Here is a 56277-nt window from a genome sequence, read left to right on the forward strand (position 1 = left end):
CCGCTGCTGCGGGCCCGCCGCGAGGTCACCGGAGCATACGGCGACCGGTGTGGGTGGTGCTCATACGTTGACGCCGTAGTCGCGGGCGATGCCCGCCAGGCCCGAGGCGTAGCCCTGGCCGATCGCGCGGAACTTCCACTCCCCGCCGTTGCGGTACACCTCGCCGAAGACCATGGCGGTCTCGGACGCGGCGTCCTCGGCGAGGTCGTAGCGGGCCAGCTCGGTGCCGTTGTCGGCGTTGACCACGCGGATGAAGGCGCCGGTGACCTGGCCGAAGTTCTGGCCGCGGGCGTCGGCCTGGTCGATCGAGACGAGGAAGACGATCTTGTCGGTCTCGGGACCAAGGGCGGCGACGTTGACGTCGACCTTCTCGTCGTCGCCGTCGCCCTCACCGGTGCGGTTGTCGCCCTGGTGCACGACGTTGCCGTCGGGGGAGGTGAGGTTGTTGTAGAACACGAAGTGCTGGTCGGAGATCACCTTGCCGTCGGTGCCGCACACCAGCACCGAGGCGTCGAGGTCGAAGTCGACACCGGTCGTGGTGCGCACGTCCCAGCCCAGACCGACCAGGACCTTGTTCAGGCCGGCGGGTCCGGCCTCCTTGGTGAGGGAGACGTTCCCACCCTTGGACAGGCTGACTACCATCGCGGATCCTCTCGGGGTACGGCCCGGACCCTGCTGGTCCGGCGCCGGAGTGACTGACGCTGCCACCCTACAAACGCGGGCGCGTCCATGGGGGTTCCCATTCGCACGGACTTGAACCCCGCGACTCCTCCCCCGACTCGCACCGGGACGGACCGCCCGGGATCGGATCGGGGCACCGGACACGTGCCCCGCGTCACAGGTCGTGCCACGATGCCTGCGTGAGCGACGCCCCGAACACCCCGCCGTCCCCCCGGACCGACCTCCCGCTGCTGCCCTCGCGGCTGCCCGCCGACGGCGAGCACGCCGGCGTGTGCAACCTGTGCGAGGCCACCTGCGGGCTGCGGATCACCGTGGCCGGCGGCGCGGTCACGGCGGTGCGCGGGGAGCCCTCGGACCCGCTCTCGCGCGGCTACGTGTGCCCGAAGGGCGTCTCGCTGGCCGACGTCTACGCCGACCCCGACCGTCTGACGGTGCCGCTGCGGCGCACGGCGGACGGCTGGGAGGAGATGGCGTGGGACGACGCCGTCGAGCTCGTCGCGCAGCGGCTGGCGGGCACCATCCGCGACCACGGTCGCAACGCGGTGGCGACCTACACCGGCAACCCCTCGGCCCACTCCCTGGGCGCCCTCACCCACGGCCTGGTGCTGCACCGGGCGCTGCGCACCCAGCAGCGCTTCAGCGCCTCCTCGGTGGACCAGGTCCCCCACCAGCTCGTGACCCACCTGCTCTACGGCCACCAGCTGCTCGTGCCGGTGCCCGACCTCGACCGCACCGACCACCTGCTGGTCATCGGCGGCAACCCGATGGCCTCCAACGGCTCGATGATGACCGCCCCCGACTTCCCGAACCGGATGCGGGCGCTGCGGGCCCGGGGGGGCCGGCTGGTGGTGATCGACCCCCGCCGCACCGAGACCGCGCGGATCGCCGACGAGCACCACTTCGTGCGCCCCGGCACCGACGCCGCGCTGGTGCTGGCGATGCTGCACGTGCTGCTGCACGAGGCCGACACCGCGCCCGCGCTCCCGGAGTGGATGGACGGCCTGGAGGAGGTGCGCGCGCTGGTCGCACCGGTCACGCCCGACCTCGCCGCCAGCGTCACCGGCGTCCCGGCCGACGTCGTCCGCCGCCTGGCGCTGGACCTCGCGGCCGCACCGCGGGCGGTGGTCTACGGCCGGCTCGGGGTCTCGACCCAGCGCTTCGGCACGCTCACCCAGTGGGGCATCCAGCTGCTCAACATCGTGACCGGGAACCTCGACCGCGAGGGCGGCTCGATGTTCACCGAGCCCGCCGCCGACATCGTGGGGATGGGCGTCATCGGCGCCGGCTCGGTGGGCCGCTGGACCAGCCGGGTGCGCGGGGTGCCGGAGTTCGCGGGCGAGCTGCCCTCCGCGGTGATGCGCGAGGAGATCGAGACGCCGGGCGAGGGACAGGTGCGCGCGCTGGTCACGATGGCCGGCAACCCGGTGCTGTCCACGCCCGAGGGCCACCGGCTGGCCGAGGCGCTGGACGGACTCGACTTCATGGTCAGCATCGACGTCTACCTCAACGAGACCACCCGGCACGCCGACGTCATCCTCCCGCCGACCTCCGCGCTGGAGCGCGACCAGTACGACCTGCTCTTCCACGCCCTCGCGGTGCGCAACACCGCCCGGTTCGTGCCCGCGCTGGCCGAGCCCGGCCCCGACCAGCGCCACGACTGGTGGATCTTCAGCCGTCTCGGCACCCGCATCGCCGAGCTCCTCGACGAGCCGCTGTCCGGCCAGGCGGCGCTCACGGCCAGCGTCACTCCGCGCGACGTCGTCGCGCTGCTGCTGCAGCAGACCGGCCGCACCACGCTCGAGGCGCTGTTGGCGGAGCCGGCGGGCGTGGACCTCGGACCGTTGCGGCCGGTGCTGCCCGAGCGGCTGCAGACCCCCGACCGGCGGGTCGCGCTGGTGCCGGCGCTGGTGCGCGAGGAGGTCGCCCGCTTCGCCGCGTGGAGCGAGGAGGCGGCGGGCGCCCCGACGGGTGAGGAGCTGCTGCTGATCGGTCGCCGCCACCAGCGCGACTGCAACTCCTGGCTGCACAACACCACCCGCCTCACCCGCGGTCGGCCGCGTCACCACCTGCTGATGCACCCCGACGACCTCACCCGGCGCGGCCTGCAGGACGGCGCGCGCGTGCGCGTGACCTCCCGGGTGGGCAGCGTGGAGGTCGAGGTCAGCGCCACCGACGACGTCATGCCCGGGGTGGTGTCACTCCCCCACGGCTACGGCCACGGGGTGGCCGGCGTGCGGCTGCGGGTGGCCGCGGAGGTGCCCGGGGTGTCGATCAACGACCTCACCGACACCGCCGCGCTGGACGTGTCGGGCAACGCGGCCCTCTCGGCGGTGCCGGTGACCGTGGCCGCCGCCGGTTGAGCCGGGCGGTCGGACGGGCCCGACCGCCCCGTCAGCCGGCGAGCACCGCCGCGACCGCCGCCCGCGCGGCCGCGGGGTCGTCGGCGGCCAGCGCCGCCTCGGCGGCCTCCTCGCACTGTGCCAGCGTGGTGGCCGCCAGCCGCGCGCCCACCGGACGGATGGCCGCCGTGGCCATCGACAACGAGGTGATCCCCAGCCCGACCAGCACGCAGGCGAGCAGCGGGTCGGCGGCGGCCTCCCCGCACACGCCCACCGGCTTGCGGGCCTGACGCCCGGCCTCGGCGGTGATGGCGATGAGCTGCAGCACCGCGGGCTGCCAGGGGTCGGTGAGGTGGGCCAGGTCGGTGGCCATCCGGTCGGCGGCCATCGTGTACTGGGTGAGGTCGTTGGTGCCCAGGGACAGGAAGTCCACGACCTCGAGCAGCCGGTGGGCCAGCAGCGCGGCGGCCGGCACCTCGACCATCGCGCCGGCCTTCAGGCCCCGGGCGTGCACGGCGGCGGCGAAGTCGCGGGCCTCGGCGACGGTCGCGACCATCGGCGCCATCACCCAGGTGGGCACCGCGGTGCGCCGGGCCGCCGCGGCCACCGCGTCGAGCTGCCGCTCGAGCAGGCCGGGGTCGTCGAAGGAGAGCCGCAGCCCGCGCACCCCCAGCGCGGGGTTCTCCTCCCCGGCGTGCGTGGCGAAGGCGATCGGCTTGTCGGAGCCCGCGTCGAGGGTGCGCACCACGACGTAAGCCCCCTCCCCCGCCGGCGCCGCCGCGAGGACGTCGGCGTAGATGTCGGTCTGCTCGGCCACGGTGGGCTCGGTCTGCCGGTTGAGGAAGCACAGCTCGGTGCGGAACAGGCCCACGCCCTCGGCGGGGCCGGCGGCGGCCTCGGCCGCGGAGGCGGCGTCGGCGACGTTGGCCACCAGCCGCACCGCGACGCCGTCGGCGGTGACGCCGGGACCGCTCCAGGCCGCGAGCCGCGCCCGCTCCTGCGCGGAGGCCTCCACCCGCGCGGCGGCGTCGGCCGGGTCGGGGTGGAGCTCCAGCTCGCCCCGCTCGCCGACGACCAGCGCGAGGGTGCCGGTGGGGACTCCGAGCGCCCCGGCGACGCCGACCACGCAGGGGATGCCGAGCTGCCGGGCGATGATCGCGGTGTGGCTGGTCTTGCCGCCGCGCTCGGTGACCAGGCCGAGCACCCGTGCGGGGTCGAGTCCGGCGGTGTCGGCGGGAGCAAGGTCCTCGGCCACCAGGATCGAGGGCACCTCGGGCGCGGGGACGCCGGGCTCGGGCTGCCCCACGAGCCGGGCCCGCAGCCGCTGCTCGATGTCGAGCAGGTCGGTGGCCCGCTCGGCCATCAGCCCGCCCATGTCGGTGAAGGCGGTCACGAACTGCGCCACGGCCCCGCGCAGCGCGTCGAGCGCCGGCTCGCCGGCAGTGAGGCGCTTGCGCACCGCCCCGCGCAGCCCGCGGTCGCGCACGAGCCCGGCGCTCGCGGTGAGCACCTCGGCCGCCGCCCCGCTGGCGCGGGCGGCCTTGGCCTCGAACCCGCCGGCGACCAGGGCCACGGCGGCGTCGTAATCGGCCAGCGCCTCCGCGGGGTCGGCCGGTCCCGAGCCGTACGCCGCGACGGCCGCGGGGTCGAGATCGCGGGCCACCACCAGCACGGGGCCGAGGGCGGTGCCGGGCACGACGGGGGTGCCGGTGAGCAGCTGCGGAGCGGGAGCGTCGGTGACCACGCTCACAGCCTAGGCGCCCCTCCCCCTTGACAGTCAACACAATCGGGCATAAAACAACATGAACCAACATCAGTGAAGGAGGTCACACCGGATGTACGCCGAAGAGCGCCAGCAGGCGGTGGTCCGCCTGGTCACCCAGCGTCGCCGCGTGGCCGTGTCCGACCTGGCCGCCGAGTTCCGGGTGACGACCGAGACCGTGCGCCGCGACCTCTCCCTGCTGGAGAAGCAGGGCCTGGTGCGCCGGGTGCACGGCGGCGTCGTGCCCGCCGACGCCCTCGTGCCGCTGGAGACCGGCCTCTCCGAGCGCGACCACACCCGCGCCGACCTCAAGGACCGGATCGCCCGCGCCGCGCTCGCGCTGCTCCCCGGCACCGGCGGCTCGGTGCTGCTCGACGCCGGCAGCACCACCGCCCGACTCGCCGACGCCCTGGCCCTCACGCGCAGCGCCGACCACCGCCTGGTCGTGCACACCCACGCCGTGCCGCTGGCCGCCCGGCTGGTCAGCGCCCCGCAGGTGGACCTGCACGTCCTGCCCGGCCGGGTGCGCACCGCCACCGGCGCCGGGGTCGGCGCCGACACCGTGCTGCACCTGCAGCGCCTGCGCGCCGACGTCGCCCTCCTCGGCACCAACGCCCTCAGCCCCGACCACGGGGCCTCCACCCCCGACGCCGACGAGGCCGCGGTGAAGCGGGCCCTCGTCGGGGCCGCGCACCGGGTGGTCGTGCTCGCCGACTCCTCCAAGCTGGGCCGCCAGGCCGGGGTGCGCTTCGCCGACCTGGCCGAGATCGACGACGTCGTCACCGACGACGGCGTGGAGGCCGCCGACGTCCGCTGGCTCGAGGACGCCGGCGTGGAGGTGCACGTCGCATGATCGTGACCCTGACGGCCAACCCGAGCCTGGACCACACCATCACCCTCACCGGACCCCTCGAGCGCGGGGCGGTGCAGCGCACCGCCGGCGTGCTCGGTCAGCCCGGCGGCAAGGGCATCAACATCTCCCGGGCCTGCCGCGCCGCCGGCGTCCCGACCACCGCGGTGTTCCCCGCGCCGGCGATCGACCCCGTGGTACGCGGCCTGCAGGAGGCCGGCGTCCCGGTGCGACTGGCGGTGACCGACACCCCGGTGCGCACCAACATCACCCTCACCGAGCCCGACGGCACCACCACCAAGCTCAACAGCCCCGGAGCGGCACTGAGCGCCGCCACCCTGGCAGATCTGGCCCGCGGGCTGCAGGAGTCCCTCGACCCGCTCGGCTGGGCGGTGCTGGCGGGCTCGCTGCCGCCGGGAGCGTCCGCGGACCTCTACGCCGACCTCGCGGCCGACCTGCGCCGGGCCGGACGCCGGGTGGCCGTCGACACCAGCGAGGCACCGCTCGCGGCCCTGGTCGCGCGGATGCGGGCCGACGCCGCGTGCGCCCCCACCCTGCTCAAGCCCAACGCCGAGGAGCTGGCCTCGGTGGCCGGCGGCACGGGCGAGGTGCTGGAGGCCGACCCGGTCGCCGCCGCCCGGGCCGCGCGCACGCTGCTCGACCTCGGCGTCGCGGAGGTGCTCGCGACCCTCGGCGGCCACGGCGCGGTGTACGTCAGCGCCGAGACCCCCGACCGCGCCTGGCACGCCCTGCCCGGGCCGACCACGGTCGTCAGCACCGTCGGCGCCGGCGACGCCAGCCTCTTCGGCCACCTGCTCGGCCACCTGCGGGGCCTCGCCCCCGCCCCCCGACTCGCGCTCGCCGTCGCCTACGGCAGCGCGGCCGCCGGCCTGCCCGGCACCACCACCCCGCAGCCCGCCGACGTCCACCCCGACCGGGTGCGCGTCCGCGAGCTCGCCCTCACAGGAAAGACAGGCGCATGACCGACTCGATCACCTCGCTGATCAGTGCCGACCTGGTCCGGCTCGACGCCGACCTCGGCACTGACAAGGACGCCGCGCTCGCGGCGCTCGCCGACGTTGTCGCGGCCGCGGGCCGCACCGACGACCCCGCCACGCTCGTGGCCGACGTCCGCGCCCGCGAGGCCAAGTCGGCCACCGGGCTCCAGGGCGGCATCGCGATCCCCCACTGCCGCACCACCGCGGTCACGGAGGCCACGCTCGCCTTCGCCCGGCTCACGCAGCCGATCGACTTCGGCGCCAAGGACGGCCACGCCGACCTGGTGTTCCTCATCGCGGCCCCCGAGGGCGGTGACACCACGCACCTGCAGATCCTCACCAAGCTGGCCCGGGCGCTGGTCAAGCCCGACTTCGTGGCGGCGCTGCGGTCGGCGACGACCGCCGAGGAGGTCGTCACCGCGGTGCGCGCCGTCGTCGACACCGCTCCGGCTCCGGCCGCCCCGGGCCTGGCGAAGGCGCCCGCCGCCGCGGCCACGCGCCGCCTCGTGGCGGTGACGGCGTGCCCGACCGGCATCGCCCACACCTACATGGCCGCCGAGGCCCTCGAGGCCGCCGCGGCCCGGGCCGGGGTGCAGCTCTCGGTCGAGACCCAGGGCTCGGCCGGCTCGAAGCCGCTGCCCGCCGACGTGATCGCCGGCGCCGAGGCCGTCATCCTCGCCTGTGACGTGGGGGTGCGCGACAAGGCCCGCTTCGCCGGCAAGCCGGTGGTGAGCAGCGGCGTCAAGCGCGCGATCGACGGCGCCGACGCGATGATCGCCGAGGCGCTCGCTGCCGCCACCGACCCCGCCGCCCCGCGCGTCGAGGGTGAGGCGTCGGCCGCGACGGCCGCCAGCACGGCCCACGAGTCGACCGGCACCCGGATCCGCCGGATCCTGATGACCGGGGTGTCCTACATGATCCCGTTCGTGGCGGCCGGTGGTCTCCTCATCGCCCTGGCCTTCCTCTTCGGCGGCTACCAGATCGCGCTCGGCTCGACCTTCGACGGCACCGAGGGCATCAACACCGCCCAGCACATCGTGCTCAACTCCTCCTTCACCGATCTGCCGAACCCGGCCGACTACGTGATGGCCAACACCGAGCTGCCCCACGGCGCGTTCCTCACCTACCTCGGCGCGCTCCTGCTGGTCCTCGGCGGTGCGGCCTTCGGGTTCCTCGTGCCCGCCCTGGCCGGCTACATCTCCTTCGCGATCGCCGACCGCCCCGGGATCGCACCGGGCTTCGTGATGGGCTCCATCGCGCTGCTCACCGGCTCGGGCTTCATCGGCGGCATCATCGGCGGCGTGCTCGCCGGCGTCATCGCCGCCCGGATCGGCGCGATCCAGGTGCCCGCCTGGGCCCGCGGGCTCATGCCCGTGCTCGTGATCCCGCTGGGCGCCACGCTCGGCGCCGGCCTGGTCATGATCGTGGCGCTGGCCAAGCCGCTGGCCTCCCTCACCACCAACCTCAACGACGGCCTCGGCAATCTCGCCGGCGGCTCGGCGATCGTGCTCGGCATCGTGCTCGGCCTGATGATGGCCTTCGACATGGGCGGCCCGCTGAACAAGGTCGCCTACGTCTTCGCCACGACCGGACTCTCCGCCGCCGGTACGGCCACCGACGCTCCGCAGCTGAAGGTGATGGCGGCGGTGATGCTCGCCGGCATGGTGCCGCCGATCGCCCTGGCCCTGGCCACCGTGGTGCGCCCCGGCCTGTTTAGCGCCGCCGAGCGGGAGAACGGCAAGGCCGGCTGGCTGCTCGGCGCCAGCTTCATCACCGAGGGCGCGATCCCGTTCGCCGCGGCCGACCCGCTGCGCGTGATCCCCTCGATCATGCTCGGCAGCGCCGTGACCGGCGGTCTGGCGATGGCGCTGGACGTCACCCTGCGGGCCCCGCACGGCGGCATCTTCGTGCTCTTCGCCGTCGGCAACATCCTCGGCTTCCTGGTCTCGCTGCTCGCCGGGGTGGTGGTCGCGGCCGCCGCCGTGATCGGATTGAAGTCCCTGCGCGGCGCCGAGGCCGTCCCCGCCGTCGCCTGACGCGGACCCCACCCACGAGAAGGAGCACCCGATGCCCACCCAGACCGTCACCGTCGGCTCGAGCGTCGGCCTGCACGCCCGACCGGCCTCGATCATCGCCGACGCCGCGGCCGACCTCGACTCCGAGGTCTTCCTCGCCGTCCCCGGCGAGGAGCCGGTCGACGCCGGGTCCTCGCTGCTGATCATGACCCTCGGCGCCGGCCCCGGCGACACCATCGAGGTGTCCGGGGACGACGAGGCCGACGTCGCGGCGATCGCCGCGCTCGTGGCCAAGGACCTCGACGCCGAGGACTGAGCACGACCTCCGGTCCACCCGGTCCGTCCCACGTCGGGGGCGGCGGCGCCCCCGCGGCACCGCCGCCCCCGACGCACGTGCGGGTCCTCGTCACGGACGCCGGCCGCGGGTACGGTTCGGCTGTGCCTGCCCCCTCGCCCTTCCTGGCCGCGCTCGCCGTCGGCTGGGCGGCGCTCGGCGTGTGGACCCTCGTCACCGGGCGGGTCCTGCTCGGCGTGGCGCAGATCGCCGTCGGTCTGCTGTTCCTGTTCCGCGGGCTGCGCCGCGACCGGCGGCCGCGCGCCTGAGTGGCAGAGCGGCAGCTCAGGTCGGCTCGGCGAGGACGAGGTAGACGACGCGGGTCGCGAGCGCCCGCTCGAGCTCGTCGGTGACGGCGGCGAAGAACTGGCTGCGGTAGGTCTCGTCCGTCACGGCGTTGACGGTGAAGGACAGGCCCGAGAACGCCGCCAGGAACAGCGAGACCTTCACCAGCTCGACCGAGACGTTCGGGGCGATCCCGAAGCTGTGCACCTGCTCCTGGGCCGTCCAGGCCACCTGCACGCCCTCCCCCACCGCGAGGGAGCCGAAGAGCAGGAAGAACCCGAAGACGGCCAGCACCAGCAGCAGCACCTGCACGAACTGCACGAGCAGCAGCACGAGCACCAGGTTGGTGCGGGCCGCGCCGGTGAACTCCACGTGGACCGGTCGCCAGCCCCGGGCGACCGCGGCGTCGACGTGCGCCGCCAGCGGGGTGCCGGCGGTCGCGCGGCGCAGGAACGCCTCGTCGACGTCCTCGTCGACCCGGTCCACCTCGTCGGGCAGGCGCACGAGCAGGAACACGGCCGCCAGCCCGAGCAGCAGGAGCACCACCAACCACAGCGTGCTCCCGGGCAGGGCCGCGCTGAGCTGCCACACCTCGGCGTTGATGAACAAGAACGTGACGAACACCAGCAGCAGCGGCAGTGCCCGGCTGGCGGTGGGCACGAGCAGGCGCAGCCCGCGCAGCGTGCGCGACACCGCCCACCGCACGATGGGCCCGGCGCACAACGGCCCCAGGCAGTACCAGACGGCACCGGCGAGCAGGAGCGACACCGTGACGGCGGAGCCGTCGGCGACGTCGCCGAGCAGCCCGGTCCCGATGCCCGCCCCCACCGCGACGGCGGTGAGCAGGGCGGCGGAGGCGACCAGGCGCCGGGGCGCCGCGGCGGACCGCACCTGGGCCCGCACCGTCGGCACCACGTAGCTCAGCCCGTGCCGGCGGAACCACAGCTCGGCCTCGCGCAGGTCGGGCGCCGGGCCGGATGCGGGGCCGGACGCGGGAGCGGACACCGAGGTCAGGCGCCGGCGGCGGGCAGGCCGAGGACGGCGCGGGTGCGCGCGACGTCGTCGGCCATCTGCGCCAGCAGCGGGTCGATGCCCTCGTAGGCGACCATGCCGCGCAGCCGCTCGACGAAGGACACCTCCACCTCGACGCCGTACAGCTCGAGGTCGGTGCGGTCCAGGACGTAGCTCTCGACCCGGCGGTCGCGCACGCCGTCGAAGGTGGGGTTGGTCCCCACGCTGATGGCGGCGGGCAGGCGCTCGGAGCCCCCGTTCCCGTCAGGACGTGTGAGCCAGCCGGCGTACACGCCGTCGGCCGGGCTGGCGTACCCGGCCGCGACCGGCAGGTTGGCGGTGGGGTAGCCCAGCTCACGACCCCGCTGGTCGCCCTGCACCACGGTGCCGCGCACCGAGAACGGGCGCCCCAGCGCCTCGGCGGCACCGGCGACGTCACCGGCCACCAGGCAGGTGCGCACGTAGGTGGAGGACCACACCTGGGGACCACCGTCGAGCTCGACGCCCTCGGCCTCGAACCCGGCCTCGCGCCCGAACCCGATCAGGCTCGCGACGTCGCCCCCGGCCCGGGCGCCGAACCGGAAGTTCGCGCCGACCACGACCGCCCGCGCCCGCAACGCCTCGACGAGCACCGCACGGACGAACTCCTCCGGGCTCCACGCGGCCATGGCGAGGTCGAAGGGCAGCGCGAGGACGTCGTCGACGCCGGCGCCGCGCAGCAGGGCGGCGCGCTCGGGCAGGGAGGTGAGCATCGAGGGGGCGTGCTCGGGGCGCAGCACGGCCATCGGGTGCGGGTCGAAGGTCACCGCGACGAGCGGGACGTCGAGCCGGTCGGCCGCCTCGCGGGCCCGCGCGATCACCGCCCGGTGCCCGCGGTGGACGCCGTCGAAGTTGCCGATCGTCACGGCGCTGGCGGTCAGCGTCGCAGGGATCTCGTCGAACGAGCGCCAGATCGTCACACCGACCAGCCTATCGCTGTCCTCCCCCGCGCCCGGGAGTGGACACGACCGACCGGTCCCGCGCCGTGAGGACGGCGCCGGACCGGCCGGTCGGGAGGGGAACGCGTGACGCTCGGGAGTCAGCCGACCTGGATCTTGCTCTGCACGGCGGCCGCGATCTCGGGAGTGATCTCGGTGATGCCGTGGTCGGCGGCGGCGTGGGAGGCCACGGCGGACATCAGCTCGGACTGGTCGCCGGACTCGAAGGTCGCAGCGCACCCGGGCATCACGTCGCCGCATGCGAGTCGGTACTTCATGTTCTCTCCTGGGGTTGGCGACGTCGCGACCGCCTCCGCGCCGCCGAGCCGGCGCAAGGAGTGAGGACGGGCACGGGTCTGGTCACTTACACGGACCGCACCGGAGGGACCGGGCGGATCGGGGGGTCCTGGTGGATGCGGCGGTCCGGCACACGCAGCCAGAACACCGCCTCGTCGTCGTCCTGCTCGACCCCGACCGTGCCGCCGTGGGCGACGGTGAGCGCCCGGGCGAGGTAGAGGCCGGCGGTGACGGCGACGTCGTCGTACTCGAAGGGTTCGAAGAGCCGGTGCAGCACGCGGGGCTCGATCGGGTCGCCCTCGCGGATGATCCGCAGCTCCAGCCAGGGCTCCACGGTGCGCACCTCGAATCGCACGTCCAGCGGTCGCGGGGCGGTGGTGGCCACGGTGTGCCACAGGTCGCGCAGCGCGCGGGCGAACAGCTCGACGTCGACGGTGATCTCGACGTCGGGACCCTCGCCCCCGACCTCGGAGGCCGGCAGCAGGGCGGCCGTGAGGTCGCGGACCCGGGCCCGGTCCGGGGCCACCGAGATGCGCCCGAGCATGGCGGCGGTGAGCAGCTCGACGTCGAGCGCGCGCTCGTGCAGGAGGTCGATGGTGGCCTGGAGGCGGTCGACCACCTCGGTGCTCATGCGCTGCTGCACCGGGGTGCTGTGCAGCAGACCGACCCAGCCCTGGGCCTCGGCGAGCGGGGCGCGCAGGCCGTGCAGGAAGACCGAGAGGAACCGGTCGCGCTCACGGGCGACCTCGCCGGAGGGGCGGTTGGTGACCTGCGCGGTGCCGGCCTCGACGAACGAGCGCACCCAGCGGTGCAGCAGGGCCGGCTCGACGGCCCAGCGCTGCGCGACGGCGTCGTGGGTCTCGCCGGCGAGCACCTCCAGGACGGCCGAGACGCGCGGGTCGACCGACTCCGTCTCGCGGGCGGCCTCCGGGGCACGGTCGGCGAGCGCGGCGACGCCGACGAACCGCTCGTGGCGGCCGTGGTCGCCCCTGCTGGCGGCGTTCCCTGCCATGGCACCCCCTCTCCCGCGTCGAGCGTAGGCCAGCACCGGAGCAGATGCACGCGATCTGCATCACCGGAGTTACGGATCCGATGAAGATGACCCGATCGGATGTCGCGGATGGTTCCGCAGGGCCACCCCGCGGGCGTCGGTCGGCCGGTTCCGGGAGTCGGCGACCGGGTCAGACGAAGACGGCGACCGGCCGGGCGCCCGCCTCGCCGCGCGGCTCGTAGAGCGCGAGGAACTCCCCGTCGGGGTCGAAGAGCGCGGTGAGTCCGGACAGGGCGAGGTCGTCGAGCCGACGACCCACCCGCACGTCGGCAGCCTGCGCGGGGGTGAGGTCGTGGGAGGTGAAGGCGCGCCGGGCGGCCTCGGCGATCGGCAGTACCGAGCCCCGGGGGTCCTGCGCCACCTCCTCCACCGTGCGGGCCAGTCCGAGGTCGTAGGGACCCACTGCAGTGCGGCGCAGGGCGGTGAGATGTCCCCCGACACCGAGGGAGGCTCCGGCGTCGCGGGCGATCGCCCGCACGTAGGTGCCGCTGCTGCAGCGCAGGGAGAAGTCGGCCTCGAGACCGCGGACGTCGGTGACCTCGAGCTCGTGCACGGTCACGCGGCGGGCGGCGAGCTCGACCTGCTCGCCGTCGCGCACGCGCTGGTAGGCGCGCTTGCCGTCGACCTTGATCGCCGAGACCGCGGTCGGGACCTGGTCGAGGTCGCCGCGGTGGTCCTCCAGCGCCGCCCGGATCCGTTCCGGGGTCACCGACGCCAGTGCGGCGGCGTCGGCGGTGGTCAGCACCTCGCCCTCGGCGTCGTCGGTGGTCGTGGCCACCCCGAAGCGGGCCGTGGCGTCGTAGGCCTTCTCGGTGAGCATCAGGTGCCCGAGCAGACGGGTGGCGCGCTCGACCCCGACGACCAGCACCCCGGTGGCGAGAGGATCGAGCGTCCCTGCGTGGCCGACCTTCCGGGTCCCGAGCGCACGCCGCACCCGCGCCACGACGTCGTGGGACGTCAGGCCCGCGGGCTTGTCGACGACGACCAGCCCCGAGGGGGCCGGCACCCGCGGCGGACGGGGCTCAGTCATCGTCGCCGGCAGCGGGCTCCTCGAACCCGTCGAACTCGTCGTCGTCCTCGCGCGGCTTGCGGTAGGGGTCGGCCTCGCCGGCGAAGTCCTTGCCCTCGCGCACCGCGGCCAGCTCCTCGTCGGCCCGGCGCGCCCGCTCCAGGGCGTCGTCGATGACCTTGGCGGTCTCGGGGAGGGCGTCGGGGACGAAGGTCAGCGAGGGCACGTGACGCATGCCGAGCTGCTTGCCGACCTCGGAGCGAAGCAGCCCCTTGGCCGACTCCAGGGCCGCCGCGGTGCTGGCGAGGTCGGCGTCGGCGCCGAGCACGGTGTAGAAGATCGTGGCCTGCTGGGAGTCGCCGGTGAGCCGGACGTCGGTGAGGGTGACGAACCCCAGCCGCGGGTCCTTGATCCGGCGCTCGAGCATCTCAGCGACGATCACCTGGATGCGGTCGGCGATCTTGCGCACGCGGGGGCTGGCCATCGCCCCTCCCTTCGGGGTCGTTCAGGTTCGGGGGGCGGTCGCGCGGCCCGGTGAGGGGCCCGGACCGGACGACGGTCGGTGGCCGCCCCGCAGGGTGGCACCGACCGTCGCGGTGGTGGGTCGGGCGCCGACGGCGCCCGCCCCGACCGGTGTCAGGAGCGGGGGATCTCCCGCATCTCGAAGGCCTCCACGACATCGCCTTCCTTGATGTCGGAGAAGTTGCGCAGCACCAGACCGCACTCGAAGCCCTCACGGACCTCGGAGGCGTCGTCCTTCTCCCGCCGCAGCGAGATGAGGTCGAGGTTCTCCGCCACGACGTTGCCGTCGCGGATGACCCGGTACTTGGCGTTGCGACGGATCGTGCCGCTGGTGACCATGCAGCCCGCGATCGAGCCGCCCGCGACCTTGGAGGAGCGGAAGATCGCGCGGATCTCCGCCTGGCCGAGGGTGGCCTCCTCGTACTCGGGCTTGAGCATGCCCTTGAGGGCCGCCTCGATCTCCTCGATGGCCTGGTAGATCACCGAGTAGTAGCGGATCTCCACGCCCTCGCGGTCGGCCATCTCGCCGGCCTTGCCCTGCGGGCGGACGTTGAAGCCGATGATGATCGCGTCCGAGGCCGCGGCCAGGTCGACGTTGGTCTCGGTGATCGCACCGACACCGCGGTCGATGACCCGGATGCCCACCTCGTCGCCGACGTCGATCTGCGACAGGGCGTCCTCGAGCGCCTCGACCGAACCGGACACGTCGCCCTTGAGGATGAGGTTGAGCTCCTGGCTCTCCCCCTTCTCCATCGAGGCCATGAAGTCCTCGAGCGTGCGACGGATGCGGCGCTTGGCCTGCATCGCGGCACGCTCGCGGGCCTCGCGCTTCTCGGCGATCTGGCGGGCCATCCGGTCGTCCTCGACGACCAGGAAGTTCTGGCCGGCGCCGGGCACGGTGGACAGACCCAGCACCATCGCGGGACGCGCGGGGTCGGCCTCGGTGATCTCCTGGCCGTGCTCGTCGAGCATCGCGCGGACGCGGCCGTGGGCCGGACCGGCGACGATCGAGTCGCCCACGCGCAGCGTGCCGCGCTGGACCAGGATCGTGGCCACCGGACCGCGACCGCGGTCCAGGTGGGCCTCCACGACCAGGCCCTGGGCGTCCTGCGTCGGGTTGGCCCGCAGGTCGAGCGAGGCGTCGGCGGTGAGGACGATCGCCTCGAGCAGCTTGTCGAGGTTCAGCCCCGCCTTGGCGGAGACGTCGACGAACATCGAGTCGCCGCCGTACTCCTCGGGCACCAGGCCGTACTCGGTGAGCTGACCACGCACCTTGGTGGGGTCGGCCTCGGGCTTGTCGATCTTGTTGACCGCGACCACGATCGGGACCCCGGCGGCCTTGGCGTGGTTGAGCGCCTCGACGGTCTGGGGCATCACACCGTCGTCGGCGGCCACGACGAGCACCGCGATGTCGGAGGACTGCGAACCACGGGCACGCATGGCGGTGAACGCCTCGTGACCCGGGGTGTCGATGAAGGTGATGCGGCGGTCGGCGCCGTCGACCTCGGTGTGGACCTGGTAGGCGCCGATGTGCTGGGTGATGCCGCCGGCCTCCTTGTCCACCACGTTGGCGTCGCGCAGCGCGTCGAGCAGCTTGGTCTTTCCGTGGTCGACGTGACCCATGACGGTGACGACCGGGGGCCGCACGACGAGGTCGGACTCGTCGCCCTCGTCCTCGCCGAACTCGATGTCGAAGGACTCGAGCAGCTCGCGGTCCTCGTCCTCGGGCGAGACGACCTGGACGACGTAGTTGAGCTCCTCACCGAGCAGCTCGAGGGTCTCGTCGCCCACGGACTGGGTGGCGGTGACCATCTCGCCGAGGTGGAAGAGCATCTGCACCAGCGAGGCCGGCTCGACGCCGATCTTGTCGGCGAAGTCGGTCAGCGAGGAGCCGCGGGCGAGCCGGATGGTCTCGCCGTTGCCCTTGCGGACCCGCATGCCGCCGATCGTCGGGGCCTCCATGGCCTCGAACTCCTGGCGACGCGCCCGCTTGGACTTGCGGCCACGACGCGACGGACCGCCGGGGCGGCCGAAGGCACCCTGGGTCTGGCCACGCTGGCCGGGGCGACCGCCACCGCCACCGGGGCGACCGGGGGCGCCGGCACCGGGGCCGCCACCGAAGCCGCCGCGACCCGGGGCACCGCCACCGGGACGACCGGGCGCACCGCCACGGCCGGGAGCACCCGGACGACCGGGCGCGCCGGGGCGCGGTGCACCGCCGGGTCCGCGACCGAAGGCGGCCGGGGACTTGGGCATCATCGCCGGGTTGGGGCGCGGCATGCCGGGACGCGGCGGCGCACCGTCGCGGCCGGCGGGCGGACGCGGCGGGCGGTTGTCGGCGTCGCCGCCGGCGGCCGGGGCCGACGGCGGGGCGGCGGGACGGCGTCCCATGCCCTGGCTGGGCGCGAACGGGTTGTTGCCGGGCCGCGGGGCACCCGGGCGACCGACCGGCCGCGGAGCGGGCGTCGGGGCCTTCGGGGCCGCCGGGCGCGCGGTGCCGCCGGCGGGCGGCTCCCCCGCCGGGGTCGCCGGAGCGGCCGGAGCCGCGGGAGCCGCCGGCGCCTGCGCGGCGGGCGTCTCGGGCTGCGGGGCGGGCGCCGCGGCGGGCGTCTCGACCTCGGGGGCCTTCGGGGCGGGTCGCGGACCGGGACGCGGGCCGGGACGGCCCGGCGCCGGGGCGCTGGTCGCGGCCGGGGCGGCGGGCGCCGCCGGGGCCGCGGGCGCGGCCGACGCGGCGGGGGCGGACGGGGCAGCGGCCGGCTGGCCGCCGCTCGGAGCGGCCTTGAGGGCCTCCCCGTACTCCTTGCGGAAACGCATCTCCGCCGGGAGCTCGACGGTGGAGCTCGCCGACTTGACGAACTCTCCCATCTCCTTGAACTTCTCGAGAACGAACTTGCTCTCGACGCCGAACTCCTTCGCGAGTTCGTGCACGCGGGTCTTCGCCACAATTCTCCTTCTGGCTCGACCCGCGGGACCCCGGGAGGGGGGCGGTGACCGAGCCGTTAGTGGATCCGGTGTTGCTGGCTCATCGGGAAGTACTCATCGAGTGCTCATGAGCTGGTGCTCCAGTTCCCTGGTGGTGGTTTCTCGGTCTGGTCGGTCGAGGGGTGCTCCGCCCCGCGCGCCACGCCGAGGTGCTCGGTGAGCACCGCGAGCGAGAGCCCCGGCCCTCCGGTGACCCGGAGTGCACGGCCGAAGGCCTTGCGACGCACGGCGAGGTCCAGGCACGCGAGGGTGGGGTGCAGGTGCGCCCCACGACCCGGTGCCGTCGCCGCCGGATCGGGCACCACGGCCGGCCGGCCGTCGGCGTCCGAGCCTGCGGTGACCCGCAACAACTCGTCCTTGGCGACCCGTCGACGACATCCGACGCACGTACGGACCGGGGTCCGCGGCACGAGGGAGGAGGTTCGGTGGGTCACCGTCGGTCAGTCTAGCCACTCCGAGGGCCTGCGACCGAACCGGCGGCTCGGCCCCGCCCCGCGGACCCGGTCAGGCGTCGGGCTGCTCCTCGTCGCCGTGGATGTCGATGCGCCAGCCGGTGAGTCGCGCCGCGAGCCGGGCGTTCTGGCCCTCCTTGCCGATGGCGAGGGAGAGCTGGAACTGCGGCACGACCACCCGGGCCGACTTGCCGGCCAGATCGACCACCTCGACGCTGGAGACCCGGGCGGGCGAGAGGGCGTGGGCCACCATCCGCGCCGGATCGGCCGACCAGTCGACGATGTCGATCTTCTCGCCGTTCAGCTCCGCCATCACGTTGCGCACCCGTTGCCCCATCGGCCCGATGCAGGCGCCCTTGGCGTTGACGCCGGGCACGGTGCCGCGCACCGCGATCTTGGTGCGGTGGCCGGCCTCGCGGGCGATCGCGGCGATCTCGACCTGGCCGCTGGCGATCTCGGGCACCTCCAGGGCGAAGAGCTTCTTCACGAGGTGGGGGTGACTGCGGCTCAGGCTCACCTGCGGACCCCGCATGCCCTTGCGGACCGAGAGCACCAGCGCCTTGATCCGGGTGCCGTGCGTGTAGTCCTCGCCCGGCACGCGCTCGCTCACGGGCAGCAGCGCCTCGAGCCGGCCGAGGTCGACCATGACGTCGGCGGGGTTGCGGCCCTGCTGGATGACGCCGGAGATGAGGTCGCCCTCCTTGCCGGAGAACTCACCGAACTTCTGCTCGTCCTCGGCGTCGCGCAGGCGCTGCAGGATCAGCTGCTTGGCGGTGGTGGCGGCGATCCGGCCGAACCCGGCCGGGGTGTCGTCGAACTCGCCGATCCGCTGGCCGTCCTCGTCGACCTCGGCGGCGAACACGGTGACGTGCCCGGTCTTGCGGTTCAGCTCCACACGCGCGTCGCTGATCGCCCCCGGCGTCTTGTGGTAGGCGGTGAGCAGCGCCTGCTCGATGGCCTCCACGAGCACCTCGAACTTGATCTCCTTGTCCCGCTCCACCATGCGCAGGATGCTCAGGTCGATGTCCATCAGTGCTCCTCCTCCGTCTCGTCGGTCCCGTCGGTCCCGTCGGTCTCGTCGGACCCGTCGGGGTCGTCCTCCAGGGCGTCGAACGCCGCCCGGTTGAACTCGATCTGCACCAGCGCCTTGACCACCTCGGCGTACGGCACGGCGCGCTCGGCGCCGTCGACGACCAGCAGCACGCGGCCCTCGGCGTCGGGCGACACGGCGTCGGCGGTGCGGCCGATGCGTCCGGTGAGCGAGGTGCCGTCGGCGAGGGTGAGCGCCACGAGGCGTCCGGCGTTGCGGCGCCAGTGGCGCGGCAGGGTGAGCGGGCGGTCCACCCCGCGCGAGGTGACCTCGAGGGTGTAGGGCTGCTCCCCCATCACCGCGGCTCCGGCCGGGGCGTCCAGGACGGCGTTGACCGCGCGGGTCGCCTCGGCCACGTCGTCGAGGGTCACGCCACCGTCGCGGTCGACTGCGACCCGCAGCACGCGGCGCTTCCCGGCAGGGGTGAGCTCCACGGCCTCGAGGTCGTAGCCGGCCTCGGCCAGGGCGGGGACCAGGATCGCCTCGATCTGCTGCACACGCTCGGGCCGGGCGGCCGAGGGCGTGGCGGAGGGGCGCTGATCACGGCCCCCGGACGGTGTCGACATGGACCCTCCTGTGCGGTTGTGGGCGTCCGCGCGGACGGCGGGACGCCGGGTCCCGCGGCTGCGGGACGAGCCCCCACCTTACTCGGCGACGCACCGATGCTCGTGCCCGGGCGGCCCGGGGCGCGCACTACGCTCGGGCCCGTGCCGCCGCCCCTGGACCTGCCCCGTTCGCGCCGCGACCTGCTGCGCGCCGGCGGCCTCGGGCTGGTCGCGACGGCGGGCCTGTCGCTGACGGCCGGCTGCGGCACCCGGCCGGCCGCAGGGCCCGGCACGGCCACGGGCGACGACGTGCTCGCCACCCGGCTCGCGGCCGCGGTCGCGCGTGCTCGCGTGGCGGCCGAGGCCGCGGCGCAGGCCGCTCCCGCGCCCGACGCGGCGCGGGCCTGGCGCGAGCTGGCCACCCTGCACCGCCGCCACGCGCGCGAGCTGCCGGCGCCGCCGGCCGAGGCCACGACGGTCCCGCGCGGCCCGTCGGCACGTGCGGTCGCCGGGCGTGCGGAGCTGGGCCTGGCCGACACCGCCGCACGGGTGGCCGTGCTCGCGGCGAGCGGGCCACTGGCCCTGCTCGCCGGCTCGGTCCGGGCCGCCCTGGCCCAGCGCCTCCTGCTCGATCCGGTCCTCGGACTGCCGCGCCCGGACACCGGCGCGGCGACCGTGGACGCCGCCGTCGCCGCGGTGCCGACGGCCCCGCTCCCGGTCGAGGAGGCCGGGGAGGCCCACGCCGCGGGGCTGGTGACCGCACTGGCCGCCGAGCACGCGGCGGTGGCGGTGGTCGGCACCCTCGCGGCCCGCCTGCCGGCCGCGCTCTCCCCCGGGGGGCACGACCGACTGCTGCTGGCACTGGCCCGCCACCGGGCCCGGCGCGACGCCCTCGCGCTCACCTGGCCGAGCGTGGCCCGCACCGCCCCGGCCGCCGCCGCCTACGACGTCCCCTCCACGTCCCGACCGGCCGAGGTGATCGCGGCCCTGGCCACGGTGGAGCGCCGGTGCGCCGACGCCGCCGGCTTCCTGCTGGCCAACGCGCCGGCGACGTCCGCCGGGGCGCGGACCGGGAGGACCGGGCGGGCCGGGGACCGGCCGTGGGCGCTCGCGACCCTCGTGGACGCGGCGGTGCAGGACGTCGACGCGGGTGCGGGGGCCGGGACCTGGCCCGGCCGCGTCTGAGGCCCCCGGTCGGCCGATCCGCCGGGCGATCACGTCCGCAGGTCCGGGAACGGCGACAGGTCCGCGCGTCGCTCCGTCGGGGAACTCCCGAGACGCCCCCCGACGGAGCGATGCGCGGACCTGTGTCCGGCCGGCGCAGCGGGACCGCGGAGCCGACACCTGGGAGCATGCGCTCCCGACGCGGGCCTCACACGCCCGGATCGGCTTCACGAAGGTGCAGTGCGAAACCATGCAACGCCCGGGTGCACGGGCCCGCCGGGCCTCAGCGGCCCGCGCAGGCGATCCCGCAGCGCTCGTTCTCGACCGCCGCACCGGAGGGCGCGGCCACACCCAGCACGAGAGCGGCGGTGAGGGCGGGGAGACCGGCGAGCACCGCGATGCGGGCGAGGCGGCGGGGACGGGCGGGCGTGGGGGTCATGACGGATCCTCTCGACAGCGACGCCGCGGCGCTCGCCGCGGCGGTGGCGCCACGCTGCCGCGCACCCGGACCACGGGGCCAGCGCGCACCCGGCTCAGGTTGTCGCGCTGCAGGTTCCTGAACCCCGTCCGGGTCCCGGTCAGGCCGTGAGCCAGCCGTCCACGACGTCGAGCAGGTCCAGCAGGGTGTCGATCCGCGCGTCGGGCTCGCCCTCGGTGTGGCCGCGCTGCTCGTCCGGGATCACGCTGTGCGGCACCCACACCGCGCGCATCCCGGCCTGCTGCGCACCCCAGACGTCGTCGTAGAGACGATCGCCGACGTACACGCAGCGCGCGGGGTCGGAGGCCCCCACCGCCTCCATCGCGGCGCGGAAGGCCAGCGGGGAGGGCTTGGTGTGGGGGATCTCGGAGCTGTAGACGTCGCCGTCGATGAGGTCGAGCACGCCGTCGCGGGCGAAGAAGCCGCGGTGGACCTCACGCGACCACAGCGTGTTGGACAGGATGCCGACGGCCAGGCCGCGGGCCCGCAGACCCTCGAACAGCGGACGCACCTCGGGATCGGTGAGGGTGTGGGGCTCCCAGAAGGCGTAGTAGGCCGCGAGCAGGTCGGGGTCGTGCTCGAGCCCGGCCACGGTGAACAGGTCGGCCACGGTCGCGCTGACCTGGTGGTCGCGGCTGCGGCCCCACACCACCGACCCCGCCTCGTGCAGCAGCCGCTGGGAGACCTCCGGGGGATGCGGGGCCCGGACGACGGCCTCGGCGAGGGCGAGCGACTCGGCGTGGAAGTCGATGTCGTGCCAGGCGGTGAGGGTGCCGCCCCAGTCGAAGATGACGGCGTCGAGGGTGCCCATGCCCGGCAACCTACCGGCGCACCGAGATGCCGGGGCGGTTAGGGTGCGTGGCCATGACGGCTCGGCGCACGCAGGCGGAGCGCACCGCGGCCACCCGCGCCGCGCTCGTGGCCGCGGCACGGCCGCTGTTCGCGGCCCGCGGCTTCGCCGGCGTCGGCACCGACGAGCTCGCCTCGGCCGCCGGCGTGACCCGCGGCGCGCTCTACCACCAGTTCGGCGGCAAGGAGGGGCTGTTCGAGGCGGTCGTGCAGGCCGTGCACGGCGACGTCGTGGACCGGCTCGCCAGCGCGCTCGGCACCGGACCGCAGCTCGACGAGGGGCCCGGTCAACCGGTACCGGCCGACCTCGGCAGCGTGATCGACGCCTGGCTGGAGGTGTGCACCGACGACGAGGTCCTCCAGATCGCGCTGCTCGAGGCGCCGACCGCCCTGGGCTGGTGGCGCAGCCGCGAGATCGCGCGCGGCAACGGCATGGACCTCGCCGCGGCGGTGGTGCAGCGCATCATCGACGCCGGCGGCGTGCCGGCCCAGCCGGTGTGGCCGCTCACCCACGTGCTCGTCGCCGCCCTGGAGGAGGGGGCGCTCATGGTGGCGCGCGCCGAGGACCGCGTCGCGGCCGCGGCGGAGGTGCGCACCGCGCTGCGCACGATCCTCGACGCGCTGCTGCGCACCTGAGGGCGCCGGGGCGGCCGTGACCGTCAGCCCCGCACGACCCCGAGCACGTGCTCGAGCACCCGGTCGGCCGGCACCTGCTCGGCGGTGCCGGAGCGGCGGTCCTTGACCTCGACGACGCCGTCGGCCAGGCCCTTGCCGACCACCACGATGGTGGGCACGCCGATCAGCTCGGCGTCCTTGAACTTCACCCCGGGGCTGATCTTGCCGGTGCGGTCGTCGTAGAGCACCTCCAGCCCGGCGGCGTCGAGATCGCCGGACAGCTGCTCGGCGAACTCGAACAGCGAGGCGTCCTTGCCTGCGGCCACGACGGTGACGTCGAAGGGCGCGACGTTGCGCGGCCAGCACAGGCCGGCGTCGTCGAGGGTGCCCTCGGCGATGGCGGCGACCGCGCGGGTGACCCCGATGCCGTAGGAGCCCATCGTGACGGTGACGAGCTTGCCGTTCTCGTCGAGCACCTTCAGGTCCAGCGCCTCGGCGAACTTGCGCCCCAGCTGGAAGACGTGGCCCATCTCCAGGCCGCGCTCGGCCTCCAGGGTGCCGCCGTCGCCGTGGGGGCAGGGGTCGCCCGCCCGCACCTCGGCGGCCTCGATCGTGCCGTCGGGGGTGAAGTCCCGGCCCGCCACGAGGTCGACCACGTGCCGGCCCGGGGCGTCGGCACCGGTCACCCAGCGGGTGCCCTCGACGACGCGGGGGTCGACGAGGTAGCGGATGCCCGTGCTCGACTCCTCCCCCAGCGCACCGGGGCCGATGTAGCCCTTCGCCAGCGCGGGGTGGGCGGCGAACTCGGCCTCGCCGAAGGGGCGGAACTCGGCGGGGTAGACCTGCGCCTCCAGCCGCTTCTCGTCCACCTCGCGGTCGCCGGGCAGGCCGATCGCGAGGGTCTCGGTGCGCCCGTCGGGGTGCTCGAGCACGAACAGGACGTTCTTGAGGGTGTCGCCCCCCGTCCAGGGGCGGTCGGCGCGGGGCTCGGCCTCGTTCAGGTGCGCCACCAGGGTGTCGATCGTGGGGGTGCCCGGGGTGTCGACGACCCGCGACGCGGGCGCGTCGTCGAAGGGCACTGCCGCAGGTGCGGGGATCGAGACGGCCTCGACGTTGGCGGCGTAGTCGCACACCGTGCACTGCACGAAGGTGTCCTCCCCGACCGCCACCCGGGCGAGGAACTCCTCCGAGCGCGAGCCGCCCATCGCCCCGGCGTGGGCGGAGACGATGACGTAGTCGAAGCCGAGCTGGTCGAAGATCCGCACGTAGGCGTCGCGGTGGGCCTGGTAGCTGGTCTCCAGCCCGGCGTCGTCGACGTCGAAGGAGTAGGAGTCCTTCATCGTGAACTCGCGGCCGCGCAGCAGGCCGGCCCGGGGCCGGGCCTCGTCGCGGTACTTGGTCTGGATCTGGTAGATCGAGAGGGGCAGGTCCTTGTAGGAGGAGTACAGGTCCTTCACCACGAGGGTGAACATCTCCTCGTGCGTGGGCCCGAGCAGGTAGTCCGCGCCCTTGCGGTCCTGGAGCCGGAAGATGCCGTCGCCGTACTCGGTCCAGCGCCCGGTGGCCTCGTAGGGCTCGCGGGGCAGCAGGGCGGGGAAGCTCAGCTCCTGCGCCCCGATGGAGGCCATCTCGGCACGGATGATGGCCTCGATGCGCCGCAGCACCCGCAGCCCCAGCGGCAGCCAGGTGTAGATGCCGGGAGCGGCGCGGCGGATGTAGCCCGCGCGGACGAGCAGGCGGTGGCTCGGCACCTCGGCGTCCGCGGGGTCGTCGCGCAGGGTGCGCAGGAACAGGGACGACATCCGCTCGATCATGGGCTGAAGGCTACTGAGTGCGATCGGGTGACAACCATCCGGTTACCGGCGGCGTCTCCCCACTGACGCCCGGCACCCGCCGAGCGTCGGATCGAAGGAGAGGACCTCGTCATGAGGACGCACCCGACCCCGCGCCCGCGCCGCGCGCTGGCCACGGCCCTGGCGGGACTGGCCTGCCTGCCCGCCGCCGCGCTGCTCCCGCTCGGCGGTCTCTCGGACCCCGCCCACGCCGCCGCCCCCGCCGCCCCGACCGCCGCCCCGACCGTGAGGATCGAGCCGGGCGCGCTGGACCGCGGCCCCGCACCGGAGATCCCGCGCATCGTCGGGACGACCCTGGTGGACGGCGACGTGCGCATCCCGATCGAGGCGGAGTACGTGGGCCTGGTGGGGAGGCTGCCCGACGGGCAGTACCTCGTGACGACCAGCAGCGAGGGGGTCGGCACGCGCACGCTCCGGGTGGCGCCCGACGCCGACCCGGTCGTGCTGACCCGCCGGACCCCCGTCGACGTCGTCCGGCTGCGCAAGGAGACCGATCAGTTCGTCGTCGCCCGCTACCGCGCGGCCCGGCCCGGCGGTCGGGGCACCGCGACGGTCCAGGTGCGCTCGCTCACCGACGGCCGCGTCGTGGCCTCGACGGTGCTCGACGGCGGCGCCACCGTGCTGGACGCCGACCACGCCGGGGTGCTCCTCGGCGGCTTCGACCAGCCGCTGCGCCGCTGGGACCCCGAGACCGGGCGGGTGCGCGTGCTGCCCGGCGCGCGCAACGCCTACCGGGCCGACCTCACCGTCGACCGGATCGCCCGCTTCACCGCCGACCCCTACGACGGCGGCTGCACCGAGGTGTCGCTGGTCAGCGCCCCGACCGAGGTCGTGTGGCGGTCGTGCCGCGACGCCGTGATGTCGTGGTCGCCCGACGGCCGTCGGATGCTCACCGACCACAAGCTCACCGACGGCCTGGGCCCGAGCCGGATCGTCGAGCGGCGCGGCAACGGCGCCGTCATCGCGGTCTACGACGCCCAGGGGTTCTTCGAGTTCCCCGACTGGGAGGACGACGGCCGGCACTGGATCGTGGACGCCTACGGCGCCCGTCGTCACGCCGACGTGCGCTGCGGCGGCGGGGAGTGCGAGCGGGTGGGTCCCCTGCGCCGCAACGAGGGGCTCTGAGGCTCCTCCGGCCCCGAGGTCGGAGCAGGGCGCGGCGCGCCCCCGGGAGGCGGCTCAGTCCTCCCGGGTGGCGCGCAGCGCCATCCGGATCAGGGGCCACTGCAGGGGCAGACGCGCCAGGGCCGCGGCCGTGAAGGCGGGGTTGTCGCCCTTGACGGCGTCCACCGCCATCTGCACGTTGCCGGGGTAGACCCCCACGAGCAGGGCCACGCTCCCCCAGCCTGCGAGTCGGCGGGTGCGCGGGGCGGCGAGTCCGGCGGCGAGGGCGAGCTCGGCGACCCCGCTGCCGAGGATGACCTCGCGGTGGGCCGGCACCCAGGAGGGCATCAGCGGCTCGTACAGCTCGGGCTTGACGAGGTGGACGACGCCGGCCACGGCGAAGATCCCGGCGAGGGCGGTGACGCTGCGGGGTGCGGACATGTCCGCGATCCTAGGGTCCGACCCGCCGGGGCCGGGTCGGGGCCGGCGCCGGTCAGAACATCACGGTGGAGAAGCGGGCCGACTCGACGAACCCGACGCGGGCGTAGGTGCGCCGGGCCGCGTGGTTCCACTCGTTGACGTAGAGCGAGACGGTGGGCGCGATCTGGGTGCGCACGAGGTCGACCACCGCGGCCATGCCCTCGCTCGCCAGGCCCTCGCCGCGGCGGTCGGGCGGCACCCACACGCCCTGGATCTGGGCCGCGTACGGGGTGGCGCACGCGACCTCCGCCTTGAACACCAGCCGGCCGGCGTCGAAGCGGGCGAAGGACCAGCCGCGCGCGACCAGCTGGCTCACGCGGGCGCGGTAGAGGTCGGCGCTGCCCCCGGCCTCCGGCGACACCCCGACCTCCTCGGTGTACATCGCCACGCACGCCGGGTACAGCTCGGCCATGTCGTGACGGTCGGTGCGTCGCACCAGTGGGTCGGGCGCCACCGCGGGCGCGCCGGAGATCTCCAGGTGGGGCTGCTGCCAGCGGGCCTCGCGCGGGCGGCCCCACGCCCCGGCCACCTGGGTCCAGAAGGCGCGGACGGCGTCGTGGGGACCCACGATGGTGGTGGCCGAGCGGCTGCGGGTCAGCGCCTTCTCGGCGAAGGCGCGGGCGTCGTCGGGGGTGGCCTCGATCGGCACCAGGTTGGCCCCGACGTGGCAGGCCGCCACCAGCTCGCCGGCGTCGAAGCGGCCCCACATCTCCCCGCCGAGCCAGCGCGGCTCCAGGCTGGTGGTGCGGGCCCGGTGCACGCCGAAGACGTTGACGACGGGATGGCGGTTGGCGAGGGCGAGGAACGCCTCGAGATCCGGGGTCCCGAGGACCCGGACACCGTGGCGTGGGGCTGGCACCCGGCCAGCCTAGTGCGGTGCTCCGTCGGCCCACGCGAGCGGCCGAGGCGGGTCGGGTGTCTAGGAGACCGTGACCTCGGCGCCGCCGCCCTCGACCGGGGTCATCTCCTCGGCCAGGCGCAGCGCCTCCTCGATGAGCGTCTCCACGATCTGCGACTCCGGCACGGTCTTGATGACCTCGCCCTTGACGAAGATCTGCCCCTTGCCGTTGCCCGAGGCGACGCCGAGGTCGGCCTCACGGGCCTCGCCCGGTCCGTTGACGACGCAGCCCATGACGGCCACGCGCAGCGGCACCTCCAGGCCCTCGAGGCCCGCGGTGACCTGCTCGGCCAGCTTGTAGACGTCGACCTGTGCCCGCCCGCACGAGGGGCAGCTGACGATCTCCAGACGGCGGGGACGCAGGTTGAGCGACTCCAGGATCTGCAGCCCGACCTTGACCTCCTCCACCGGCGGGGCGCTGAGCGAGACCCGGATGGTGTCGCCGATGCCCTTGCTCAGCAGCGCACCGAAGGCGGTGGCGGACTTGATGGTGCCCTGGAACGCCGGCCCGGCCTCGGTGACGCCGAGGTGCAGCGGCCAGTCGCCACGCTCGGCGAGCAGCTCGTAGGCGCGCACCATCACGACGGGGTCGTTGTGCTTGACCGAGATCTTGAAGTCGCGGAAGCCGTGCTCCTCGAACAGGCTCGCCTCCCACACCGCGCTCTCGACCAGCGCCTCGGGCGTGGCCTTGCCGTACTTCTCCAGCAGCCGCTTGTCGAGGCTGCCGGCGTTGACGCCGATCCGGATCGAGGTGCCGCGGTCGGAGGCGGCCTTCGCGATCTCCTTGACCTGGTCGTCGAACTTCTTGATGTTGCCCGGGTTGACGCGGACCGCCGCACAGCCGGCGTCGATGGCGGCGAAGACGTATTTGGGCTGGAAGTGGATGTCGGCGATCACCGGGATGCCGGACTTGGTGGCGATCGCCGGCAGCGCGTCGGCGTCGTCCTGGCTCGGGCAGGCCACCCGCACGATGTCGCAGCCCGCCGCGGTGAGCTCGGCGATCTGCTGCAGCGTGGAGTTGACGTCGGCGGTGAGGGTGGTGGTCATCGACTGCACCGAGATCGGGTGGTCGCTGCCGACGCCGACCGAGCCCACCCGGATCTGGCGGGTGGGACGCCGGGGCGCGAGCACCGGCGGCGGGGCCGAGGGCATACCGAGGCTGATCGCGGTCATGCCTCGAATCTACCGTCGTCCCGGGCGCGTGGCGTGCCCGGCCGTCCGGCAGGGCCGTCGGGTGCGGCTACCCCTGCAGCGAGACGGGGACGACGAGGTCGCCGACGATCAGCACGACCCCCATCACCAGCAGCGCCACGCCCACCACGTAGGCGATCGGCAGCAGGCGGGCGGCGTCGACGTGTCCGGGGTCGGGACGGCGCCGCAGGCGCGCGATGCCGCGCCGCACGGCCTCCCACAGCGCACTGGCGATGTGGCCGCCGTCCAGGGGCAGCAGCGGCACGAAGTTGAGCACCCCGATGAACAGGTTGAACCCGGCGATGAGCGCCACCAGGCTCGCGATCTTGTCGCCGACCGGGAAGTCCTGCGCCGAGGCGGTCTCGCCGGCGAAGCGGCTGCCGCCCACGATGCTCACGGGGCTGTCGACGGCCCGCTCCTCCAGGCCCAGGATGGCCTTGCCGACGCCCACGACCTTGACCGGCAGCTCGACCAGCGACCGGATCGAGTCGACGGTCATGCCCCCGAGCTCGCGCAGGGTGTAGAGGGGGCCGCCGTACTCGGTGACCACCCGGGTGACCGGGGTGACGCCCAGGAAGCCGACCTCGCGCAGGGTGGCGTCGGAGTCGGGGTCGGGGCGCAGCTCGACGGTGGTGGAGGTGGTGGCGCTCAGCGGGCGGCCGTCGCGCTCGTAGTCGATGACCGCGCTGCCGTCGGCGTTGCCGCGGATCAGCTCGCGCAGCTGCTCCCAGGAAGTGACGGGGGTGCCGTTGAAGGCGGTGATGACGTCGCCCGGCTCGAGTCCGGCCCGCGCCGCCGGGCTGGGCGGATCGGCGTCGGTGCAGGCGCGCTCGGGGGCGGCGGCGTCGTAGGGGATCACGCAGGCCGAGACCTCGTCGACCACCGGCGGGCCCTCGGCCACCTCCACCGACTGCTGGCCGTAGAAGGCGAACAGGCCCCAGAAGAGGAAGAAGGCGATGAGCAGGTTGACCGTCGGCCCGCCCGCCATCACGATCACCTTCTTCCACCACGCCATGCGGTAGAACAGCCGGTCCTCGTCCTCGGGCCGCACGATCTCCCACTCCGCCGCGCGGGCGTCGGAGACCAGCTGGGTGAACAGGCCGGTGCTCGTGTCCCGCATCCGCGTGATCGGGCGCCCGTCGGGGCCCACGGGGGCGTCGACCTCGGCCGGCGCGGGCGGGAGCATCCCGACGATCTTGACGTAGCCGCCCAGCGGGATCGCCTTGATGCCGTACTCGGTCTCGCCGCGCTGCCGGCTCCACAGCGTGGGCCCGAAGCCGATGAAGTACTGGGTCACCCGACCGCCGAAGCGCTTGGCCGGGATGAGGTGACCGAACTCGTGCAGGCCGATCGAGATCAGGATGGCCAGCACGAAGACGACCACACCCAGGGCGTAGTACAGAGCGGTCACGCGCGGTCTTCCGATCAGCTCGGGATCAACTGGTGGGCGTGGCGCCGGGCCCATGCGTCGGCCGCGAGCACGTCGTCGAGGGTGAGCGCCGCCTCCGAGCCTACGTCGTGGGCGGCGAGGACCTCCCCCACCGTGTCGACGATGCCGGGGAACGGCAGCCGACCGGCGTGGAAGGCCGCGACGCACTCCTCGTTGGCGGCGTTGTAGACCGCGGGGGCCGTGCCGCCGCGCGTGCCGGCCTGCCGGGCCAGGGTGATCGCGGGGAACGCGGCGTCGTCGACCGGCTCGAAGCGCCAGTCGGCGGCCCGGGTCCAGTCGATCGGCGTCTCGACGTCGGGCACCCGGTGCGGCCAGCCCATCCCCAGGGCGATGGGCACCGCCATCGTGGGCAGGCCGAGCTGGGCCACCACCGCGCCGTCCACGAACTCGACCATCGAGTGGATGTACTGCTGAGGGTGCACCACCACGTCGATCCGGTCGTAGGGCACGTCGAAGAGCAGGTGGGCCTCGATGACCTCCAGGCCCTTGTTCACCAAGGTGGCGGAGTTGGTCGTGATCACCGGACCCATCGCGAAGTTCGGGTGGGCCAGGGCCTGCGCGGGCGTCACCCGGGCGAGGTCCGCGCGACCACGGCCCCGGAACGGGCCGCCGCTGGCGGTGAGCACCAGGCGCCGCACCTCGCCCCGGTCGCCCGCCAGCAGGCTCTGGGCGATCGCGCTGTGCTCGCTGTCCACCGGCACGATGCGGCCGGGCGCCGCGACCGCCTTCACCAGCGGCCCCCCGATGATCAGCGACTCCTTGTTGGCGAGGGCGAGCGTGCTGCCGGCCTCGAGCGCCGCGAGGGTCGGCCGCAGGCCGACGGCACCGGTGATGCCGGTGAGCACGACGTCGCAGGGCAGGCTCGCGGCCTCGATCGCGGCCTGCTCCCCCGTGCCGTGCAGCCGCGGGGCGAACTCCGCCACCTGGGCCGCGAACAGGTCGGGCCGCCCGCCACCGGCGGCGAGGCCGACGACGCGGAACCGGTCGGGATGGGCCCGCACGATGTCGAGGGCCTGGGTGCCGATGGATCCGGTCGATCCCAGGACGACGACGTCGCGGCGCGGCGGTGCGGAGCTCACCGCAGCAGTGTCCCAGCCGGGCTCGGCGGGGCCTACTTCAGGCCGTTGGCGCGGGTGCGGTCCGGCGGGCGCGGAGCCTGCAGCCAGGCGCGGAAGAACCGGTCGAGGGAGCGGTCCGAGACCTGCTCGGCGAGCTGGCGGAAGGCCGGCACCGTGCCGAGGCCGTCGCGCCGCTGGGTGGCCCACGTGCGCAGGATCCGCCAGAAGTCGCCGTCGCCGACCACGCGCCGCAGCGCCTGGAGCGCCATCCCGCCGCGGTTGTAGACCGCGGAGGAGAAGATCCGGTCGCGGCCGGGGTCGGTGAGGTCGATCTCCCAGAAGCCGAACAGGTCCCGGGAGCGCCCGTAGGTGTCGCGCAGCCACTGCTGGGCGCTCGGCCCGCCGTGGCGCTCGGCGTAGGCGGCCTCCATGAAGGTCGCGAAGCCCTCGTTGAGCCAGATGTCGCGCCAGCGCGCGACCGCGACGGAGTCGCCGAACCACTGGTGGGCCAGCTCGTGCACCAGCAGCGAGACGTCGCCGCCGAGGCTCGCGGGGTAGGTCGGGCGGGTCTGGTTCTCCAGGGCGAACCCGACGGGCAGGGAGGTGACCAGGCCGCCGGTGGACTCGAACGGGTAGGGCCCGAGCCGGCGCTGCAGCCAGGCCGTGACCTCCGGGGTCTCGGCCAGCGTGCGCCACGCGCTCTCGCGCACGGTGGGGGGCAGCTCGCGCGAGACGGCGCCGTAGAACGGCAGGCCTGCGCGGGTGCTCGTGCGCACGTCGTAGCGCCCGAGGGCGAAGAAGGCGAGGTAGGTGGCCATCGGCGAGGTGGAGCGCCAGTGCGTGGTGGCGAGGTCGCCCTCGACGGTGCGGTCGACGAGCAGCCCGTTGGCGACCGCCTGCGCCTCGGCGTCGCCGGTGACGGTGATGTCGAAGCGGGCCTTGTCGGAGGGGTGGTCGTTGGCCGGGAACCACCACGGCGCCATGTGCGGCTGGTTCATGGCGACGACCTCGGCGTCGTCGGCCAGCCAGTTGCTCTCCCCCGCGTACTCGTACTCCGCCGGCCGCCCGCCGTAGGCGACCCGCACCTCGACGCTCGTCCCGCGCGCCAGCGGGGTGGCCGGGGTGATCCGCAGCTCGTGCGGGTCCGGGCGGCTGAACGCGGCGGGCTCGCCGTCGATGCTCACCGAGGTGGCGGGCAGCAGCAGGTCCAGCTGGAAGCGGCTCAGGTCGCGGGTGGGGCGCAGGGTGAGCGTGGTGACGCCGTCGAGGTGGCCGCTGGCGAGGCTGTAGCCGATCGCGACGTCGTAGTGGAGCACGTCGATGCCGCCGTTGCCGTCCAGCGGCCAGTACGGGTCGCCGATGCCGGGGGCGCCCGCCACCGGCGCGCGTCGTCCCTGGGAGGCCGGGGCGGCGTCCGTGGCCGGTGCGAGGAACGGCAGGGGTGCGAGCACGGTCGCGAGCAGCGCCAGGGGCACCAGCCGGCTCCGCGGGACGGACCGGCGCAGGCGGGACGGGATCACCGCTGCAACCTACCCCGCGCCGGGCGCGCCGGCACCGGAACCGGCGGGGCCGCCCGATCTTTGCGCTATTATCTCGACTGACTTGATCTACTTAAGGAGTCCGCATGGAGGTCGTGCCCATCCCGGTGCCGAGCCTGGGCAACCGTGCCCACCTGGTGCACGACGGCCAGGTCGGGATCGTGATCGACCCGCCACGTGACGTGCGCTGGGCGGAGGAGGCGGCCGAGCGCGCCGGGGTCGACCTCGTCGCGGTCGCCGACACCCACATCCACAACGACTACGTGTCCGGCGCCCTGACGCTCGCCCGGCGGCACGGCGCCGACTACCTGCTCTCGGCCGACGAGCCGGTGCGCTTCGAGCGCCTCGGGGTGCGCGCGCCCGACGTGCTCGGCTACGGCAGACTGCGGATCCAGGTGCTCGACACCCCGGGCCACACCCGGCACCACCAGTCCTTCCTGCTGACCCCGGCACCCGGGACCGCCGCCCCGGGCGCCCCGCCCGCGGCCCTGCTCAGCGGCGGGTCGATGCTCCTCGGCACGGTGGGACGCACCGACCTCGTCGATCCGCGCCTGGCCGCCCACCTCGCGGCCGCGCAGTGGCGCAGCGTGCGCGCCCAGGCCGCCCTGGACCCGCGCACGCTGCTGCTGCCCACGCACGGCTTCGGCAGCTTCTGCAGCAGCCGGCCCGTCACGCCCGCCGAGGCCGACGACGGCACCCTCCCGACGCTGGGCGACCAGCGCGACCACCCCGCCCTGCACCTGGACAAGGAGACCTTCGTGACCGACCTGCTCGCGGGCCTGGGCCCGATCCCGACCTACTACCAGCACATGGACCCCGCCAACCGCGCGGGCGCCGGCTCCCCCGCGCCGGCCCGGCGCGTCACCGCCGAGCAGGTCGCCGACGCCGTCCTGAGCGGATCGTGGGTGGTCGACCTGCGCCGCAGCGAGGCGTTCGCGGCCGGCCACCTGCCCGGGAGCGTGAACATCGGCTACAGCGACCAGTTCGCCACCTACGTCGGCTGGTTGGTGCCGTGGGGCGACGACATCGTGCTGCTCACCGACTCCCCCGACCTGCTCGCCCCGGCCCTGCGCGACCTCGCCCGGATCGGGATCGACGGCGTGGGCGCCCACGTCGTGCCGGACGCCGCCCCGCTGACCGCGACGCTGCGCCGCGCCGACTGGGCCGAGTACCGCCGGGTCAGCCAGGAGCGGGAGCCGATCGTGGTCGACGTGCGCCAGGCCGACGAGTACGCCGCCGCGCACCTGCCCGGCGCCGTCCACCTGCCGGTGCAGGACGTCGAGCGCGCCGCCGCCACCCTGCCGGCGGGTGAGATCTGGGTGCACTGCCGCTCGGGCTACCGCGCCGGCATCGCGGCCAGCCTGCTGCACCGCATGGGCCGCGACGTCGTGCACATCGACGACGCCTGGGAGCACGCCGAGCGGCTGCGCCTGCCCGGCACCGCCGCCGCCTGACCCGCGGAAATCCGGTGGCGCGACCCGGAGGAGCCCCGCCACACTGACAGCGGTCCGCGAGGACCCGACGACCGCGGCATCCGGCCCGGCGCCGCACCGAGAGGAGCGTGACATGTCCATGACTGTCCACGGCCTGCCCGCCGTCCACCCCTCTCGCGAAAGCAGCACCGCATGTCCTCATCCGCGCCGCACGGCGCCTCGGAGCGCCCCGACCTGCCCGACCTGATCGACCTGCCCGACCTGATCGACCACGCCGGGATCCTCGACTCCTGGCGCACCTACGACGACCTCGCCGACGGTCAGCGCTGGTCCACCTGGGCCGGCGTCGAGCCCCTGTGCCGCGGCCCCGAGCCCCGACCCGACTGGGTCGTGACCTCCCAGGGCGCCATTGACACCGAGCTCGGCATCCTCAAGACCGGCAAGGAGGCCGACGTCCACCTCCTCGAGCGCGCCGACCCGCACGATCCCGGCGGCGGGGTGGTGATGGCCGCCAAGCGCTACCGCTCCACCGAGCACCGCAGCTTCCACCGCGCCGCTGCTTACACCGAGGGCCGCTCGGTGAAGCGCTCACGCGACGAGCGCGCCCTCAAGCGCAAGTCCACCTGGGGCCGCCAGGTGGCGGCCGGGGAGTGGGCCGTCTCGGAGTGGAACGCCCTGGTGCGCTGCTGGAACCTGGGGCTGCCCGTGCCGTACCCGGTGCAGATCGACGGCACGGAGCTGCTCCTGGAGTGGATCAGCCACGACGGCGAGACCGCCCCGCGGCTGGCGCAGACCCGCCCGGCCCCCGACCTGCTGGCGCACTACTACGAGCAGCTGCGCGACGCCCTGGTGATGCTCGTGCGCGAGGGGCTGGTGCACGGCGACCTGTCGGCCTACAACGTGCTGGCCGCCGGCGACCGGCTGGTGCTGATCGACCTGCCGCAGATCGTGGACCTCGCCGGCAACGTCGCCGGACTGGACTTCCTGCAGCGCGACTGCGTGAACATCTGCGGGTGGTTCCGGCAGCGGGGCCTGGAGCACGCCGACGGCGACGCGCTGTTCGCCGACCTGCTGGCCCACGCCTGGTGACGGGCTGACGACCGGCTGACGACCGGGGGCCGGGCACACTCGGGACATGCACGGCACCCGAGGACGGCCGGTCCGGATCAGCAGCGGCGAGGAGCTGGCGCAGCGACTCGACGCCGCGCCCGCAGCACAGGTCGACGCCGCCACCTGGCAGGTGAGCGGCGTCGACCTCGCCCCGCTGGCCGACCGGCTGCTGGGCCAGCGTCTCGAGGGCACCACGTTCCTCGGCTGTCCCGGCGACGACGACCTGCTCACGGCGCTGCGGGCCGCGGGCGCGCTCGTGCTGCCCGTGCCCGCGGGCGTGCCGCTGGATCCCGACCGGCGCGAGCTGTACACCCCCGCGGAGCTCTACGACGGGCCGGAGTACCCCGCCTACCCCGAGACCCTCGACGCCCGCGTGTACGCCTGGACCCAGCAGCCCCGCGACCGGGACGCCACCCGGGTCGCCGCGCTGCACGACCACGGGATCGACGAGGCGTTGCGGGCCTGGGCGGCCCCCCGCCGCTTGGTCGGGGTGATGGGCGGCCACGCCGCCGAGCGCGGGACGCCCGGCTACCGCGAGGCCGCGCTGCTCGGTGCCGCCGTGGCGCGCACCGGTGCGGTCGTGGCCACCGGCGGCGGGCCGGGGGCGATGGAGGCCGCGTCGCTGGGAGCGCGGCTCGGCTCACTCGACGAGACCGACGCCGCCGCGCGCCTCGACGACGTCCTGGCCCACCTGGCGCCGGTGCCGTCCTTCCGTCCCTCGATCGAGGCGTGGGCGGTGGCGGGCCGGGCGGCGCGGGCGGCGCTGGACGACGTGCCGCCGGGCCCCGGCGTCGTCGGCATCCCGACGTGGTTCTACGGCCACGAGCCCCCGCACGTGATGGCCGACGTGGTGGCCAAGTACGTCAGCAACGCGGTGCGCGAGGCCGTGCTGGTGGAGCTGTGCACGGCCGGCATCGTGGTGCTGCCGGGCGCGGCCGGCACCGTGCAGGAGATCTTCCAGGACGCGTGCGAGGGCTACTACAGCAGCGGCGACACCGCGGACGTGCCACCGCTGGTGCTGCTCGGCCGCGAGTACTGGACGCGCACGCTGCCCGCCTGGCCGCTGCTGGAGGCGCTGGGGCGGGGGCGGGCGTTCGGCGAGCGGATCGCGGTGGTCGACACGATCGCCGAGGCGATCGCCGTCCTCACGCGCTGAGGCGCACCGCCTCGCCGCCGATCACCGCGCGGTAGTGCTCCACCAGCGCGGCGTTGACGGCGTCCCACCCGCGCTCCATGACCGCGCGGCGGGCGAGGCGGCCCATCGTGAGTCGCCGATCGGGGTCCGAGGCCAGCGCGTCGACCGCCGCGGCCAGGGCCCGCCGCTGCCCCGGGGCGTAGAGCAGACCGGTGACGCCGTCGGCGACGACGTCGATCGGTCCGCCGGCCCGGGGCGCGACGACCGGCACGCCCGAGGCGAGCGCTTCCTGGGCGGACTGGCAGTAGGTCTCGAAGCGGCCCGTGTGCACGAACAGGTCCAGGGAGGCGTAGGCCCGACCGAGGTCGTCGCCGTGGAGCAGGCCGGTGAAGTGGGCCTCGGGCAGCAGCGCGCGCAGCCGCGCCTCCTCGGGACCGGTCCCGACGACGACGAGCCGGTAGCGCGGGTCGTCGGCCAGGGCCGTGAGCAGGTCCAGCTCCTTCTCCGGCGCGAGCCGGCCGATGTAGCCGACGAGCAACCGCTCCTGCTGGTCACCGAGGAGCGCGGCACGCCACCGCTCGTCGCGGCGGCCGGGGTGGAACTGCGCGAGGTCCACGCCGCGGGGCCACAGGTGACAGCCGGGCACCGCGAGGTCCGCCAGCTGGGCGAGGCTCGCGGTGGAGGGGGCCAGGGTGCGGTCCACCCGGGTGTGGATCCGCCGGGTGAGCGAGGCGGCGGCCCGGGCACCGCCGGGCAGGTCGTAACGCTCGGCGAAACCCACCAGGTCGGTCTGGTAGATCGCGACGCTGGGCACACCGAGCTCGGCGGCGACCTTGGCGGCCTGGTAGCCGAGGGTCGCGGGCGAGGCGATGTGCACGACGTCGGGTCGCACCTGGGCGAAGATCTGCCGCAGTCGACGACGCGACTCAAGGCCGATCTTGAAGTCCCGGTAGAAGGGCAGCGCCGCACCGCGGGCGTGCCGCACCGGGAAGCCGGCGTAGGTCTCGGGTCCGGTCGGGGCGACCAGCACCGCGTCGTGACCCTCGCGCGCCAGGTGCTCCAGCACCCGTCGCACGGAGTTGGTGACGCCGTTGATCTGCGGGAGGAACGACTCCGCGACCACCAGCACGGTGAGGCGGTCGCCGGGTCGTTCGCCCGTGCGGGCGGGGGTGGGGGTCTGCGGGAGCGGGATGACCTGCGCCATGACCGCGACGCTAGGGACGTCGGCGTACGCGACGCCCCGCTCCCGGTGGCGCGCCGATGAACGTCGGATGGCGGCCCCGACCGGGCCGGGGTCAGCCGGCGGCGCCGGCGCGCACCTGCTCGAGGGCGTCGCGCCACGCGAGGGTGGTGCGTCGGGCCTGGCCGGTGTACATCGGGATCAGCATCCCGATGCCGAGCAGCAGGCCCCAGGCGAGCTTGCGGCCCACCGTGATGAACTCCAGCCCGACCTTGCCGAACGGCTCACCGGTGACCATCACCGCGCTGCCGCTCACCTTGACCCGCGTGATGGCCGCGGTCGGGAGGTTCGCCAGGATCGCCCCGTCGGCCCCCACCACCTCGAGGCGGTCGGGGTGCAGCGTGGCGGTGCATGCGCGGGGCCGCCCCACCGTGCCGGCGCGGTAGGTGGCGGTGGACTGCATCAGCACGGTCATGGGGAGATCTCCTCGTCAGGGCCGCCCGAGCGGGCCGGCGCCTGCACCCTAGGCGATCCGGCCGCAGGAGGGCGCCGGTTCCGGGAACCGCCCGCCGGCGCTACTCGGCGGCGGCGAGCTGCCCGCAGGCGCCGTCGATCTCGCGGCCCCGGGTGTCGCGGACGGTGGTGGGGATGCCGCGGGCCTCGAGCCGACGCACGAACTCGGCCTCGTCGGCGGGGTCGGAGGCGGTCCACTTGCTGCCGGGGGTCGGGTTGAGCGGGATCAGGTTGACGTGCACCCAGCCCCAGTCGCCGCGCATCAGGACGTCGGCGAGCAGGTCGGCGCGCCAGCCCTGGTCGTTGATGCCGCGCATCATGGCGTACTCGATGCTCACGCGCCGCTTGGTGGCCTGGGCGTAGTCGAAGGCGGCCTGCACGGTCTCCTCGACGCTGAACCGGGTGTTGATCGGCACCAGCTCGTTGCGCAGCTCGTCGTCGGGGGCGTGCAGGCTCAGCGCCAGGGTGACCGGGACGCCCTCCTCGGCGAGCTGCCGGATGCGGGGCACCAGACCGACGGTGGACACCGTCACGCCGCGGGCCGACATGCCGAGACCGTCGGGCGTGGGGTCGGTCAGACGCCGCACGGCCCCGACGACGGCCTTGTAGTTGGCCAGCGGCTCCCCCATGCCCATGAAGACCACGTTGGAGACCCGGCCGGGTCCACCGGGCACCTCGTCGCGCGCGAGGGCGCGGGCGCCGGCGAGCACCTGCTCCACGATCTCGGCGGTGCTCATGTTGCGCTGCAGACCGCCCTGGCCGGTGGCGCAGAACGGGCACGCCATGCCGCAGCCGGCCTGGCTGGAGACGCACATCGTGGCGCGACCGGGGTAGCGCATGAGAACCGACTCCACGAGCGCGCCGTCGAAGAGCCGCCACAGCGTCTTGCGCGTGGTGCCCGCGTCGGCCTCCATCGTGCGCACGGGCGTCATCAGGGGAGGAAGCAGGGCGCCCACGAGGTCGGCGCGCTGACCGGCGGGCAGGTCGGTCATCTGCTCGGCGTCGTCGACCAGCCGCCCGAAGTAGTGGTGCGAGAGCTGCTTGGCCCGGAACGCCGGCAGCCCGCGCTCGGCGAGCAGGGCGGCGCGTCCTGCCGGGTCGAGGTCGGCGAGGTGCACGGGCGGCTTGGCGCGCCCGCGGGGGGCCTCCATCACCAGGGGCAGCGGGCGTCGGGGCTCAGCAGAGTCGGACATAGCCGCTCCAGTCTGACAGCCGGGCGCCTCCGGCGCCCATCGGCGAGCGCGACCCGGCCCGGGCTCAGTCGTTGTTGATCAGCAGGTAGAGCGTGAGCGCCGCGGTGGCGCCGGCCACCACCGGGGTGATGAGCAGCCCGAAGAGCATGTAGCGCGCGAAGCGGCGGCTGCGCTCCCACACCATCAGCCCGGCGTCGATCACGAGCAGCGCCGCGATCGCGATCGCGAAGTACTGCGGGTTCTCGGTGAGGTCCAGGCCGATCAGGCGCAGCACCGCTCCGAGCGCCACCACGATGATCGAGACGAGCACCGTGCCGGTGAAGAACCCGGTGAGCGGGATGAAGACGGGGTGGTCGCGGCGCCACCAGCCACCGCGGTGCGCGGGCGCCGGCGTCTCGACGACACCCTCCTGATCGACCACCACGGGAGCGAGCGTAGCGCTCGGCGTGCGCCACGGGGCGCGATCCGACGGACGGACGCCCTGCCGGACGAACGGGGCGGGGCGGCGCTCAGACCTGCCAGACATCAGGGAGCGCGAGGGAGCGCCAGCGCGCGAGGACGCCCGGGTCGTGGAGGGCACGACCGGAGAGTCCGGCCTCGAGGGCGCACAGGGCGGTGCCGTGGCCCACGAGCACCAGCGGTGCGGTGCCGGCCAGGTCGTTCCGGGCCGCCGCGACCGTGGCGAGGACGCGCTCCTGACAGACGGCCAGGGGCTCCCACCCCGGCGCCGCGGGCTCCTCGGGCCGCGCGAACGCGGCGGCGACCCGCTCCTCGAAGTCCGGCCACCAGGTGGCGTCGCGGCGGTGCTCGGCCAGCCCCGGCAGCACCGCGACCGGGGCGTCGGTGAGCAGCTGCGCGGTCTGCTGGGCCTTGGGCTCCGGCGAGCAGCACCACACCGCACCGGCGGGCACGAGGGCGGCGACGCGCTCACGCAGGGCCCAGACGGCGTCGAAGCCGGCGGGGTCCAGGTCCCACTCCGAGGCCGCCACCCCGGGCACCGCCGTGGGGGCGCCGTGCCGGATCAGGGTCAGCGGCGGGTCGGGCACCGGTCGCGCCACGGCCTCAGAAGACCGCGTAGTGCAGGAGCAGCCAGATCGGGGCGGCCGTCGCCAGCAGCGAGTCGAGGCGGTCCATGAGGCCGCCGTGGCCCGGGATCACCCGGCTCATGTCCTTGATGCCGAGGTCGCGCTTCATCACCGACTCGCACAGGTCGCCCAGGGTGGCCATGACGACCGCGATCGCACCGAGCGCCAGCCCGACCCACCAGTCGCCGTCGGTGAGCCAGACGATGAGGGCGACGCCGGCGCCCATGCACGCCGCCGCGGAGCCGGCGAAGCCCTCCCAGGACTTCTTCGGCGAGATCACCGGCGCCATCGGGTGCCGACCGAACAGCACCCCGGCGGCGTAGCCCCCGATGTCGGAGGCGATCGTGACCAGGATGAAGATCAGGATGCCGGCCACGCCGTCGTCGTCGATGCCCCCGCCGGTGCCGCCGCCCTCGGCGAGCAGCAGCGCGACGAACGACCCCAGGAACGGGATGTAGATCAGGGTGAACACCGACGCCGTGGCGTTCTGGACGTAGCCGTCGATGCCGCGGCGCAGCAGCCACAGCATGATCACCAGCGCGGTGACGGCGGTGGCGGTGACCAGGGCGTCGGCACCCCAGAGGTAGGCGACGCTGACCATCACGACGCCGCCGATCATCAGCGGCTGTTCGGGCAGGTCGATGCCCTTGGCCATCAGGCCCTGGTGCAGCTCCCAGACCGCCACGACCACCGCCAGGACGACGATGAGCATGAACGCGGGCTTCCAGAAGGCCAGCGAGGCCGCGATCGCGCCGAGCAGCACGACCGCCGAGCCGACCGCGGCCTTGAGGTCGCGGCCGGCCCGACCGTGGTCCTTGGCCGGGGTGGCCTGCTCCGAGGTGGTCATGAGGGCGCCGTTGCCGTGCGAGCCGGGAGGTCCTCAGACCTCGAGCAGCTCGGCCTCCTTGTTCTTCAGCATCTCGTCGATGTGGTCGACGTGCTTCTTGGTGATGCCGTCGAGCCGCTTCTCGGCACCGGTGACGTCGTCCTTGCCGACCTCGCCGTCCTTCTCCAGCTTCTCCAGGGCCTGCTTGGCGGCGCGGCGCAGGTTGCGCACGGCGACGCGGCCGTCCTCGGCCTTGGCCTTGGTGATCTTGATGAAGTCCTTGCGGCGCTCCTCGGTGAGCTCGGGGAAGTTGCACCGCAGGGTCTTGCCGTCGTTGGAGGGGTTCACCCCGAGGTCGGAGTCGCGGATCGCGCGCTCGATGGAGCCCATCGCCCCGACGTCGTAGGGCGCGATGATGATCACCCGGGCCTCGGGCGCGGTGAAGGAGGCCAACTGCTGCAGCGGCGTGGCCGAGCCGTAGTAGTCGACCATGATCTTGCTGAACATGCTGGGGTGCGCCCGACCGGCCCGGACCGCGGCGAACTCCTCGCGGGTGGCCTCGACGGACTTCGCCATCTTGGCGTCGGCCTCGTTCAGGATGTCGTTGATCACGGTGGTGGTTCCTCGGGGTTCGACGCGCCGGGGGGCGCGCGGTGGCGGGGCTGTCGGGGGTGCGGGGGCGTCTCGCAGGCTCAGACGTCGCTGACGAGCGTTCCGATCCTCTCACCTGACACGATCCGGGCGAGGGAACCCTCGCTGCCGAGTCCGAAGACGACCAGCGGCATCCGGTTCTCCCGGGCGAGGGTGAAGGCGGTCTGGTCCATGATCCGCAGGCCGCGCTCGATCGCGTCGTCGTAGGTCAGGTGGTCGATCCGGGTCGCGGTGGGGTCCTTCTTCGGATCCGCGGTGTAGATGCCGTCCACGCCGTTCTTGTCGAACAGCACGGCGTCGCACTTGCTCTCCAGCGCGCGCTGCACCGAGACGGTGTCGGTGGAGAAGAACGGCATGCCCATGCCGGCGCCGAAGATGACGACCCGGCCCTTCTCCATGTGCCGGATGGCGCGCCGCGGGATGTAGGACTCCGCGACCTGCCCCATCGTGATGGCGGTCTGCACACGGGTCTCGATGCCGAGCTTCTCCACGAAGTCCTGCAGCGCCAGGCAGTTCATGACCGTGCCGAGCATGCCCATGTAGTCGGCACGGACGCGGTCCATGCCCTGCTGCTGCAGCTCGGCGCCACGGAAGAAGTTGCCACCGCCGATGACCACCGCGATCTGCACGCCGGCCTCGGTGACCGAGGCGATCTCACGGGCGATGGTCTGGACGACGCCGGGATCGACCCCGACGCCGCCACCCCCGAACACCTCTCCGGAGAGCTTGAGGAGCACGCGCTTGTAACCGGTCATGGTGTCCTTCCAGGGGGGTGGGGTCCGCGCCGAAGGCTACCGGCCGGTCCGGGGCCGTGCCGAGGCGGTCGGGGGCGGGCCGTCCGGACGAGGCGTGCGCCACGCCGTCGCGCTCATCGGCGCGCTCTCCAGTCCCTCACAGGCCCCACGGGCGCCACGCGAGCCTCACAGGAGCCTCACGGGGCGGTGACGACGACGGCCGCCGCGACCACGAGGGTCGCGGCGGCCGTCGTGCGGTCCGCGCGGGAGTCGGGTGCCTCAGGCACCGACCTCGAAGCGGGCGAAGCGGGTGATCGTGGTGCCGGCGGCGTCCAGGACCTGCTTGACCGACTTCTTGGCCTCGAAGACCGACTCCTGGTCGAGCAGGACGATCTCCTTGAAGAAGGCGCCGATGCGGCCCTCGACGATCTTGGCGACCGCGGCCTCGGGCTTGCCCTCCTCCAGGGTCTTCTTGGTGAGGACGTCGCGCTCGGCCGCGACGACGTCGGCCGGGACCTCGTCGCTGGTGAGGTACTGGGCCTTGAGCGCGGCGGCCTGCTGGGCGGCCTGCTTGGCCGCGGCCTCGTCACCCTCGAACTCGACGAGCACGCCGAGGGTCGGGGGCAGGTCGGAGGCCTTCTTGTGCAGGTAGACCGTGGTGGTGCCGGCGAAGTACGCGACCTGGCCGAGCTCGATCTTCTCGCCGATGGTGATGGCGAGGTCCTGCACGACCTCCCCGACGGTCTTGTCGCCCAGCGACACGGCCTTGAGGGCCTCGGCGTCGCCGATCTTGTGGGCGTCGGCGGCGGCGGCGATGTCGTTCGCAGCCTGGATGAACGCCTCGTTCTTGGCCACGAAGTCGGTCTCGGCGAGCAGGCTGATGAGCGCGTTGCCCGAGGCGGCCACGAGGCCGGCCGAGGTCTGGCGCTCGGCGCCGCGGGCGGCCGCCTTGGCGGCACCCTTGACGCGCAGCAGCTCGACGGCCTTGTCGAAGTCGCCCTCGCTCTCGTCGAGCGCCTTCTTGCAGTCCATCATGCCGGCCTGGGTCAGCTCGCGGAGCTTCTTCACATCAGCGGCGGTGTAAGCCATGAATGTCCCCTTCGGGTACGTCGGTACGTCGGTGTACGAGCGGAGAGGCTCAGGCCTCGGCGGTCTCGGCCGCGGGGGCCTCGACCTCGGCGGCGGGGGCCTCAGCAGCCGGGGCCTCGGCGGCGGGAGCCTCGGCAGCCGGGGCCTCGGCGGCGTCACCGGTGGTGAGCAGCTCGCGCTCCCACTCGGCCAGGGGCTCCTGGGCGGCCGGGGCGGCCTCGCCGGTGGCGGCACCGGAGCGGGCGATGAGGCCCTCGGCGACGGCGTCGGCGACCACGCGGGTCAGCAGGCCGACCGCACGGATGGCGTCGTCGTTGCCGGGGATCGGGAAGTCGACCTCGTCGGGGTCGCAGTTGGTGTCGAGGATGCCGATGATCGGGATCCGCAGCTTGCGGGCCTCCTCGATCGCCAGGTGCTCCTTCTTGGTGTCCACGACCCACACGGCCGAGGGCACGCGGGTCATCTCGCGGATACCGCCGAGGGTCTTCTCGAGCTTGTCGCGCTCCCGCTTCATCTGCAGGAGCTCCTTCTTGGTGCGGCCCGAGCCGGCGACGTTCTCGAAGTCGATCTCGTCGAGCTCCTTGAGGCGGTTGATCCGCTGGTGCACCGTGGTGAAGTTGGTGAGCATGCCGCCCAGCCAGCGCTGGTTGACGTAGGGCATCCCGACGCGGGTCGCCTGCTCGGCGATCGCCTCCTGGGCCTGCTTCTTGGTGCCGACGAACATGATCGTGCCGCCGCGCGCGACGGTCTCCTTGATGAAGGCGTAGGACCGGTCGATGTAGGCCAGCGACTGCTGCAGGTCGATGATGTAGATGCCGTTGCGCTCGGTCATGATGAAGCGCTTCATCTTCGGGTTCCAGCGACGGGTCTGGTGTCCGAAGTGCACGCCGCTCTCGAGCAGCTGGCGCATGGTGACGACTGCCATGGTGGTTCTCTTCTCCGTGGTGAGCCGGCCGCGGGTGCTCCGCGCGCGGGCCCGAGGGCCACGCACCGGCTCGGTTGCTGTGGTTGTCGTCGGCCGCGGCGCGACCGACCCTGACGCCCGCGACCGGCCCCACCCGGCGTGACCGGGACCTGCGGGACCAGCCCCGCGGCCTTCGGATCCGGTGGAGACCGGATCCGCCGCGGACTGAGGGCGTGCGAATTTCCCCACCCGGAGGCAGGGATGGGACCAGCGTAGTCGTGGACCGGCGCCACGAGCGAATCCGGCGCCGACCGCTCCCTCCCGGTCGCCCGGCCCTCCCCCGCGACCTCGGGGACGGCGTCGTCCCCAGGCGGGGCGCCGGCCGGTCCGACCGCGGCGATCCGGCCCCGATCCTGGGGCGATGTCCTCGCCTGCGAGCCGCGTCCTGCGGTGCGTCCTGCCGTCCCTGCTGCTCCTCGCCCCCGGCCCGGCCCTCGCCGAGGGTCGCGCCGCCACCGGAGCGGGGGTGTGGCCGCTGTCGCCGCCGGTGGTGCGGGCCGCCTTCATACCACCGGCGGGGGCCTACGGTGCCGGCCACCGCGGGGTCGACCTCGGGGGACGTCCGGGACAGCCGGTGCGGGCGGCCATGGCCGGCACCGTCACGTTCCGTGGCCAGGTGGCGGGACGCCCGGTGGTCGTGGTCGACCACGGCACCACCCGCACCACCTACGAACCCGTGGTCGCCGGGGTCGCCCGCGGCACCGCCGTCGGTGCGGGCGAGGTGATCGGCACCCTCACCACCCTGGGCTCGCACTGTGCGCCGGCCGCGTGCCTGCACTGGGGCTGGCGGCGCGGGGACGTGTACCTCGACCCGCTGCTGCTCCTGGGCGGGTGGACGGTCCGGCTGCTGCCCTGGGACGACGCCGCGCGTCCGCCCGCCGCGCCCGCTGCGCCCGCTGTACCTGCCGGGCCCGCCGGGCCGCCCGGGCCGGGGGTCACCGGCTCGGTGTCGGGCACGGCACGGACGGCGGGCCGGCTCGGCCTGTGGCTACGGGCCCGCTGGTGACGGGCGGGCTCAGGCGCGGGGGTGGGCCTGGCGGTAGGCGCGGCGCAGCCGGTCGGTGGTGACGTGGGTGTAGCGCTGGGTGGTGGCCAACGAGGAGTGCCCGAGCAGCTCCTGCACCGACCGCAGGTCCGCACCGCCCTCGAGCAGGTGGGTGGCGGCGGAGTGGCGCAGCCCGTGGGGGCCGAGGTCGGGGGCGCCCGGCACCGCCGCGATCGCGGCGTGGACGAGGGTGCGCACCGCCCGCGGATCGATGCGGGCGCCGCGAGCGCCCAGGAACAGCGCGGGTCCGGAGTCCGGTCGGGCCAGCTCGGGGCGGCCCTGGACCAGCCACCGGTCCAGCGCCAGCTCGGCGGGCCGCCCGAAGGGCACGGTGCGTTCCTTGCGGCCCTTGCCGAGCACCCGCAGCACCCGCCGGTCGCGGTCGACGTCGTCGAGGTCGAGTCCCACCAGCTCGCCCACGCGCACCCCGGTGGCGTAGAGCAGCTCCAGCACCGCCGCGTCGCGCCGACCGACGGCACCCCGCTCGGCGGCCCCGGCCACCGCCGACTCCACGAGCGCCCGTGCCTCGTCGGCCCGCAGGACCGCCGGGAGGGTGCGGTGGGGCCGCGGGGAACCGAGCGCGGACCCGGCGTCGGTCGAGGTGCGCCCCGTGCGGGCTAGCCAGGCGGTGAACACGCGCGCGGCGGTGGCGCGGCGCGCGAGGGTGCTGCGGGACCTCCCGGTGCTCTGCAGGCGGGCCAGCCAGCTGCGCAGGGTGCGCAGGTCCAGCTCTTCGGGGGCGCCCAGACCGCACCGGTCGGCGTGGTCGAGCAGGGAGGACACGTCGCCGAGGTAGGCGCGCACCGTGTGGGGGGTGAGGTCCCGCTCGGCCACGAGGTGGCGCTCGTAGTCGGCGAGCAGGCGACACGCCCACTCCGGCAGCGCCGCCGCCCCCTCCCCCTCCTCGCTCACGGGCCGATCGTAGGTGGCCCGGAGCCCGGGCCGGCGGCGGCACGCGCGGCGAGCCGCCACCCGTGCTCGTCGCGCTCCGCGAGACCGGCACGCCCGAGGCGGGCGACGGTCAGGCGCACCTCGGCGACGGCGATCCCCGCCACGCGGGCCAACGACCCGAGGTCGGCGCCCCGCCCGATCGGCAGGGCGTCGAGCACCTGGCGCTCGCGCACGGAGAGCCGGTCGCGCGGGTCGTCCGGCGCACCCGTGTCGGCGCGGCCCGCGGCCAGGTGCTCCCCGGCGCGGCCCGCCAGCTCGAGGGTGTCGGCGCCGTCGGTCACCAGCGTGGCGGCCCCCTCGCGCAGCAGGTCGTGCACTCCGACCGAGGACCCGCTCGTGACCGGCCCCGGCACCCCGCCGACCGGCCGGTGCAGCCGCCCGGCCCACGTGGCGGTGTTCAGGGCGCCGCTGCGCCGCGCCGCCTCGACGACCACCGTCACCCCGGTGAGGGCGGCGATGAGGCGGTTGCGGGCCAGGAAGCGGATCCGCTGCGGTGCACACCCCGGGGCGGCTTCCGAGACCAGAGCGCCGTCGACGGCGACGCGCCGCAGCAGCTCGCGGTGGGCCGCGGGGTAGGCGCGGTCCGCACCGCACGCCAGGACGGCCACCGTGGGTGCTCCCGCACCGAGTGCGGCACGGTGCGCCGCGACGTCGATGCCGAACGCCGCCCCGGAGACCACCAGCGGACCGGCGGCGGCCACGGTGGCGGCGATCTGGCCGGCCACCGCCGCGCCGTAGGTGGTGGCGGCCCGGGAGCCCACCACGGCGACGCCGCCGACGGCGTCGAGGGTGTCCAGCCGGAGCGCACCGCGGACCCAGAGCCCCAGCGGAGGTCCGCCGCGGTGGTGCAGGGTGCCGGCGTGGGCGAGGTCGGCGAGGCCCGCGGGCCACTCGGGGTCGCCCGGGATGAGGTAGCGCAGGCCCAGGCGCGCCCCCTGGTCCAGGTCCCGCGCGGGCTCGACGGCGTCGAGCCGGGCCGCGACGTCGGCCGCTGCGCCGCCCCGACCGGCGTCGCGCAGCAGCTCGACCGCGCGGGGCGCCCCCCACTGCTGCACGAGCAGGGCGATCCGGGGGTCGCCGGGCTCGGCCAGGCGACCGAGGGTGACACGGGCGAGACGCTCGGCGTCGGTGGCCACCGGGGGCGGGGCCGCTGACAGGGTGGGGTCCGGGGTGGTCATCCGCAGCGCTCCCACAGCGAGGCGGGCAGCGGATCGCCGCACCGCAGGCTCAGGGCGAGGTCGAGCTCGCGCGGTCCCGGCACGACGTCGCGTCCGGTGCGCACCGCCTCGAGGTCGGCCAGCGTCCAGGCGACCCGGTGCACGCGCACCGCTCCCCGGCTGCTCAGCCGCCCGGTGTAGACCGTCTCCTCGAGCAGGGCGGCCGCCGAGCCGGCCAGCGGCCACCGGTCACGCAGCGCGGTGCTCGGCGCATGGGCGTTGAGCCGCCAGCCGCAGCCGGCGTAGCGCGCCGCCTGACGCTCGCGAGCGGCGGCGACCCGCGCGCGGACGACCGCCGAGGTGTCGGGATCCCGCAGGGGGTCGCCCTCGTGCCGGCTGAGCGGCCCGACGTGACGACGCAGGTCGATGCGGTCGGCCACCGGACCGTGCAGCTTGTTCTGGTAGTCGCGCAGCGCCGTGGCGCGGCAGGTGCAGGTGCTGCGTCCCGAGACGGGGTCGTGGTCGCCGCACGGGCACGGGTTGGCCGCGAGGACCAACAGACCGCGCGCCGGCAGGGTGACCGACTCCTCGGTGCGGGCGATGGTGATGTCGCCGTTCTCGAGCGGCTCGCGCAGCGCCTCGATGATGTCGGTGCGGAAGAGCGGGAACTCGTCGAGGAAGAGCACACCGGCATGCGTGCGGCTCAACTCGCCCGGACGCACCTGGCGGCTGCCGCCGCCGACGATGCTGGCCTTGCTCGCGTCGTGGTGGGGAGCCGAGAACGGGGGTCGGGTCATCAGACCGTGTCCCGGGGGCAGGGTGCCGGCCAGGGAGTGCACAGCGGTGAGCTCCAGGGCCTCCTCGGGACTGAGGTCGGGCAGCAACGACGGCAGCCGCTCGGCGATGCTCGTCTTGCCCCCGCCCTTGGGACCGGTGAGCAGCAGCGGGTGTCCGCCCGCCGCGGCGACCTCGGCGGCGAACTTGGCATCCGCCATGCCCCGCAGGTCGGCGAGGTCGAGGTCGTCGAGACGCTGCTCCCCGCGCCACGCCAGCACCCGGCTCACCGACGGCGGCTCGACCGCCGGCGCCTCGGGCACCTCCTGCCCCCGCAGCAGCGCCACCGCCTGCGCGAGACTGCGCACGCCGACGACCTCGAGCCCGGGCACCAGCACGGCCTCGGGCACCTGCGGTTCGGGGACGATCACCCCGCGCAGGCCCCGGGCCGCGGCGGCCAGGGCCATCGGCAGCACGCCGGGCACGCACCGCAGCCGCCCGTCGAGGGTCAGCTCGCCCATGACCGCGAGGTCGGGCAGGACCTGCGGGGGCAGGTGCTGCTGCGCGGCGAGCACGGCCAGGGCCACCGCCAGGTCGAAGTGGGGGCCGCGCTTGAGCAGGTCGGCCGGGCTCAGCAGGATCGTGGTGCGCTTGGTGACCGGCCAGGGCAGGTCGCTGTTGAGGACCGCCATCCGACAGCGGTCGCCGGACTCGCGCAGCGACAGGTCGGGGCGGCCGACCATGGTCAGCCCGACCTGACCGGGCGAGACGTCCACCTGGACGTCGACGACGTGGCCGATGGCCCCGTGCAGGGAGACCGTGCGGGCGGTCGCGGTGCTCACGAGGCCAACCCCACGACGTGCTCGACCACCGCGGCCCCCTGCCGGGGACGGTGGACGGCCACGAGGTCGACCCGGCGGTCACGGTCGGCCAGCCCGTGCTCGTGGGCGAAGCGGTCGATGAGCCGGTGCAGTCGCGCGAGCTTGGCCGGGGTGATCGCCTCGTGCGGCGTGCCGCCGACGACGCCGGTGCGGGTCTTGACCTCGCACCCCACCAGCACCGCACCGTCGCGCAGCACCAGGTCGAGCTCGCCCTCGGGGCAGCGCCAGTTGCGCGCCAGCAGGACCAGCCCGCGGTCGAGCAGGTGGCGGGCGGCCACCCGCTCTCCGTAGTCGCCCAGCGCCCGCCGCGCCGCGGCGCTGCGGGCGCCCCGGGGTGGCGTGTCGGGCGTGCCGGGAGGACCGGCGGTGCCATCGGGGGTGAGGGGTGGCGGGTCGAGCGCGGGTGTCGTCATCGGGGAACCTCCTGCCCCGACCCTGCGGGGCGCGGCTCCGCGCGGCGAGGACGCCGAACGCCATCGGTGGACGACGCCGCCGTCCCCGCGAGCTGTGGAGGATCAGCCGACGAGCTTGGGCACCGCGCACTCGGCGTTCGGCACCGGGCGGTACTCACCGCCGGCGACCGTGATGCCCAGGGCGCGCAGCAGCGGGGTCAGCAGGACGGAGTCGAGCGTGGTGACCAGCGGCGTCAGGACGGTGGAGACCAACGGGTCCACGATCGCCGAGGTGATCGTGCCCAGCGGGAGACCCAGCACCGAGATCCCGGAGGTGTCGGCGACCAGCGCCGGGGCCCCCAACCCGTTGGATCCGGTGGTGCGCAGCGCCGAGTAGTCGCCGTTGGGGAAGGTGGTGTTGTACGGGACGTCGAGGGTGAACGGCGTGCTGCTGGTGCCGCTCGGCACGCGCTGGGTGTAGACCCGCAACGGAGCGTCGACGATCGGGATGAACAGCAGGGTCGCGCGCAGCTTGAGGTACATCTGCAGGTCGAGCAGGCCCGCACTGGGCGTGATGGCGAGCGTGCGCTTGCTGGAGGTGCAGGTGACCGAGGTCAGCAGGCCCTCGGCCGAGGCGACGTTGACCCGGATGTCGAGCGGCGAGGTGACGCTGGCCAGACCCAGGTTGATGTTCGTGATCGAGCCGGTGATCCGCAGCGAGACCTGCGAGGTCGAGCCCCGCGCCTGGCCGGCGAGGCCGCAGGCGAGGTGGGGCTTCTCCCCCAGCGTCAGCGAGACCGCCAGCTGGGACACCCCGGGGATGTTGACGTTGAGGTTGGGCAGGGCGATCGCGTTGGTGCCGTTGGCCACGAAGATGCCGGTGCTCACGAGGTCGAAGACGTTGAGGGAGCCGTTGAGCGCCGCCGAGGAGCCGGTGTCGAGCTTGAGGAGGTCGCCGAGCTTGACCATCGTCGAGCCCAGCGTGCCGGTGGCCAGCCGCTGGAGCAGCGCGATCTGGGCGGTCTGCCCGGACTCGCGGCGCAGCACCTCGGCGGTGGCGAGCATCAGCGAGCTGAGCTTGACCGCGGTGGTGAGCGCGGCCTCCGGCGAGGCCGCGATGAGCCCGGTCTGCACGAGCTGCAGGAGGGTGACGTCGGCGGCGGCCAACTGGCCGGCGTCGGCGACGCCGAGGGTGATGTTGCCGCCCAGGGCGGAGAGCAACGGCCCGAGCAGGGTGGAGTCGCCGGTCTTGATCCGCGCGGCGTAGGACCCCACCGAGAAGCAGGCCCCCTGGCTGGAGCTGGCGATCGCGCTGCGCGAGGCCCGCCCGGAGCCGCGGCCCGTGAGGCCGGCGAACGCGAAGTCGGCGGTGCTCGTGGCGGTCACCTTGACGGCCGTCGGCACGGTGGTGCCGGTGACGGCGGTGAAGACCCCGGCCGTGTCGACCTTGCCGGGCACCACGGCGAGCGTGGGGGTGCGGCCGGCGTTCTCGCCGCGGTTGCGGGCCGCGCTCGCATTGGCCCACTGCTGCAACTGCGACGGCGCGCCGGTGGTGAGCTGGGCCGCCGTGCGGGAGCCGTCGAGCTGACGCGCGATGTCGAGCGCCACGACGTCGGCGAGCGCCTGCATGTCGCTGCGCACGACGCGCTGCACCCCGATGTCGACGACGAGCGCGGCCGCGATCATCAGCACGACCATCACCGCGCCGGTGACGACCGCGACCGCGCCGCGGTCCTCGCGCTCCCGGTGCCTCCTGGTCCGCCACCGGAGCAGCGCGGGCCGGGGACTCAACTGACCCTCACGGTGGAGGAGTAGCTGAGCGTGGCCGGCAGGGTGCGGTCGACCAGCGGCACCGAGGGGATCAGCGGGTTGGCGCGGTAGTTGTAGACCAGCCGGACGGTGACGCAGCGCTCGGTGCTGCCGGTGCTGCAGGCCGCGGCGGCACTGACGGTGCAGTCGCCGACGTCCTTGCTGCCCTTGAGCAGGTTGCCGCCCGAGCAGGTCAGGCCGGCGGTGTCGAGCGCGCTGGTGATCGCGGCGGTCGCGGCCGAGGTGCGGGTGGTGTCGCTGAGCTGCACGGCAGCGGCGCGGGCGCCCTCGGCGGCGGCCTGGCTGAGGTTCTGCCGGAAGGACAGCATGAAGCCGAAGCTGATGATGCCGAAGACGAGCAGCAGCAGGATCGGTGCGATCAGCGCGAACTCCAGTGCGGCGGCACCGCGATCCTCGCGGGCGTGCCGGACATGCCTCCCCATACCGCGGTCCCTCCCCGTGTGGCGGGGGTCGACGACCGGCCCGCTCACGCCTCAGGGTAAGGGCGGGCACGGGCTGTCGGCAGGGGTCGCTCGCAGATCGGCCCGAGAAATGGCCGATCGGTCTAGTCAGTTCGGGCTAGGTGGCCTCCGGTCGTCGGCTCACCCCCGCAGCGCCGGGAAGGCGCAGATCGGGGGCATGACGCCGTACAGGTCGGCCCCGGCCACCTGGAGGCCGAACATCGTGCTCAGCGGCACCAGCTCGGCATTGAGGTTGTCGAGGTAGCCGTTGATGCCGTCGATCACGCTCTTCTGGACCAGGTCGTCGAGGATGGCGGTGATCGAGAAGTCGGTGCCGAACGTCAGCGTGGAGAGGTTGATCACCGAGGTGCCGAGCAGGCCCTTGATGGTCACGGTGCCGGTGACGTCGGCGGCGTCGATGACGACGTGGGGGAAGGCGTAGCCGCCGGTGCCGCCGATCCGCTCGGGATCGGTGAAGCTGCGCGGCGGGACGGCGTAGGTGGCGGCGGTGCTGACCGTGGGCGAGGCCAGCGTGGCGCCGGCCTGGATGGTGAGGTCGACGGTGACCTTCGCGGTCAGCTTGCCCAGGCTGGTGAGGAGTCGGGTGATGTAGGAGGCGCCGAGGAAGTCGGTGGTCTTGATGTCGCCGGTGAGCCGGATCGGGATGTCCACCCGCGACGTCGAGAGCGACCGCGAGACCTGGGCCCGGATCTCCTGGGGGTCACCCAAGGTGCCGGCACCGCAGCGCACCCCGGTCAGGGAGGCCGAGGCGGAGGCGAGCGAGATCGTGGTGTCGGCGACGACCTTGGCGGCGGTGAGACCGGCGATCGTCGGGATGTTGAGCTCCGGCAGGGCGCGCAGGGTGATCTGGGCGGTGCGGGCGGTGGTGGCGCCGGGCTCGCCACAGGCCCGCTGCGGACCCTCGATGACCTGCAGGGACGTCATGCCGTTGGAGAACTGCGGGACGTTCCAGAGCACCGGCAGCGAGAGCAGGTTGTTCCCGTTGGCCAGGAATCCGGAGATGGCGACGAGGTCGAGCACGTTGATGCTGCTGGCCAGCAGGGCGGCGTTGCCGGTGCTCAGGTCCACCACCTGGCGCAGGTCGATCACCGCGGACGCGGCCACCTTGGTGGCCAGCGACTCCAACAGGGTGATGTCGGCCGCCTGACCGCCGTCGGCGCGCAGCGCGGTGGCGCTCGCCCGGAACAGCGACCCCAGCGAGATCCGGGAGTAGTCCAGGCCCGCCCCCGTGGTGCCGGCCAGCAGCGCGGTCTGCAGGCGGCGCAGGTTCACCGCGGCGTCCACGAGACCGGCGTAGCTGGCGATCGAGAGGTCGAGGGCGTCGTTGAGGTAGCGGTCCAGCACGGCGCCCTGGCCCGAGTTCACCGCCGCGACGAACGACCCCACCTGCAGGCAGGCCACCGACGTGGACTGGCCGATCGCCGTGCGGCTCGCGGCCCCCGAGCCCCGCTCGAAGGCGAACGGGATGCTGCCGCGCACCTTCACCCAGACCGCCTTGGGGACCTGCTGGCCGGTGAGCGCGGCGGGCAGCCCGGTGGGATCGAGGACCGGTGCGCCCGTGGCGTCGAGGGTGACCAGCCGGACCTCGACCGTGGGGGCCGCGCCGACGACGCCCCGGGGGTTGCGCGCCAGGCTCTGGTCGCGCGCGGTGGCCAGGGAGGGGTGGGTGCTGTCACCCGCGAGCACCTGGGCGGCCGTGCGACCGTCCAGCAGGCGGGCGAGGTCGAGGGCCACGATGTCGGCCAGGGCCTGGGCGTCACGACGCACGACGCGCTGCATCCCGAGGTCCACGGCGAAGGCGGTCGAGCCGATCAGGGCGACGAGCAGCAGGGCGACCATCGCCACCACGGCGCCCCGGTCGTCCCTGTCGTGGCGGTCGTGGCGGGCGGCGTGACGGCGCTCGAGTCGCGCCCGGGCGCTCCGCGTGGTGCGGCGCACCGCGCGCCAGCCGGCGCGGTCGTCGACCCTGCCCCATGCGGGCCCCCTCCCGGCCTCGTGCCCCCGGCCCGGTCGCGGGCCCGCGGCGCCACGGCGGCGGGAGGACGTCGAGGAGGTCGGCCGGCAGGTCGGACACCTGAGCAGTCCGCGATCGGATCGCTCGCGACTGATCACCCGAGGACGGTCCGCTGTCATGGTCGCTCCCCCCCGACGGTGATGGCACGGCAGTCGATGGGAGGGCTCCGCACCCGCACGGCGCGGGCCAGCTCACGTGGAGCCGGCCCGCGCCGTGGTCGCAGCGTCACGGCCCCACGCACGTGATGTGCCGCGTCACGGGTTTCCCTCCCCACGGTGCTCATCGGCGCACCACCGGCGGGCCTGAGGAGAACTTGCGATTTCCTTGAGAAAATTCACACGCACACGATCAGGTCGCCCCCACGCGGGGCGGTCGATCGCGCCTGGGCCGGCCTCAGGGCTTGGGCGGATCGATGTCCGAGGGCTGCAGCTCCTCGACGTTGACGTCCTTGAAGGTCAGCACCTTCACGCTCTTGGCGAAGCGGGCCGGGCGGTACATGTCCCACACCCAGCAGTCGAGCATGGTGACCTCGAAGAAGACCTCGCCCTCGGTGCGGGCCTTCACGTCGACCTGGTTGCAGAGGTAGAAGCGACGGTCGGTCTCCACGACGTACTTGAAGATCCCGACGACGTCGCGGTACTCGCGGTAGAGCGTGAGCTCCTGCTCCGCCTCGTACTTCTCCAGGTCCTCGGCGCTCATGACGGCGACTCTAGTGCGGTCGCGCCGTCGGCGGGCGCCACCACCCCGGGCAGGCTCCACGAGCGACGGTGCTCGACGCAGGGCCCGTGGAGGCGCAGTGCCGCGAGGTGGTCGGGGGCCGCGTAGCCCTTGTTGACCTCCCAGCCGTAACCGGGGTGCTGCCGGGCGAGCTCGACCATGAGCGCGTCGCGCTCGGTCTTGGCCAGGATGCTGGCCGCAGCGGTGGCGGCGCAGCGCAGGTCGGCCTTGACCAGCGTCCGCACGGGGGGCGGATCGGCCAGCAGCCCCGGGGGCTCCCCCAGCAGGGAGGCCTGCTCGGGCGGGCTGAGGTAGTCGTGGTTGCCGTCGAGCAGCACGAGGTCGGGACGCACCCCGAGTCCGGCCATCGCGCGGTGGCCGGCGAGCCGCAGCGCGGGGAGGATGCCGAACTCGTCCACCTCGGCGGCGCTGGCGTGCCCGACCGCGTGCGCGGCGGCCCAGCGCCGGACCTTCGGCGCCAGCCGCTGCCGGTGCTCGGGGGTCAGCAGCTTGCTGTCGCGCACGCCCGTGGGCGCGGTGCCCGTCTCGAGGGTGACGACGACCATCCCGACGGTGGCCGGGCCGCCGAGCGCGCCGCGACCGGCCTCGTCGGCGCAGGCCAGCGTGAGGTACCCCTCGCGCAGCAGCGCCCGCGCGATGCGCAGGCTCGGCCGGGTAGCGGCCACGGCCTCAGCCGGCCGAGGGCTCGGGGATCGTGTCGAAGACCGCGGGACGCGAGAGCCAGTCCCAGTGGTCGCGGGGCCAGATCACCGCGCGGACCTTGCCCACCACCTCGTCGACGTCGACGTAGGGGTCACGCGTGCAGTCGGTCTCGGTGGGCAGGCACAGGTGCACGGTGGAGTCCGCGGAGTCGGAGCGGTTGTCGCCCATCACGAACAGCTTGCCGTCCGGCACCGGGCCGGCGGTCCAGTCGCAGGTGGAGATCATCGGGCCGTTGCACTGCACGTTCTCGGGCCGCGGCGCGATGTAGTCGTCCTCGTCCAGCGGCAGGCCGTTGACCGAGATCCGGCCCTGCGCGTCGCAGCACACGATCGTGTCGCCGGCGACACCGATCACGCGCTTCACCAGGTGGCCGCCGGTGGGGTAGAGCCCCACCTTGGCGAGCAGCGAGCGGACGCCGGAGGCGTCGTCGCGCTCGGACTCCCCCAGCCAGCCGCCGGGGTCGCGGAAGACGACGACGTCGCCGCGCTGGGGCGAGCCGAAGAAGTAGCTCGGCTTCTCCACCAGGATCCGGTCCTGGTCGACCAGACCGGGCTCCATGGAGTCGGAGGGGATGTAGAAGGTCTGGACGAGCAGCGCCTTCGCCAGGACGGCCAGCAGGAGGGCGATCGCCAGCAGCAGCAGGCCCTCCTGCCAGATCGGCAGGTCCGGCCACCGCAGCCGGCGCGGAGCCGCCCCCGAGGGGGCGGGCTCCACGTCCGGCGCGGGCGCGTCGTCGCGGGGGGAGTCGGTCACGCGGTGTGGTCCGAGAGGTCGTCGGGGCCGGATCAGGCCTCGCGACGCTCCTTGATCTTCGCGGCCTTGCCGCGCAGGTTGCGCAGGTAGTACAGCTTCGCGCGACGGACGTCACCGCGGGTGACGACCTCGATCTGCTCGAAGATCGGGGAGTGCAGCGGGAAGGTGCGCTCGACGCCGACGCCGAAGGAGACCTTGCGGACGGTGAAGGTGCGGCCGATGCCGGCACCGTGCATGCGGATCACGACGCCCTGGAAGATCTGCACGCGGGAGCGGTTGCCCTCGACGACCTTCACGTGGACCTTGACGGTGTCGCCGGCGCGGAAGGCGGGGACGTCGTCGCGGAGCTGGGCCTTGCCGAGCTCGGTGATGATGTTGGTCATGGTTCTCCTTCACGGGTGCCACAGGTCAGCCGCGGAACGGTGGTGGTGCGGGCCCGCGCGAACCGTTCGCGCGGGAGCGACCCGACCGTGGGTGTCGGCGGCGCGAGACGTCCCCTGTGGCAGACGTCCGACGCGGTCCCCCCGTGCGTTCCTCGGAGCGGACCTTCGACCCGGTCGGATCAACGCCTGAGTCTGCCACAGCGGCGACGGGCGTCCGAAATCCGTCGGGGTCGGCTCAGGAGCGCCGACGGCCCCGCGGCTTGGCGAGCCGGACCGGCCCCGAGGGCAGGTCGCCGACGCCGACGACGCGGTAGCCGGCCCGCTTGTACCGACGCAGGTTGGCCTCGCTGCGGCGGCCCGTGAAGAGCCGGTATCCGGTGGCGGCGGGGGGCGCCTGCTGCT

Annotated in this window: 56 protein-coding genes (1 of these 56 only partly in view); 13 read left to right on the top strand and 43 right to left on the bottom strand. The window is 74.4% G+C overall.

The window, feature by feature from the left end; translation table 11 throughout:
- Window positions 1-60: 60 nt before the first annotated feature.
- Window positions 61-642 carry a TerD family protein gene (locus ACERUJ_RS11630; protein WP_370248696.1) on the bottom strand — a complete coding sequence of 194 codons (582 nt, stop codon included), beginning with the start codon at window positions 640-642 and terminating at the stop codon, window positions 61-63.
- Window positions 643-860: 218 nt separating this feature from the next.
- On the opposite strand from ACERUJ_RS11630, the gene ACERUJ_RS11635 reads away from it, so the two are divergent.
- Window positions 861-3041 carry a molybdopterin-dependent oxidoreductase gene (locus ACERUJ_RS11635; protein ID WP_370248697.1) on the top strand — a complete coding sequence of 727 codons (2181 nt, stop codon included), beginning with the start codon at window positions 861-863 and terminating at the stop codon, window positions 3039-3041.
- Between the two features lie 31 nt (window positions 3042-3072).
- On the opposite strand, the gene ptsP is transcribed toward ACERUJ_RS11635, so the two are convergent.
- A complete protein-coding gene (gene ptsP, locus ACERUJ_RS11640) occupies window positions 3073-4764 on the bottom strand; it encodes a phosphoenolpyruvate--protein phosphotransferase (RefSeq protein ID WP_370248698.1) in 1692 nt (563 codons plus the stop codon).
- Window positions 4765-4855: 91 nt separating this feature from the next.
- Here ptsP and ACERUJ_RS11645 point away from each other — a divergent pair, with 91 nt between their 5' ends.
- From ACERUJ_RS11645 to ACERUJ_RS11665, 5 genes are all read left to right on the top strand, one after another.
- Window positions 4856-5635, top strand: coding sequence for a DeoR/GlpR family DNA-binding transcription regulator (locus tag ACERUJ_RS11645; RefSeq protein ID WP_370248699.1), 780 nt, complete (start codon window positions 4856-4858; stop codon window positions 5633-5635).
- Window positions 5632-6615 (top strand): 1-phosphofructokinase family hexose kinase, encoded by a 984-nt coding sequence (locus ACERUJ_RS11650; RefSeq protein WP_370248700.1) that lies wholly within the window; start codon window positions 5632-5634, stop codon window positions 6613-6615. The genes ACERUJ_RS11645 and ACERUJ_RS11650 overlap by 4 nt, the downstream gene beginning before the upstream one ends.
- Complete coding sequence (locus ACERUJ_RS11655) at window positions 6612-8666, top strand: fructose-specific PTS transporter subunit EIIC (RefSeq protein ID WP_370248701.1); 2055 nt, start codon at window positions 6612-6614, stop codon at window positions 8664-8666. The genes ACERUJ_RS11650 and ACERUJ_RS11655 overlap by 4 nt, the downstream gene beginning before the upstream one ends.
- A 31-nt stretch (window positions 8667-8697) precedes the next feature.
- Entirely contained in the window at window positions 8698-8961 is a 264-nt protein-coding gene (locus tag ACERUJ_RS11660; protein ID WP_370248702.1) for an HPr family phosphocarrier protein, read from the top strand.
- Between the two features lie 122 nt (window positions 8962-9083).
- Entirely contained in the window at window positions 9084-9248 is a 165-nt protein-coding gene (locus ACERUJ_RS11665; RefSeq protein ID WP_370248703.1) for a hypothetical protein, read from the top strand.
- Between the two features lie 16 nt (window positions 9249-9264).
- Here ACERUJ_RS11665 and ACERUJ_RS11670 read toward each other — a convergent pair whose 3' ends face one another.
- The 10 genes from ACERUJ_RS11670 to rimP all read right to left on the bottom strand — a co-directional run bounded on the left by ACERUJ_RS11670 (window position 9265) and on the right by rimP (window position 19224).
- Entirely contained in the window at window positions 9265-10269 is a 1005-nt protein-coding gene (locus ACERUJ_RS11670) for a hypothetical protein (protein ID WP_370248704.1), read from the bottom strand.
- A 5-nt stretch (window positions 10270-10274) separates the two neighbouring features.
- Window positions 10275-11234, bottom strand: a complete 960-nt coding sequence (locus ACERUJ_RS11675; RefSeq protein ID WP_370248705.1) for a bifunctional riboflavin kinase/FAD synthetase — start codon at window positions 11232-11234, stop codon at window positions 10275-10277.
- 119 nt (window positions 11235-11353) lie between these two features.
- Window positions 11354-11530 carry a DUF1059 domain-containing protein gene (locus ACERUJ_RS11680; RefSeq protein WP_370248706.1) on the bottom strand — a complete coding sequence of 59 codons (177 nt, stop codon included), beginning with the start codon at window positions 11528-11530 and terminating at the stop codon, window positions 11354-11356.
- 86 nt (window positions 11531-11616) lie between these two features.
- Window positions 11617-12561 carry a sensor histidine kinase gene (locus ACERUJ_RS11685; protein ID WP_370248707.1) on the bottom strand — a complete coding sequence of 315 codons (945 nt, stop codon included), beginning with the start codon at window positions 12559-12561 and terminating at the stop codon, window positions 11617-11619.
- 169 nt (window positions 12562-12730) lie between these two features.
- Window positions 12731-13630, bottom strand: coding sequence for a tRNA pseudouridine(55) synthase TruB (truB, locus tag ACERUJ_RS11690; RefSeq protein ID WP_370248708.1), 900 nt, complete (start codon window positions 13628-13630; stop codon window positions 12731-12733).
- Window positions 13623-14093 carry a 30S ribosome-binding factor RbfA gene (gene rbfA / locus ACERUJ_RS11695; RefSeq protein ID WP_370248709.1) on the bottom strand — a complete coding sequence of 157 codons (471 nt, stop codon included), beginning with the start codon at window positions 14091-14093 and terminating at the stop codon, window positions 13623-13625. Before rbfA ends, truB begins: the two co-directional genes overlap by 8 nt.
- Window positions 14094-14245: 152 nt before the next feature.
- Entirely contained in the window at window positions 14246-17077 is a 2832-nt protein-coding gene (gene infB, locus ACERUJ_RS11700; RefSeq protein ID WP_370248710.1) for a translation initiation factor IF-2, read from the bottom strand.
- 104 nt (window positions 17078-17181) lie between these two features.
- Window positions 17182-17550 carry a YlxR family protein gene (locus ACERUJ_RS11705; protein WP_370248711.1) on the bottom strand — a complete coding sequence of 123 codons (369 nt, stop codon included), beginning with the start codon at window positions 17548-17550 and terminating at the stop codon, window positions 17182-17184.
- Between the two features lie 70 nt (window positions 17551-17620).
- Window positions 17621-18598 carry a transcription termination factor NusA gene (gene nusA, locus ACERUJ_RS11710; RefSeq protein ID WP_370248712.1) on the bottom strand — a complete coding sequence of 326 codons (978 nt, stop codon included), beginning with the start codon at window positions 18596-18598 and terminating at the stop codon, window positions 17621-17623.
- Window positions 18598-19224, bottom strand: coding sequence for a ribosome maturation factor RimP (gene rimP / locus ACERUJ_RS11715; protein ID WP_370248713.1), 627 nt, complete (start codon window positions 19222-19224; stop codon window positions 18598-18600). Before rimP ends, nusA begins: the two co-directional genes overlap by 1 nt.
- Before the next feature lie 141 nt (window positions 19225-19365).
- Here rimP and ACERUJ_RS11720 point away from each other — a divergent pair, with 141 nt between their 5' ends.
- Window positions 19366-20388 (top strand): DUF4439 domain-containing protein, encoded by a 1023-nt coding sequence (locus ACERUJ_RS11720; protein ID WP_370248714.1) that lies wholly within the window; start codon window positions 19366-19368, stop codon window positions 20386-20388.
- A 262-nt stretch (window positions 20389-20650) separates the two neighbouring features.
- Here the strand turns inward: ACERUJ_RS11720 and ACERUJ_RS11725 are convergent, their stop codons facing one another.
- Window positions 20651-20806, bottom strand: a complete 156-nt coding sequence (locus ACERUJ_RS11725; protein ID WP_370248715.1) for a hypothetical protein — start codon at window positions 20804-20806, stop codon at window positions 20651-20653.
- Window positions 20807-20945: 139 nt separating this feature from the next.
- Window positions 20946-21656, bottom strand: coding sequence for an HAD family hydrolase (locus ACERUJ_RS11730; protein ID WP_370248716.1), 711 nt, complete (start codon window positions 21654-21656; stop codon window positions 20946-20948).
- 53 nt (window positions 21657-21709) lie between these two features.
- Here ACERUJ_RS11730 and ACERUJ_RS11735 point away from each other — a divergent pair, with 53 nt between their 5' ends.
- Entirely contained in the window at window positions 21710-22330 is a 621-nt protein-coding gene (locus ACERUJ_RS11735; RefSeq protein ID WP_370248717.1) for a TetR/AcrR family transcriptional regulator, read from the top strand.
- A 23-nt stretch (window positions 22331-22353) separates the two neighbouring features.
- On the opposite strand, the gene ACERUJ_RS11740 is transcribed toward ACERUJ_RS11735, so the two are convergent.
- A complete protein-coding gene (locus ACERUJ_RS11740) occupies window positions 22354-24123 on the bottom strand; it encodes a proline--tRNA ligase (protein WP_370248718.1) in 1770 nt (589 codons plus the stop codon).
- A 111-nt stretch (window positions 24124-24234) separates the two neighbouring features.
- Between ACERUJ_RS11740 and ACERUJ_RS11745 the strand changes: the two genes are divergently transcribed.
- Complete coding sequence (locus ACERUJ_RS11745; protein ID WP_370248719.1) at window positions 24235-25287, top strand: hypothetical protein; 1053 nt, start codon at window positions 24235-24237, stop codon at window positions 25285-25287.
- Between the two features lie 54 nt (window positions 25288-25341).
- Here the strand turns inward: ACERUJ_RS11745 and ACERUJ_RS11750 are convergent, their stop codons facing one another.
- From ACERUJ_RS11750 to ACERUJ_RS11775, 6 genes are all read right to left on the bottom strand, one after another.
- A complete protein-coding gene (locus ACERUJ_RS11750) occupies window positions 25342-25707 on the bottom strand; it encodes a hypothetical protein (protein WP_370248720.1) in 366 nt (121 codons plus the stop codon).
- A gap of 52 nt (window positions 25708-25759) precedes the next feature.
- Window positions 25760-26605, bottom strand: a complete 846-nt coding sequence (locus ACERUJ_RS11755) for a GNAT family N-acetyltransferase (protein ID WP_370248721.1) — start codon at window positions 26603-26605, stop codon at window positions 25760-25762.
- Window positions 26606-26665: 60 nt separating this feature from the next.
- Window positions 26666-27817, bottom strand: coding sequence for a flavodoxin-dependent (E)-4-hydroxy-3-methylbut-2-enyl-diphosphate synthase (ispG, locus tag ACERUJ_RS11760; RefSeq protein ID WP_370248722.1), 1152 nt, complete (start codon window positions 27815-27817; stop codon window positions 26666-26668).
- Window positions 27818-27884: 67 nt separating this feature from the next.
- Window positions 27885-29246, bottom strand: coding sequence for an RIP metalloprotease (locus tag ACERUJ_RS11765; protein WP_370248723.1), 1362 nt, complete (start codon window positions 29244-29246; stop codon window positions 27885-27887).
- A gap of 14 nt (window positions 29247-29260) precedes the next feature.
- Entirely contained in the window at window positions 29261-30364 is a 1104-nt protein-coding gene (locus ACERUJ_RS11770; RefSeq protein ID WP_370248724.1) for a 1-deoxy-D-xylulose-5-phosphate reductoisomerase, read from the bottom strand.
- Window positions 30365-30396: 32 nt separating this feature from the next.
- Window positions 30397-31863: a M1 family metallopeptidase gene (locus ACERUJ_RS11775; RefSeq protein ID WP_370248725.1), complete on the bottom strand. Its 1467-nt coding sequence runs from the start codon at window positions 31861-31863 to the stop codon at window positions 30397-30399.
- 104 nt (window positions 31864-31967) lie between these two features.
- Here ACERUJ_RS11775 and ACERUJ_RS11780 point away from each other — a divergent pair, with 104 nt between their 5' ends.
- The 3 genes from ACERUJ_RS11780 to ACERUJ_RS11790 all read left to right on the top strand — a co-directional run bounded on the left by ACERUJ_RS11780 (window position 31968) and on the right by ACERUJ_RS11790 (window position 35580).
- Window positions 31968-33335: a rhodanese-like domain-containing protein gene (locus tag ACERUJ_RS11780; RefSeq protein ID WP_370248726.1), complete on the top strand. Its 1368-nt coding sequence runs from the start codon at window positions 31968-31970 to the stop codon at window positions 33333-33335.
- 171 nt (window positions 33336-33506) lie between these two features.
- A complete protein-coding gene (locus tag ACERUJ_RS11785) occupies window positions 33507-34403 on the top strand; it encodes a serine protein kinase RIO (RefSeq protein ID WP_370248727.1) in 897 nt (298 codons plus the stop codon).
- 46 nt (window positions 34404-34449) lie between these two features.
- A complete protein-coding gene (locus tag ACERUJ_RS11790) occupies window positions 34450-35580 on the top strand; it encodes an LOG family protein (protein ID WP_370248728.1) in 1131 nt (376 codons plus the stop codon).
- Here ACERUJ_RS11790 and ACERUJ_RS11795 read toward each other — a convergent pair.
- The 10 genes from ACERUJ_RS11795 to rpsB form a co-directional block, all read right to left on the bottom strand.
- On the bottom strand, window positions 35570-36763 hold the full coding sequence (locus ACERUJ_RS11795; RefSeq protein ID WP_370248729.1) for a glycosyltransferase family 4 protein: 1194 nt from the start codon (window positions 36761-36763) through the stop codon (window positions 35570-35572). The two genes, ACERUJ_RS11790 and ACERUJ_RS11795, sit on opposite strands and share 11 nt — an antisense overlap.
- 91 nt (window positions 36764-36854) lie before the next feature.
- Window positions 36855-37214 (bottom strand): hypothetical protein, encoded by a 360-nt coding sequence (locus tag ACERUJ_RS11800; RefSeq protein WP_370248730.1) that lies wholly within the window; start codon window positions 37212-37214, stop codon window positions 36855-36857.
- Window positions 37215-37314: 100 nt separating this feature from the next.
- On the bottom strand, window positions 37315-38445 hold the full coding sequence (gene rlmN / locus ACERUJ_RS11805; RefSeq protein WP_370248731.1) for a 23S rRNA (adenine(2503)-C(2))-methyltransferase RlmN: 1131 nt from the start codon (window positions 38443-38445) through the stop codon (window positions 37315-37317).
- A 64-nt stretch (window positions 38446-38509) separates the two neighbouring features.
- Window positions 38510-38869 (bottom strand): hypothetical protein, encoded by a 360-nt coding sequence (locus ACERUJ_RS11810; RefSeq protein WP_370248732.1) that lies wholly within the window; start codon window positions 38867-38869, stop codon window positions 38510-38512.
- 85 nt (window positions 38870-38954) lie between these two features.
- Window positions 38955-39503, bottom strand: a complete 549-nt coding sequence (locus ACERUJ_RS11815; protein ID WP_370248733.1) for a histidine phosphatase family protein — start codon at window positions 39501-39503, stop codon at window positions 38955-38957.
- A 4-nt stretch (window positions 39504-39507) separates the two neighbouring features.
- On the bottom strand, window positions 39508-40377 hold the full coding sequence (locus ACERUJ_RS11820; RefSeq protein ID WP_370248734.1) for a phosphatidate cytidylyltransferase: 870 nt from the start codon (window positions 40375-40377) through the stop codon (window positions 39508-39510).
- Window positions 40378-40410: 33 nt separating this feature from the next.
- On the bottom strand, window positions 40411-40965 hold the full coding sequence (frr, locus tag ACERUJ_RS11825) for a ribosome recycling factor (RefSeq protein WP_370248895.1): 555 nt from the start codon (window positions 40963-40965) through the stop codon (window positions 40411-40413).
- 83 nt (window positions 40966-41048) lie between these two features.
- Window positions 41049-41762, bottom strand: a complete 714-nt coding sequence (pyrH, locus tag ACERUJ_RS11830; protein ID WP_370248735.1) for a UMP kinase — start codon at window positions 41760-41762, stop codon at window positions 41049-41051.
- Between the two features lie 258 nt (window positions 41763-42020).
- A complete protein-coding gene (gene tsf / locus ACERUJ_RS11835; RefSeq protein ID WP_370248736.1) occupies window positions 42021-42830 on the bottom strand; it encodes a translation elongation factor Ts in 810 nt (269 codons plus the stop codon).
- A 49-nt stretch (window positions 42831-42879) separates the two neighbouring features.
- A complete protein-coding gene (gene rpsB, locus ACERUJ_RS11840; protein WP_370248737.1) occupies window positions 42880-43755 on the bottom strand; it encodes a 30S ribosomal protein S2 in 876 nt (291 codons plus the stop codon).
- Window positions 43756-44155: 400 nt separating this feature from the next.
- Between rpsB and ACERUJ_RS11845 the strand changes: the two genes are divergently transcribed.
- Window positions 44156-44800: a murein hydrolase activator EnvC gene (locus ACERUJ_RS11845; RefSeq protein WP_370248738.1), complete on the top strand. Its 645-nt coding sequence runs from the start codon at window positions 44156-44158 to the stop codon at window positions 44798-44800.
- Window positions 44801-44809: 9 nt separating this feature from the next.
- Here ACERUJ_RS11845 and ACERUJ_RS11850 read toward each other — a convergent pair whose 3' ends face one another.
- The 12 genes from ACERUJ_RS11850 to trmD form a co-directional block, all read right to left on the bottom strand.
- On the bottom strand, window positions 44810-45751 hold the full coding sequence (locus ACERUJ_RS11850) for a tyrosine recombinase XerC (protein WP_370248739.1): 942 nt from the start codon (window positions 45749-45751) through the stop codon (window positions 44810-44812).
- Window positions 45748-46968: a DNA-processing protein DprA gene (locus ACERUJ_RS11855; RefSeq protein ID WP_370248740.1), complete on the bottom strand. Its 1221-nt coding sequence runs from the start codon at window positions 46966-46968 to the stop codon at window positions 45748-45750. The genes ACERUJ_RS11850 and ACERUJ_RS11855 overlap by 4 nt, the downstream gene beginning before the upstream one ends.
- The gene (locus tag ACERUJ_RS11860; protein ID WP_370248742.1) at window positions 46965-48563 is read right to left on the bottom strand and encodes a YifB family Mg chelatase-like AAA ATPase; all 1599 of its coding nucleotides are present in this window, start codon (window positions 48561-48563) and stop codon (window positions 46965-46967) included. Before ACERUJ_RS11860 ends, ACERUJ_RS11855 begins: the two co-directional genes overlap by 4 nt.
- Window positions 48560-49015, bottom strand: a complete 456-nt coding sequence (locus tag ACERUJ_RS11865) for a YraN family protein (RefSeq protein WP_370248743.1) — start codon at window positions 49013-49015, stop codon at window positions 48560-48562. The genes ACERUJ_RS11860 and ACERUJ_RS11865 overlap by 4 nt, the downstream gene beginning before the upstream one ends.
- Window positions 49016-49117: 102 nt before the next feature.
- Entirely contained in the window at window positions 49118-50785 is a 1668-nt protein-coding gene (locus ACERUJ_RS11870) for a hypothetical protein (protein ID WP_370248744.1), read from the bottom strand.
- Entirely contained in the window at window positions 50782-51246 is a 465-nt protein-coding gene (locus ACERUJ_RS11875; protein ID WP_370248745.1) for a TadE/TadG family type IV pilus assembly protein, read from the bottom strand. The genes ACERUJ_RS11870 and ACERUJ_RS11875 overlap by 4 nt, the downstream gene beginning before the upstream one ends.
- 159 nt (window positions 51247-51405) lie before the next feature.
- Complete coding sequence (locus ACERUJ_RS11880) at window positions 51406-53223, bottom strand: hypothetical protein (protein ID WP_370248746.1); 1818 nt, start codon at window positions 53221-53223, stop codon at window positions 51406-51408.
- A 469-nt stretch (window positions 53224-53692) separates the two neighbouring features.
- A complete protein-coding gene (locus ACERUJ_RS11885; RefSeq protein ID WP_370248747.1) occupies window positions 53693-53998 on the bottom strand; it encodes a DUF2469 domain-containing protein in 306 nt (101 codons plus the stop codon).
- On the bottom strand, window positions 53995-54702 hold the full coding sequence (locus tag ACERUJ_RS11890; protein ID WP_370248748.1) for a ribonuclease HII: 708 nt from the start codon (window positions 54700-54702) through the stop codon (window positions 53995-53997). Before ACERUJ_RS11890 ends, ACERUJ_RS11885 begins: the two co-directional genes overlap by 4 nt.
- Window positions 54703-54706: 4 nt before the next feature.
- Window positions 54707-55492: a signal peptidase I gene (gene lepB / locus ACERUJ_RS11895; RefSeq protein ID WP_370248749.1), complete on the bottom strand. Its 786-nt coding sequence runs from the start codon at window positions 55490-55492 to the stop codon at window positions 54707-54709.
- Window positions 55493-55524: 32 nt separating this feature from the next.
- A complete protein-coding gene (gene rplS / locus ACERUJ_RS11900; RefSeq protein WP_370248750.1) occupies window positions 55525-55875 on the bottom strand; it encodes a 50S ribosomal protein L19 in 351 nt (116 codons plus the stop codon).
- Between the two features lie 235 nt (window positions 55876-56110).
- Window positions 56111-56277, bottom strand: partial view of a tRNA (guanosine(37)-N1)-methyltransferase TrmD gene (gene trmD, locus ACERUJ_RS11905; protein WP_370248751.1) — the 3' end only. It continues 1030 nt past the right edge of the window; 167 of the gene's 1197 nt are visible here — the last part of the coding sequence; its start codon lies beyond the right edge, outside the window; it ends in the stop codon at window positions 56111-56113.

The organism is Nocardioides sp. (assembly GCF_964228225.1).
Taxonomy (GTDB): Bacteria; Actinomycetota; Actinomycetes; order Propionibacteriales; family Nocardioidaceae; genus Nocardioides.

Coding starts and splice junctions, on each gene's coding strand:
- ACERUJ_RS11845 (WP_370248738.1), top strand. CDS start 44,156: ATGTCCTCGCCTGCGAGCCGCGTCCTGCGGTGCGTCCTGCCGTCCCTG.
- nusA (WP_370248712.1), bottom strand. CDS start 18,598: ATGGACATCGACCTGAGCATCCTGCGCATGGTGGAGCGGGACAAGGAG.
- ACERUJ_RS11865 (WP_370248743.1), bottom strand. CDS start 49,015: ATGACGACACCCGCGCTCGACCCGCCACCCCTCACCCCCGATGGCACC.
- ACERUJ_RS11655 (WP_370248701.1), top strand. CDS start 6,612: ATGACCGACTCGATCACCTCGCTGATCAGTGCCGACCTGGTCCGGCTC.
- ACERUJ_RS11750 (WP_370248720.1), bottom strand. CDS start 25,707: ATGTCCGCACCCCGCAGCGTCACCGCCCTCGCCGGGATCTTCGCCGTG.
- ACERUJ_RS11885 (WP_370248747.1), bottom strand. CDS start 53,998: ATGAGCGCCGAGGACCTGGAGAAGTACGAGGCGGAGCAGGAGCTCACG.
- truB (WP_370248708.1), bottom strand. CDS start 13,630: ATGACTGAGCCCCGTCCGCCGCGGGTGCCGGCCCCCTCGGGGCTGGTC.
- pyrH (WP_370248735.1), bottom strand. CDS start 41,762: ATGACCGGTTACAAGCGCGTGCTCCTCAAGCTCTCCGGAGAGGTGTTC.
- ACERUJ_RS11680 (WP_370248706.1), bottom strand. CDS start 11,530: ATGAAGTACCGACTCGCATGCGGCGACGTGATGCCCGGGTGCGCTGCG.
- ACERUJ_RS11875 (WP_370248745.1), bottom strand. CDS start 51,246: ATGGGGAGGCATGTCCGGCACGCCCGCGAGGATCGCGGTGCCGCCGCA.
- ACERUJ_RS11795 (WP_370248729.1), bottom strand. CDS start 36,763: ATGGCGCAGGTCATCCCGCTCCCGCAGACCCCCACCCCCGCCCGCACG.
- rpsB (WP_370248737.1), bottom strand. CDS start 43,755: ATGGCAGTCGTCACCATGCGCCAGCTGCTCGAGAGCGGCGTGCACTTC.
- rplS (WP_370248750.1), bottom strand. CDS start 55,875: ATGACCAACATCATCACCGAGCTCGGCAAGGCCCAGCTCCGCGACGAC.
- ACERUJ_RS11740 (WP_370248718.1), bottom strand. CDS start 24,123: ATGATCGAGCGGATGTCGTCCCTGTTCCTGCGCACCCTGCGCGACGAC.
- ACERUJ_RS11630 (WP_370248696.1), bottom strand. CDS start 642: ATGGTAGTCAGCCTGTCCAAGGGTGGGAACGTCTCCCTCACCAAGGAG.
- ACERUJ_RS11820 (WP_370248734.1), bottom strand. CDS start 40,377: ATGACCACCTCGGAGCAGGCCACCCCGGCCAAGGACCACGGTCGGGCC.
- ispG (WP_370248722.1), bottom strand. CDS start 27,817: ATGACCGCGATCAGCCTCGGTATGCCCTCGGCCCCGCCGCCGGTGCTC.
- ACERUJ_RS11855 (WP_370248740.1), bottom strand. CDS start 46,968: ATGACCACCCCGGACCCCACCCTGTCAGCGGCCCCGCCCCCGGTGGCC.
- ACERUJ_RS11745 (WP_370248719.1), top strand. CDS start 24,235: ATGAGGACGCACCCGACCCCGCGCCCGCGCCGCGCGCTGGCCACGGCC.
- ACERUJ_RS11800 (WP_370248730.1), bottom strand. CDS start 37,214: ATGACCGTGCTGATGCAGTCCACCGCCACCTACCGCGCCGGCACGGTG.
- ACERUJ_RS11725 (WP_370248715.1), bottom strand. CDS start 20,806: ATGACCCCCACGCCCGCCCGTCCCCGCCGCCTCGCCCGCATCGCGGTG.
- ACERUJ_RS11785 (WP_370248727.1), top strand. CDS start 33,507: ATGTCCTCATCCGCGCCGCACGGCGCCTCGGAGCGCCCCGACCTGCCC.
- ACERUJ_RS11780 (WP_370248726.1), top strand. CDS start 31,968: ATGGAGGTCGTGCCCATCCCGGTGCCGAGCCTGGGCAACCGTGCCCAC.
- ACERUJ_RS11645 (WP_370248699.1), top strand. CDS start 4,856: ATGTACGCCGAAGAGCGCCAGCAGGCGGTGGTCCGCCTGGTCACCCAG.
- ACERUJ_RS11730 (WP_370248716.1), bottom strand. CDS start 21,656: ATGGGCACCCTCGACGCCGTCATCTTCGACTGGGGCGGCACCCTCACC.
- ACERUJ_RS11735 (WP_370248717.1), top strand. CDS start 21,710: ATGACGGCTCGGCGCACGCAGGCGGAGCGCACCGCGGCCACCCGCGCC.
- ACERUJ_RS11660 (WP_370248702.1), top strand. CDS start 8,698: ATGCCCACCCAGACCGTCACCGTCGGCTCGAGCGTCGGCCTGCACGCC.
- ACERUJ_RS11790 (WP_370248728.1), top strand. CDS start 34,450: ATGCACGGCACCCGAGGACGGCCGGTCCGGATCAGCAGCGGCGAGGAG.
- tsf (WP_370248736.1), bottom strand. CDS start 42,830: ATGGCTTACACCGCCGCTGATGTGAAGAAGCTCCGCGAGCTGACCCAG.
- ACERUJ_RS11685 (WP_370248707.1), bottom strand. CDS start 12,561: ATGGCAGGGAACGCCGCCAGCAGGGGCGACCACGGCCGCCACGAGCGG.
- rimP (WP_370248713.1), bottom strand. CDS start 19,224: ATGTCGACACCGTCCGGGGGCCGTGATCAGCGCCCCTCCGCCACGCCC.
- rlmN (WP_370248731.1), bottom strand. CDS start 38,445: ATGTCCGACTCTGCTGAGCCCCGACGCCCGCTGCCCCTGGTGATGGAG.
- rbfA (WP_370248709.1), bottom strand. CDS start 14,093: ATGGCCAGCCCCCGCGTGCGCAAGATCGCCGACCGCATCCAGGTGATC.
- ACERUJ_RS11650 (WP_370248700.1), top strand. CDS start 5,632: ATGATCGTGACCCTGACGGCCAACCCGAGCCTGGACCACACCATCACC.